Below are 57,671 nucleotides of genomic sequence, written 5' to 3' on the forward strand. Positions count from 1 at the left end.
GTGTCGCTGCAAACCCTGTTCATCCTGGTGCTTGGTTTCGCCATCCTTTCATGGGTGCAACCTGGCTCACCCGCGTATGGTTTGCTGGGGCGCCTGACCGAGCCCGTGCTGGCACCCCTGCGCCGCGTGATCCCCACGGTGGGTGGCGTGGATTTGTCCGCGCTGGTACTCATCGTCCTGATTCAAATTGCGCTGATGATCCTGGTGTAAGGCCTCATCAGCCTCAGCCATCAGCCGCGTCGGTCACTTGCGGTGGCCCTGTGCACGGGCCAATCCGGAGGCTGTCAGGGCCACACCCGGGGCTTGGGCGGCCCAATCATCGGCCAGGCGGCCATGTGCAAACACGGCACTGCAGGCAGCGTCGAAGGCATCCAGCCCTGCCGCCAGCCGCGCGCCCACCATGCCCGCCAGCACGTCGCCGGTGCCGGCAGTAGCCAGCAGGGCGTTGCCGGTGCTGTTGATAGCGCTGCTGCGGCCCGGCGCCGCGATGACGGTTCCTGAGCCCTTGAGCACAACCACACACAGAAACCGCTCGGCAAGCTGCCGGGCCGAAGCCAGCCGGCCGGATTGAACCGCGGCCGCTGTGGTGGCGGCCAGCCGGGCAGCTTCCAGCGGGTGTGGTGTCAGCACCGTGCGGTAGCCGCGGCCGTGCCGTGCAATGAGCTGCGCCTGGAACTGCGTGTCTCCTGCGATGGCATTGAGCGCATCGGCATCCAGCACCAGCCGCCTGGCTGTCGACAGCACCCTGGCCAGCACGGCCTTGACGGCCTCGCCGCCGCCGCAGCCGCACACCACCACCTGCTGCGCGAAGTCCAGTGCCTCGGGCGTGCGGAACATCAGCTCGGGTTGTTGCGGGTCGACCGCGATGGTCGGGCTTCCGAGCAGCGCCACAAATACCCGGCCGGCACCGGCGTGCAGGGCGGCACGCGCCGCCAGCAGTGCGGCGCCCGCCATGTGGCTGTGGGCGGTGGATTCTCCCCCCAGTACGGCCACGTCGCCAAAGCTGCCTTTGTGGCTGGCATGCGCGTTGGCTGAACGGGGCGGCTGGCCGGCATGGTCGGCGCCCAACAACCAGGCGCCCGTCTGGCTTGGGGTTGCCGCCTGCTTTTCGCGGACACCGAGATCGTCAAACCAAACCTGGCCCGCCCAATCCCGGCCGCCGGCGGTGAACAGCCCGGTCTTCAGGGTTAAAAGGCTTAAGGTAAAAATGGCTGCAGCGCCCGGCGGACGAGCGCAAGCAGCTATCAAATGTGTAGCAGACCCCGTGTCCGCATCCAGCCCGGTTGGCACGTCTACGGCCAGCCGCGGCGCACTGCCGGCCTGCATTCGCCCCAGCCATTCCAGCATCAAGCCCGTGCCTGGGCGCTCAGGGTCCAGCGCACCGCCTATGCCCAGCAGGGCGTCGATGCAGAAATCAAAATCATCGGGCGGCTGTGCCGCCATGGGCACGCCCGCGGCGATGGCGCGTTCGCGCGAGGCATGGGCGTCGGGTGGCAGGCTGGTTTTGCCGGTGGGCGGCCCGGTCCAGGTCACGACCACGGTTTTGCCCCACCGGTGCAGGTGCATGGCGGCCTCAAAACCGTCGCCGCCATTGTTGCCGGGCCCACAGGCGATCCAGATGCGCTGCGCATGTGGCGCCAGCGCCAGCGCCAGACGTGCCACCGAGAGGCCGGCCCGCTGCATCAGCGTGTGGGGCGCAAGCCCGGCGGCGGCATGCCGCTCAAGTTCACGCGTGGCCGCCACGCTGTGAAGCGGCTCGCTGCGGGCACTGGAAATTTTTCGCATGGCCCGATTGTGCGGCCGCGCAAAGCAAAAAGCCCGGCAGGCCGGGCTTTGGGCGTAGACGCGGGGTGGTTTCAGCCCAGGCGGGCAACTCCTAGGCCTTCCATGTCGATGTCGGCGTTTTTGCCGGCCATCAGGTCGGCCAGCACCCGCGCGCTGCCGCAACTGAGGGCCCAGCCGCTGGAGCCATGCCCCAGGTTGAGCCAGAGGCCGGGAATGCCGCTGTCGCCGATGATGGGCGGCCCATCGGGCAGCATGGGACGGGCGCCTTTCCATTCCTGCACGCTGGCACCGGTGTTGGAAAGCTGGGCCGCACCCGGGAACCAGTCGTGCAGCACCTTGTACAGCGTCTGGATGGACGACGCCCGCTTGTTGTCAAGCGTGCCGCCGATTTCGGCGCTGCCGGCCACGCGCACGCGGTTGCCCAGGCGGGAAATCGCGACCTTGTAGCGCTCGTCCATCAGTGCGCTGCGCGGTGCGTTCAGCGGTTCGCGGATCGGCGCGCTGATGGAGTAACCGTAAACCGCCGCCATGGGAATCTTCAGGCCCAGCGGCCTCAGGAGTTCCGCGGACGCCAGGCCGGCGCACATGACCACATGGTCGAAGCCGCGGGGGCTGGTTTCGCCTGCTATCAAAATGCTAGCTGGTTGCGCCCGTTCCAATTGGGTTACAGCCGTATTGAACTCAAAATTCACGCCGATGCGCTGGGCTTCGTTCTTCAGCAGCAGGGCAAACTGGCGGCAATTGGCCACCTCGTCGTTCGGCAAGTGCACGGCGCCCAGGAAGTCGGTGTCCGGGCTCAGCGCCGGCTCGATCTTGCGCACCTCGTCGGGGCCGATTTCCTTGAACACCACGCCGGCGTCGCGCAGCACGGCCAGGCCCGGCTGCACCAGCTTGCTGTCTTTTTCAGAGCGCAGCAGCACCATGTAGCCGGGGCTGCCGTCGTACTCGAGCTCAAGCTCGGCCGTCAGGTAGTGCAGCCTTTCGCGGCTGTAGAAGGCCAGTCGCTGCATGCGTGCGCGGTTGGCCAGATAGGTTTCGAGCTTGCAGGCGCGGAACCATTTCCACATCCAGGCCAGGTCGCGGCCCGACAGGGGCAGGCCGAGCTTGACCGGTGCGTGGCGGCTGAAAAGATGGCTGATGACCTTGCCCGGCATACCCGGCGCGGCCCAGGGCGTGACATACCCGGGCGCCACCAGGCCGGCGTTTGCAAAGCTGGTTTCTTCGGCCGCCGCACCGCGGCGTTCAAAGACGGTGACCTCGTGGCCGTCCAGGGCCAGCTCGTAAGCGGTGGTGATGCCGATGATGCCGGCGCCAATGACGGCAACCCTCATGCGAGGCTCCCGCGGTCAGGTGGGGCAGGCACGGGGTGCGGGGCTGGAGAGATGTTCTTGTACATTTTTTTAAGAAAAAGGCTTTCAAGCCAATGGGAATGAGCGCAAGCAGCTATTGTTTTTATAGCGAATTCGCCAGGGCGGGTTCCACCTGCAGTGCCAGGTCCAGCACCGCGTCGTCATGCAGCGCCGCATGCCAGAGCATCAGGCCCACAGGCAACTGGCCGGGCGTGTGGCAGGGCAGGGAAATGGCGCAACCGTCGAGCATGTTCACCACGGAGGTGTTGCGCAGCAGCAGGCCGTTGACCCGGAAAAATTCGGCATCGTCACCCAGCAAACCGGCGATCGGCGGCGCGACGATGGGGACGGTGGGCGAGAGTACTGCGTCAAAGCCTTGCAGGCGTGTTTCCATGCGGGCCACCCAGGCCTTGCGGGCGGCCAGCAGGTCGATGTAGTCGGCCGCACTCATGCTTGCGCCGCGCAGAATGCGCAAGGCCACGCGCGGGTCGTATTCGGCCTGGTGTCTGGCAATCAGCGTTCGGTGCCAGGCATAACTTTCCGCCGCCGAGAGGCCGCCGGTGGCATTGATGGCGGCCAGCTCGCCGATCTCTTCCAGTCCGATTTCTTCAATATGCGCGCCCGCCTGGCGAAGGATCCGCAGGCTGCGCCCAAACGCTTCGGCAACGGTGTTGTCCAGGAGGTCCTGCATCACGGTGCGGGCAACAGCCAGGCGGCAGGAGGTGAGCGGTTTGCCGGGCAGTTGGACCTTGCGTGCCGCCAGAACCTCATGCACGGTGACTGCGTCGCGCACCGAGCGGGTCAGGGCGCACACGGTGTCCAGGCTGGTGGACAAGGGCAGGGCACCTTGCGTGGGCACCAGGCGCGCGGTGCTTTTGAAGCCGACGATGCCGCAAAGCGCCGCCGGGATGCGGATCGATCCGCCGGTGTCGGAGCCGAGCCCGACCAGGGCTGCGCCCGTGGCTACCGAGACCGCCGCACCGGAGGACGAACCCCCGGAAATACGCGCCACCTTCGGGTCGGCCGGGTTGACGGGTGTGCCGTAGTGCGGGTTGATGCCGACGCCGGAGAAGGCGAACTCGACCATGTTGGTACGCCCCATGAACCTGGCGCCGGCAGCGCGCAGACGTGCCACGGCAGGGCAGTCTTCTGCGGCGGGCGCGGCGCCCGCCAGCACGGTGGATCCGGCTGCGGTGGTTTGGCCTGCCACGTCGAACAGGTCCTTGACCGACACCGGGATACCGGCAAGCGGAAGTCCTGTAGCGTCCGGGATGCGGTTGTCCACCGTTTCGGCATCGTTTTGCGGGTTTCCCGGCATGAAAACGTGGCGGCAGGCGTCACTTTGGGCCGTGGCACGGGCCTGCTGGAAAACCCGCTGGGAGGAGGTCTGGCCGGCCGTCATGGCCTGGCGAGTGGCATGGAGGTCGCCTGAGGAGGGCATCTGGCTCATGGGTCAGGAGGGTGTTATACTCGACAGGCTTTGCAAATGACGATTTTGTTGTTTGCAAGGCAAATCGCAAATCAGCCACTCAAGGTGTTGCCCCGGAAATCTCGAAAGAGGCTAACGGGGCGATAAGCGCTGATTTTAGACACAACCTTTTGGAGTATTCCTATGTCGACCACTATGCGCGAAATGCTGGAAGCAGGCGTTCATTTCGGACACCAGACCCGCTTCTGGGACCCCAAGATGGCCCCGTACATCTTCGGCCATCGCAATCGTATTCACATCATCAACCTGGAGAAGTCGCTTCCGATGTACCAGGAAGCGATGAAGTTCGCGAAGCAGCTGTCTGCCAACCGCGGCACCATCCTGATGGTAGGCACCAAGCGCCAGGCTCGCGACATCGTCGCCACCGAAGCCAAGCGCGCCGGTGTTCCCTATGTTGACCAGCGCTGGCTGGGCGGCATGCTGACCAACTTCAAGACGGTCAAGACTTCCATCAAGCGCTTGAAAGAAATGAAGGCCCAGCAGGAAGCCGGCCTTGATTCCATCAGCAAAAAAGAACAGCTCACCTTCAAGCGCGAAATCGAAAAGCTTGAAAAAGACATCGGCGGCATTCAGGACATGAACGCTCTGCCGGACGCCATCTTCGTGATCGACGTGGGCTTCCACAAAATCGCGATCCTGGAAGCCAAGAAGCTCGGCATTCCATTGATCGGCGTGGTTGACTCCAATCACTCGCCTATCGGCATCGACTACGTGATCCCAGGCAATGACGACTCCTCCAAGGCTGTCGCCCTGTACGCCCGCGGTATCGCCGACGCGATCATCGAAGGCCGCGCCAATGCCGTGAACGACGTCGTCAAGGCGGTTTCGGCTGAGAGCTCGGATGAGTTCGTGGAAGTGGAAAACGCAGCCGCCTGATAGTTTTCGGCTCTGCGCCAGACGCGAAAAAGGGGCTCGCGTAGCCCCTTTTTCACAACCTAACGAAAAGCTGGGTGCGAATTGATCGCTTCCAGCGTGTCAAAACGACAAAACGGAGAATCAAAGATGGCAATTACTGCAAGCATGGTCGCTGAACTGCGCGCCAAGACCGACGCCCCCATGATGGAGTGCAAGAAAGCACTGACCGAAGCCGAAGGCAACTTCGAAAAAGCTGAAGAAATCCTGCGCGTCAAGCTCGGCAGCAAGGCCGGCAAGGCCGCTTCCCGCGTCACCGCCGAAGGCGTTGTGGCTGCGCACCGCGAAGGCGATGTGGGCGCGCTAGTGGAAATCAATTGCGAAACCGACTTCGTGACCAAGAACGACAGCTTCCTGGCTTTCACCAAAGCCGTGGTCGAAGGCATCGTCAAGAACAACCCTGCAGATGTGGAAGCCGTTGGCGCCATGCCCCTGACGCTGGACGGCTTTGGCCCGACGGTGGAAGACGTGCGCAAGGGCCTGATCGGCAAGATCGGCGAAAACATGAGCGTGCGCCGCTTCAAGCGTTTCTCGGGCAGCAAGCTGGCCTCTTACCTGCACGGCACGCGCATCGGTGTGGTTGTGGAGTTTGAAGGCGACGAAGCCGCCGCCAAGGATGTCGCCATGCATGTGGCCGCGATGAAGCCTGTGTCCCTGTCCAGCGCTGAAGTTCCCGCCGAACTGGTCGCCAAGGAGCGCTCGGTTGCTGCAGCCAAAGCCGCTGAAGATGCCGCCAAGGCACAAGCCGAAGGCAAGGCCGTCCAGTCCGCTGAAATTGTTGCAAAGCGTATCGAAGGTGGCGTGCAGAAGTACCTGAAGGAAGTCAGCCTGTACAACCAGACTTTCGTCAAGAACGACAAGCAGACCGTCGAGCAGATGCTCAAGGAAAAAGCCACGACGATCAAGTCTTTCACGCTGTATGTCGTGGGTGAAGGTATTGAGAAAAAGGTGGATGATTTCGCTGCCGAAGTCGCCGCCCAGGTCGCCGCCGCCAAGGCTGCTTGAGCATTTCAGTCCAGCCGGAAGGCCGCTAAACTTCAGACAACCCAACAAAGAAAGCTCTCACATGCCAGCCTACAAGCGAATCTTGTTAAAACTGTCAGGTGAGGCCTTGATGGGGGATGATGCCTTTGGCATCAACCGTGCGACCATCGTGCGCATGGTGGAAGAGATTGCCGAAGTCACCCGCATGGGTGTCGAAGTGGCGGTCGTGATCGGCGGCGGCAATATCTTCCGCGGTGTGGCCGGCGGTTCTGTCGGCATGGACCGCGCCACCGCTGACTACATGGGCATGCTGGCCACCGTGATGAACGCGCTGGCCCTGGGTGACACCATGGACAAGGCCGGGCTGATCGCTCGTGTCATGTCGGCCATCGGCATTGAGCGCGTGGTCGAGCCTTATGTTCGCCCCAAAGCCCTGCAGTACCTCGAAGAGGGCAAAGTCGTCATCTTTGCGGCCGGCACCGGCAACCCGTTTTTCACCACAGACACGGCGGCCGCACTGCGCGGCGCGGAGATCGGCGCCGAGATCGTGCTGAAGGCCACCAAGGTCGATGGCGTGTACACTGCGGACCCCAAGAAAGACCCGAAAGCCACGCGCTACACCAACATCACGTTTGATGAAGCCATGGGCAAGAACCTGGAGGTCATGGACGCCACGGCCTTTGCGTTGTGTCGCGACCAGAAACTCCCCATCAAGGTGTTCAGCATTTTCAAGCACGGTGCGCTCAAGCGCGTTGTGCAGGGCGAGGACGAGGGAACCCTGGTTCACGTCTGAGCCTCCTGTCCCAGCTTGTTCTTTTTCGCTATAAAAATCCGGAGATTCGACCATGAGCATTGTTGAAGTCAAGCAGCAGGCAGAGCAAAAGATGCAGCAGTCCATTGACTCGTTCAAAAATGGCCTGACCAAGATCCGCACGGGCCGCGCCAACCCCGGTTTGCTCGATACCGTGCATGTTGACTATTACGGCTCCATGGTGCCGATCAGCCAGGTGGCCAATGTGTCGTTGCTCGACGCCCGCACCATCAGCGTCTCGCCTTGGGAAAAAGGCATGGGCGCCAAGATCGAAAAGGCCATCCGTGATTCAGACCTGGGACTCAATCCGGCCGCGCAGGGCGACCTGATCCGCGTGCCCATGCCGGCCATGACCGAAGAGCGCCGCCGCGAACTCACCAAGGTCGTGCGCGCCGAAGGGGAGCACGCCAAAGTGGCCATTCGCAACCTGCGCCGCGATGCCAATGACGGCGTCAAGAAACTCGTCAAGGACAAGCTCGCTTCCGAGGACGACGAACGCCGTTCGCAGGACGATATCCAGAAGTTCACGGACCGTTTCATTGCCGAAGTCGACAAACTGGTCGCCGGCAAGGAACAAGACATCATGGCGGTTTGACGCCTCGTCGTCTGGCCTGATTCACCATGGCCACCACCCATCCCATAGTCCCGCACCACGTTGCCATCGTCATGGATGGCAATGGTCGCTGGGCGACCAAACGGTTTTTACCCCGCATTGCTGGCCACAAGCAGGGCGTTGATTCGCTCAGCCGCTGCGTTCGCGCCTGCCTGGACCGCGGCATCGGCGTCCTCACGGTTTTCGCTTTTTCTTCCGAGAACTGGAACCGGCCGGCTGAAGAAGTGTCCGGGCTGATGGAGTTGCTGGCCTATTCTCTTTCCAAGGAAGTCCCCAGCCTGAATGCCAACGGCGTGCAACTGCGTTTTGTCGGAGACCGCCAGCGGCTCTCCGAGAAAGTCCAGGCAGGGCTGGCGCAAGCTGAACTCGACACCTCAGCCAACCAGCGGCTGGTTTTTAATGTGTGCTTCAACTACGGCGGCCGCTGGGATATTGCCCAGGCTGCGAACAGGTTGGCCAGCCGCGGTGAAGCCATTACCGAACTGTCGCTGGACAGCGAGATGGCGCTGGCGCACGTGCCGGACCCGGACCTGCTGATTCGCACAGGAGGTGAGTTGCGGATCAGTAATTTTTTGCTGTGGCAGGCAGCTTATTCAGAGCTGCATTTCTCCGACAGGTTGTGGCCTGAATTTGACGAGGCGGCGCTGGACGAGGCGATCGCCGTCTTTCGGACTCGCGAACGACGCTTCGGCAAGACCTCCGCCCAGGTCAGTGGCCGCAGCACCAATGAAAATACAAAGGCTGCCTGATGCTTAAACAGCGCGTGATCACAGCGATTGTCCTTCTGGCTATTTTGCTGCCAGCCCTTTTCTACAAGACGCCAGAGCCCTTTTGTGCCGTCGCGCTGCTGTTGATTGCTGCAGGTGCCTGGGAGTGGGGCCGGCTGAATGCGCTCGGGCAGGGAGCCTCTGTGGGACTCGCCGCCGTTTGTGTCGGGCTGTGCGCGCTCGCGTGGTACTTTGGCCTGCTCGTAAAACCGCTACCGCTTCTGTGGGCTGCTGCAGGTGCTGCCTGGGTGCTTGCCGGTGGCTGGTTGCTTCGCAATGGCGTGGCGGGCTGGCCGCGCATACCCAAGGTAATTCGCCTTTCAGGGGGGCTGGCTGCGTTGTTGGTCGCCTGGCTGGCCGTGGCCCAGGCCCGTGTGGCGGGCATTGACTTTTTGCTGTCCGTTCTGCTGCTGGTCTGGGTGGCCGATATCTTTGCCTACTTTGCGGGTCGCGCCCTGGGAGGCCGGTTCAGCAGGGGCAAGCTGGCTCCTTCAATCAGCCCGGGTAAAAGCTGGGAGGGCGTGTGGGGCGGCATGGTCGGTGTGGTGGCGCTGTCGCTGGCCTGGGTGTGGCTAGGCCGTGCGGGCATTGGCGGTGGCTTCTGGGCTGACGCCACGCTTTACAGCCGCCTGGCTGATCATCACGGCGTGGTCGTCATGCTGCTGGCGGTTATTTTCCTGGCCGCCATGAGTGTGGTGGGCGATCTGGTCGAGTCTCTTATCAAGCGCAGTGCCGGGGTGAAGGACTCGAGCGGACTGTTGCCGGGCCACGGCGGCGTGCTCGACCGGGTCGACGCGCTATTGCCCACGCTGCCCCTGGCAATGATGCTGGTTACCCTTTAGGCTTTGCTCCCGTATGTCCTTTGAAAAGCAGCGTGTGACCGTTTTGGGCTCCACGGGGTCCATTGGTGTCAACACGCTTGATGTCATCGCCCGCCACCCTGGGCGCTTTGAGGTATTTGCCCTCAGCGCGGCAACCCAAACGGACTTGATGCTGGCGCAGTGCGCCCAGTTCAAACCCCAATACGCGGTGATGGCCAGTGAGCCGCATGCCCGTTTGCTGGCCGAGAAGATCAAGGTAAATCAGCTTCCGGTGCAGGTTCTATGGGCGCAAGACGCTCTCGAAATGATAGCGTCGCACGAGTTGGTGGATACCGTGATGGCCGCTATTGTGGGCGCTGCCGGGTTGGGCCCGTGCATGGCGGCCGCAAAGGCGGGCAAGCGCCTGCTGCTCGCCAACAAGGAGGCCCTCGTTGTCGGCGGCGAAGTGTTTATGCGGGCGGTTCGTGAAGGGGGAGCCCGGTTGCTGCCGATTGACAGTGAGCATTCGGCCATTTTCCAGTCATTGCCCGAAGACCCGGCGGTGTGGCCCCGGCGCATCGAAAAAATCATGCTGACCTCGTCGGGCGGTCCTTTTCGCGCCCGTGATCCGGCAACTCTGCGCGACGTAACGCCCGAGCAGGCCTGCACGCACCCGAATTTTTCGATGGGCCGCAAGATTTCTGTGGATTCGGCCACGATGATGAACAAGGCTTTGGAGGTGATTGAAGCCAAGTACCTGTTTGGTGTCGTGCCGGAGCAGATCGAGGTGGTGATCCATCCGCAGCAAATCATCCATTCGATGGTGCAGTTCCATGACGCATCGGTGATGGCCCAGCTGGGTACGCCGGATATGCGGGTGCCGATAGCTTATGGCCTGTCCTGGCCGGAACGGATCGAAAGCGGCACGGCGCGCCTGGATTTTGCCCGCATGGCCGCCATGACATTCGAGGTCCCGGACTTTCAGCGCTTTCCCTGCCTGCCTTTGGCCTGGGAGAGTTTGCATGCGCCGCCGGGCACTTGCGTGGTACTGAACGCAGCCAATGAGATTGCTGTGGCGGCCTTTTTGGACCGGCGCATCCGCTTCGACCACATTCATCATGTAAACCATGCAACTTTGGAGGCCGCGGCAGTCTCTCAGGTGGACGATATAGAGGGCTTGCTGGCGCTGGATGCGCAAGCCCGCCGCGTTGCCACTCAAATCACCCAACGTCTGGAGTCCTGAGATGCTGACACTGGTTTCTTTCGTTGTGACTCTCGGTATCCTGATTGCCGTGCACGAATACGGCCATTACCGCGTCGCAGTGGCGTGTGGCATCAAGGTCCTGAAGTTTTCCATCGGATTCGGCAAACCTATTTACACCTGGAAGCTCAAAAACAAGTCGACAGAGTTTTCCATCGGCATGCTGCCCCTGGGCGGCTACGTCAAGATGCTGGATGAGCGTGAGGCCCCGGTGGATCCATCCGAGCGCCATCTGGCTTTTAATACCCAGCCGCTGAAATCGCGGGTTGCCGTGGTGGCCGCCGGCCCGGCCGCCAATTTGCTGCTGGCCGTGTTGCTGTACGCCGTGGTCAACTGGAGTGGCTTGCAGGAGCCCAAAGCCATTTTGGCCAGCCCGGTGGCAGGATCGCTTGCCGAAAAGGCTGGCCTGGATGGCGGAGAAACGGTTCAGCAGGCGGCTTTTGAAGGCGACGACCTGGAAGTCGTTCATTCTTTTGAAGACTTGCGCTGGAGGCTCACCCAAGGTGCACTGGATGGTCGCGACCTCACCTTGGTGCTTGGCAGCGATGGCGCAGCGTCAGGGCAGACGGTGCGGTTGCCCCTCAGTACGCTGGGTGCTCCCGAAGCAGATGCCGACCTGTTCAGGAAAATTGGCATTCTCGGCCCCTGGACCCGTCCCGTGATTGGTAATGTGATGCCCGGGGGCGCCGCCGAAAAATCCGGACTGCGTGCCGACGATCTCGTGCTTCGCATCGGCGAGACGGCCATTGTGGATGGGCAACAGCTGCGCGAAGTGATACGTACCTCTGCCCGCTCGCCCGGTGCGAGCGCTGCCGTTGTCCCGCAGACATGGCAAATCAGCCGTGCCGGCGCATCCCTGGCGCTGCAAGTGACGCCTGAGCTCAAGGCAGTGAACGGGGTGATGGTGCCCCGGATTGAGGCCTATGTGGGAGCCCCTCCCGAGTTTGTCACGGTGCGTTACGGCCCCGTCGATGGTTTGTGGCAAGGCGCCGTCCGTACCTGGCAGGTTTCACTGCTCACGCTCAAGATGATGGGAAAAATGGTCATCGGCGAGGCATCACTAAAAAACCTGAGTGGCCCGCTCACGATTGCGGACTATGCGGGGAAGTCGGCAAGCCTTGGGTGGAGCAGTTATCTGCTGTTTTTGGCCCTTATCAGCGTGAGCCTTGGTGTCCTGAATTTACTGCCGCTGCCGGTTCTGGATGGGGGGCACCTGATGTATTATCTTTGGGAGGGGATCACCGGCCGGGGCGTGTCTGACGCCTGGATGGACCGGTTGCAGCGCGGTGGCGTTGCAATCCTGCTGGGCATGATGTGCGTTGCCCTGTTTAACGATGTCACCCGGCTTTTGGGCTAATTCCTTACATTTCATGCAAAAACAAATAAATCGCTTCAAAGTTCGTGCAGTTTGCGCTATCGCCGCCGGTCTTTTTGCAGCCAGTTCGGCTTGGGCCGTTGACCCTTTCACGGTGCGCGATATCCGGGTTGAAGGCTTGCAGCGTGTTGAGCCCGGAACCATTTTTGCCTCCTTGCCCTTTCGGGTCGGCGAAACCTATAACGACGACAAGGGTTCCACCGCCATTCGTGCGCTGTTTGGGCTGGGTCTGTTCAAGGACGTGAGACTTGAAGTCAGTGGCGACGTATTGGTGGTGATCGTTGAAGAGCGTCCCACCGTCGCTGACGTGGACTTTGTGGGTGCCAAGGAGTTCGACAAGGACGCGCTCAAGAAGGCACTCCGCGAGGCCGGTGTTGCGGACGGCCAGCCGTTCGACAAGGCGCTCGCCGACAAGGCGGAGCAGGAGCTCAAGCGCCAGTACATCAACAAGAGCCTGTACGGCGTTGAAATTGTCACCACCGTCACGCCGATCGAACGCAATCGGGTCAACCTGACTTTCAGTGTGACCGAAGGCGATGTCGCGAAGATCAAGGAAATCCACATTACAGGCAACAAGGCGTTCAGCGAGTCAACCCTCCTGAGCCTCTTTGACCTTGACACAGGTGGCTGGCTCAGCTGGTACACCAAGTCGGATCGTTATTCGCGCACCAAGCTCAATGCCGATATTGAAACGCTGCGCTCCTACTACCTTTCACGGGGCTACCTCGAGTTCAAGATCGACTCTACCCAGGTTGCGATTTCCCCGGACAAGCAAAGCATTGCCATCACCGTCAACGTGACCGAGGGCGAGCGTTTTGTGGTTTCGGGCGTCAAGCTTGAGGGCAACTACCTGAACAAGGAAGAAGAGTTCAAGACACTCGTGAAAATCACGCCTGGTGAAGCCTACAACGCGGACGAGGTCGCTGAAACGACCAAGGCGTTCAGCGACTATTTCGGCACTTTTGGCTACGCTTTTGCCCGCGTCGAAGCGGTGCCGGAAATCGACCGTGTCAATAACCGCGTGGCATTTGTGCTTCAGGCAGAACCATCCCGCCGTGCTTATGTGCGGCGCATCAACGTGGCCGGAAACAATCGCACGCGCGATGAAGTCGTGCGTCGCGAGTTCCGCCAGTTTGAGTCGTCCTGGTACGACGGCGACAAAATCCGGCTTTCCCGCGACCGTGTCGACCGCCTGGGCTTCTTTACAGATGTGAATGTAGAAACGCAGGAAGTGACCGGCACAAACGACCAGGTCGACATTACGGTGAACGTGGTTGAAAAACCAACCGGTAATTTGCAGCTTGGTGCGGGCTATTCCAGTGCGGACAGCCTCTCGCTGGTATTCGGCATCAAGCAGGAAAACGTTTTTGGCTCCGGCAATTACCTGGGCGTTGAAGTCAACACCAGCAAGTCAAACCGCCAGATTGTGCTCAGCACCATTGATCCGTATTTCACGGCCGACGGCATTTCGCGCACCATTGATGTCTATGACCGCACGTCGAAGCCTACCTCTGGCCAAGGTGGTGACTACAGCCTGAAAACGCGGGGCGCAAGCATTCGTTTCGGTGTCCCGTTTACCGAGAACGACACGGTTTATTTCGGTACTGGTTACGAGCAATTGAAGATCGTGCCGGGCACCAATCTGCCAGTGAGCTACCTGAACTATGCAAACCAGTTCGGCTATACAAGCAACTCGATTCCGCTGACCGTGGGCTGGTCGCGCGACAGCCGCGACAGTGCGCTGGTACCTACCTCGGGCCTGTACCAGCGCGTGTATGGTGATTGGGGTGTTGCCGGCGATATTAAATTTGTGCGAGCCAATTACCAGGCTCAAAAATACATTCCGCTCAACAAGCAGTTCACGATTGCGCTTAATGGCGAGTTTGGCTGGGGTAAAGGCCTGAGTGGCCAACCTTATCCGCTCTTCAAGAACTACTATTCGGGTGGCCTGGGTTCCGTGCGCGGGTTTGAGCAGGGCTCATTGGGCCCGCGAGATGCATCCGATCTCGCTATCGGTGGTCCGAAGAAGCTCACGCTCAATGCCGAACTCATTGCTCCGTTTCCTGGTGCGGGCAATGACCGTACCTTGCGCCTTTATGGGTTTGTGGACGCAGGCAACGTTTTTGGTGAGAATGAGCGTTTCCGTGTGAATGACCTGCGGGCCTCCACAGGTATTGGTATCAGCTGGATTTCCCCAGTGGGGCCCTTGCGCATCGCTATTGCGACGCCGCTGCGCAAAATGCCAGGCGATAGAATAGAGCGGTTGCAATTCCAAATTGGTACATCTTTCTAATGAAGCATTTTTCAATCAAAATTTTCCTGGGCGTTGCCATTGCACTGGCGGGTATCTCCGCAAGTGCGCAGGAGTTCAAGGTCGGGATTGTCAACCTGGACCGGATTTTCCGGGAAGCCAATTCCGCGAAAGCCGCCCAAACCAAACTGGAGCAGGAATTCAGCAAGCGTGAAAAAGAGCTGAACGATCTGGCGACCCAGCTGAAAACACTCTCCGACAAGTTTGAGCGTGAAGCCCCAACGCTTGCCGAGAGCCAGCGTGTTTCGCGGCAAAAGCAGCTTGTCGATCAGGATCGGGACTTCCAGCGCAAGCGCCGTGAGTTTCAGGAAGACCTGAACACCCGCAAAAATGAAGAGCTCCAGCAAGTCATCGAACGCGCCAACAAAGTCGTGAAGACGCTGGCTGAGACGGAAAAGTACGATCTGATCCTCCAGGAATCGGTCTATGTCAATCCCAAGCATGACATCACCGACAAGGTGATCAAGGCGTTGAACGCTTCCCGTTGATTGCGGGGTGTTCACCACGATCACCATCGTGAAAATGGCAGGCGCAGTGTGACACTCCGTCTTGCCGATATCGTTGAATCCCTAGCCGGTGCCGTACAGCTCGAACTGGTCGGCGACCCCGGCCTGCAGATAGAGCGGCTCTCCACTTTGGAGGCCGCCGGTCCCGCAGACCTTAGTTTCCTCAGCCATCCCAAATACCTGTCCAAGCTCGCGCAGTCCGAAGCTGTCTGCGTCATCGTGGCGCCCGCCGCGCGCGAGGCCGCAGTCAAGCGGGGCGCCTGCATCATCACAGACGATCCCTACCACGCTTTTGCGCTGGTTACCCAACTCTGGAAGCGGCGACATTCCCCACAGGTGGTTCCGCACATTCACCCCAGTGCCTATGTCGATTCCTCTGCCATCGTGGCGTCCGGCGTTTCGATTGGTGCATTTGCCTGCGTTGGCCAAGGCGCGGTGATTGGTGAAAATGCGCGGATTGCAGAGCATTGCGTCGTCGGGCCGCATGCGCAAATCGGCGCGAACACCCGGTTGTCGGCGCGCGTGACTGTCGCCGATGGCTGCCGCGTCGGGGAGCGCTGCATCGTACATTCCGGCGCGGTGATCGGCGCTGACGGTTTTGGCTTTGCATCGCACCAGGGGCAGTGGGTGAAGATCGAGCAACTCGGCGGTGTGCAGATCGGCAATGATGTCGAGATTGGTGCCAACACCTGCATTGACCGCGGTGCGCTGCAGGACACGGTGCTGGAAGATGGTGTGAAGCTCGATAACCTGGTCCAGATCGGCCACAACGTCCGGGTTGGCAAACATACCGCCATGGCCGGCTGTGCCGGCGTCGCGGGCAGCGCCACAATTGGTGCGCATTGCACGGTGGGGGGCGGCGCCATTGTGCTGGGCCACTTGACGCTCGCCGATGGGGTGCATGTTTCGGCTGCATCGGTGGTAACCCGATCCATTTTGAAGCCCGGGCATTACACCGGTCTCTTTCCCATCGACGACAATGTTGTCTGGGAAAAAAATGCCGCTACGCTCAAGCAGCTTCATACGCTTCGCGAGCGTCTCAGGGAGGCTGAAAAAGCGATCCTGCATTCAGGACACACTCAAGAAAAATCATGATGGATATCCACCAAATTCTCAAACAGCTGCCGCATCGTTATCCCATCCTGCTGGTGGACCGGGTGCTGGAAATCGAAAAAGGCAAACGCATCAAGGCGCTCAAAAACGTCACGATCAACGAGCCCTTTTTCATGGGGCACTTTCCCCATCACCCGGTGATGCCGGGGGTATTGATACTGGAAGCCATGGCGCAGGCGGCCGCGCTGCTGGCTTTTGAAACGCTGGGCGTCACGCCCGACGACAAGACAGTCTATTACTTCGCCGGCATCGACGGCGCACGCTTCAAGCGGCCCGTTGAACCTGGCGACCAGCTGATCATGGACGTCACACTGGACCGCATGAAGGCCGGCATTTTCAAATTCAAAGGGGTCACCAGGGTAGGTGAGACCATTGCCTGCGAAGCCGAATTGATGTGCACCATGCGCACGATCGCGTGAATGGCCTCCACGCTTTTCGCTTCGCGTAATTCGCTGCCCCCCGAGGGGGCTGCTGCGCCTGCGGTCTGGCGGAGCCAGTCCCGCGGCCCCGGTGTGAAGGGGGACTTGCCCATACGGCTTTTGGCCGACCTATTCGCTGAACAGTTGATTTCGTCATGACGGCTATACATTCCACTGCACTTATTGATCCGCAAGCCCAGCTCCATGAGTCGGTGAGCGTCGGTCCCTATACGGTCATTGGCCCGCACGTGAAGATTGGTGCCGGCACCACCGTGGGCGCCCACTGCGTGATCGAAGGACACACCACCATAGGCCGTGACAACCGGATTTTCCAGTTCAATTCGCTGGGCGCAATTCCGCAGGATAAAAAATACGCGGGTGAGCCTTGTGAGCTGGTGATCGGCGACCGCAACACCATTCGCGAGTTCTGTACCTTCAACATCGGCTCGCCGGGTGACAGCGGCGTGACCCGTGTGGGGGACGACAACTGGCTCATGGCCTATGTGCATCTGGCGCATGACTGCGTGGTGGGCAACAACACCATTTTTGCCAACAACACCCAACTGGGTGGGCATGTGCATGTCGGCGACTGGGTAATTCTGGGCGGATTCACCGTCGCGCATCAGTTCGTGAAAATCGGTGCCCACAGCTTCACCGCCATGTGCTCGCTGCTGTTTGCCGATTTGCCGCCTTTTGTCATGGCGCAGGGCCAGCCAGCCGAGGCGCGTTCCATGAATTTTGAAGGGCTGCGGCGACGGGGCTTTTCACCAGAGCGAATTTCCGCTGTCAAGGCCATGCACAAAGCGCTATACCGTGACGACCTGACCCTGGATGTATCGCGCGAACGCATTGCCGCTCTGACGGAAAAGTACCCGGATGCCGCGCCTGATGTGCAGATGATGCTTTCATTTCTGGAACAAACCTCGCCGCAGCGCGGCATTGTCCGGTAAGACCTATGTCATTGATGGAGCCGAGCCCTCTGCCAGCCCGTAGAGAGGCAGGCCTCCCCGCTGTGCCGCCGCTGGCAGGCCGCGCCCCTTGCATGGCGATGGTCGCGGGCGAAACCTCTGGAGATTTGCTCGCCGGCCTGCTGCTCGATGGTTTCAAGGCCCGCTGGCCGGGACTGACATCAAACGGTATCGGCGGCTCGCAGATGGCAAACCGTGGTTTTAACGCCTGGTGGCCCAGTGAAAAGCTGGCGGTACGCGGGTATGTTGAGGTATTGCGGCATTACCGCGAGATTGTCGGCATACGCGAACAATTGAAGCAACGCCTGCTGGATCAGCGCCCGGACCTTTTCCTGGGCATTGATGCACCCGACTTCAATCTTGACCTGGAGGCGGCGCTCAAGGCCAAAGGCATCAAGACCGTGCATTTTGTCAGCCCCTCCATCTGGGCCTGGCGTGCCGACCGTGTTGAGAAGATACGGCGCAGTGTGGATCATGTGCTGTGCATTTTCCCTTTTGAGCCGGCGTTGCTGGCGGCCCACGGCATTGCCGCGACCTATGTGGGTCACCCGCTGGCCAATGTCATTCCCCTGCAGCCTGACCGCGCAGCGGCCCGGCGCAAACTGGGTTTGCAGGATGAAGACACCGTGGTGGCCATTCTTCCAGGCAGCCGGAAATCCGAAATCCAGTACCTCGCGCAACGATTCTTTAAGGCTGCAGCCCTTATCCAACGTGCGCAACCAGCTATCAAATTTATAGTGCCGGCCATTCCCGCGCTGAAGCACATGATTGAGCGCCATGCCGACCTGGAAGGAATGAAACCCCATCTGCAGATCATCGAGGGCCAGTCCCACAGTGCACTGGCGGCATGCGATGTAACGCTGATAGCCAGCGGTACCGCCACGCTGGAGGCGGCGCTTTTCAAGCGGCCCATGGTGATCGCCTACAACATGAACTGGCTGTCATGGCAAATCATGCGGCGCAAGAAATTGCAGCCTTGGGTGGGCCTGCCCAATATCCTCTGCCGGGAGTTTGTCGTTCCGGAGCTGCTGCAGGACGCCGCTACGCCTGAGGCCCTGGCAGCGGGCGTGCTGAAATGGGTTGACGCAAAGTCTTCGGCACCTGACAAAATAGCGGCTGTAGAACAAAGATTTACCGCGCTGCATGCGGAACTGCAGCGGGACACTTCAAAACTGGCGACTGATGCGATCCAGCAAATTCTTGAAAGCTGAGCAAACGCCCTTGTCATGGGATACGCCTGGCCTTGTGGCTGGCGTGGACGAAGCCGGCCGCGGACCGTTGATGGGCCCCGTGGTCGCGGCTGCCGTCATTCTTGATGAGCTCAATCCCATCCAGGGATTGGCCGACTCCAAAAAACTCACCGCCTTGCGCCGCGAAAAGTTGTATGACGAAATCCGCGCCAAGGCGCTGTGTTGTTCGATTGCGCTGGCAAGCGCCGAAGAAATCGACAGCATCAATATCCTCCAGGCCACCATGCTGGCCATGCGGCGCGCGGTGGAAGGCTTGCGCCTGAAGCCCAACAAGGTGCTTGTTGACGGCAACCGGTTGCCGACGCTGATCATCCTTTCCGAGGCCATTGTGGGTGGCGACGCGCTGGTGCCTTCGATTTCCGCTGCATCGATCCTGGCCAAGGTCTACCGCGACCGCTGGTGCGCGGAATTCCATCTTGAGTATCCCCAGTACGGGTTTGCCGACCATAAAGGCTACGGCACGGCCGAGCATCTGGCTGCGTTGCGCGAACACGGCGCCTGTCCCCAGCATCGCAGGTCCTTTGCGCCGGTGGCCGAGGTCTTGCGGTGAGTTCCAGCTCTTCCGGATCCTCTGGCTCCGCCACTTACATCACTTCGCGCGACAACCCCCTGATCAAGGAGCTGCGCAAACTGTCGCAAGACAGCACCGGGTACCGCAAGCAGGGCCGCGTCTGGCTGGAGGGCGATCACTTGTGCCGTGCAGCGCTGGCGCGCGGCTTGAAACCTGCCATCGCTGTATTCTCTGAATCATTTTGGTCTGCAAGCCAGTCTGAATGGGCGCAAGCAGCTATCAAAAACATAGTGATTCCCGATGCGCTGCTGCCGGAAATCAGCGGCCTGGAGTCACCCGCACGCATGGGTTTTGTGCTGGATTTGCCGGCGCCTGGCAGCCCGCAACCCCATGCAGCCTCGGTCATCCTGGACCGGGTGCAGGATGCCGGCAACGTGGGCTCAATCCTGCGCAGCGCAGCGGCCTTTGGCTTTGGCCAGATTCTCGCCCTCAAGGGCACGGCGGCGCTCTGGTCGCCCAAGGTGCTGCGCGCCGGTATGGGTGCCCACTTTGCGCTGCAACTGGTGGAGGGCCTGGAGCCCGAGGCACTGGCAGCATTGACCGTGCCCATCGTCGTCACCAGCTCGCACCAGGGCAGCTTTTTGCATCAGCAGAAGTTACCTATGCCGTGTGCGTGGGCCATGGGCCACGAAGGGCAGGGCGTCAGCGACGACCTCATGAGCCGGGCGGCGCTCAAGGTCCGCATTGACCAGCCGGGGGGCGAGGAGTCTCTTAATGTGGCAGCCGCGGCCGCAATTTGCCTTTACACCAGCTCCGTACAGACGGCGTAACGCCCGCCCGGGCGCGTTGACAGCCCCCAGTCTGCTTATATGGCGGATGGATTTGATGCCCATATTCGGCTGATTTCTCCGACTATGTGTTTAAAGCATGAACAGACGTCCAGCTCAAGCTATAATCAAGGGCTTTTCAAAACACAGCTTCGCCCGAGCGCAGACAAAGCAAACACCCTCACAAAAGCAGCCATCTAAGGCAGCCAGCAAGAGTCTCAACGAGACGTTTCTTGTGCACGCTTGGGCGAACCGTAACCAACCCGGAGAACCCAGTGCTTTTGTCTCTACAGGGATCACGCGAAAAATCCCCACACGCCATCCTGGCGCTCGCAGACGGCACGGTCTTTATCGGCAATTCCATTGGAGCCCCAGGCTCCACAGTCGGCGAGGTGGTGTTCAACACCGCCATGACCGGCTACCAGGAAATCCTCACGGATCCCAGCTACTGCCAGCAGATCGTCACCCTCACGTACCCGCACATCGGCAACTACGGCATCAATGCCGAAGACGTCGAGGCTGAAAAAGTCCATGCCGCCGGCCTGATCATCAAGGACCTGCCGCTGCTGGCCTCGAATTTCCGCATGACCATGACCTTGTCCGAATACCTGGTCAAGGAAAACACAGTAGCCATCGCCGGCATAGACACCCGCCAGCTGACACGCCACCTGCGCACCAAGGGCGCGCAAAACGGCTGCATCCTGGCACTGCCTGCAGGCCAAGAAGTCAGCCAGCCCGCGATCGAAAAAGCCGTCGCGGCAGCCCGCGGCGCCCCCAGCATGGCCGGCCTGGACCTGGCCAAGGTGGTCTCCGTCAAGCAAACCTACGAATGGACGCAGACCGAGTGGAAGCTCGGCGCGGGTTATGGCGTGCAGATCACGCCGAAATTCCACGTCGTGGCTTTCGACTTTGGCGTGAAGAAAAACATCCTGCGCATGATGGCCGAGCGCGGCGCGCGCATCACGGTGGTGCCGGCGCAAACGCCTGCCGCCGACGTCCTCAAGCTCAAGCCCGACGGTATCTTCCTGGCCAATGGCCCGGGCGACCCTGAGCCCTGCGACTACGCGATTGCAGCGGTGCGCGAACTCATTGAGACCGGCATCCCGACTTTCGGTATCTGCCTGGGCCACCAGATCATGGCACTGGCCAGCGGCGCGAAGACCTTCAAGATGAAGTTCGGCCACCACGGCGCCAACCATCCGGTCAAAGACCTGGACAATGGCCGCGTCAGCATCACCAGCCAGAACCACGGTTTTGCGGTCGATGAAAAAAGCCTGCCCGCCAATCTGCGGCCCACGCACATCAGCCTGTTTGACGGCACGCTGCAGGGCCTGGCCCGTACCGACAAGCCGGCATTCTGCTTCCAGGGCCATCCGGAAGCCTCGCCTGGCCCGCACGATATTTCGTATCTGTTTGATCGTTTCACAACCCTCATGGAACAGCATGGAGGGAACAAATAATGCCAAAACGTACAGACATCAAAAGCGTCCTGATCATCGGCGCCGGCCCCATCATCATCGGCCAGGCCTGCGAGTTTGACTACTCCGGCGTGCAGGCCTGCAAGGCGCTGCGCGAAGAAGGCTACAAGGTCATTCTGATCAACAGCAACCCCGCCACGATCATGACCGACCCGGCTACCGCCGACGTCACCTACATCGAGCCCATCACCTGGCAGACGGTTGAAAAAATCATCGCCAAGGAGCGTCCCGACGCCATCTTGCCGACCATGGGCGGGCAGACCGCGCTCAACTGCGCGCTCGACCTCTGGCACAACGGCGTGCTCGACAAATACAAGGTCGAGTTGATCGGCGCCAAGCCCGAAGCCATCGACAAGGCCGAAGACCGCCTGAAGTTCAAGGACGCGATGACCAAGATCGGCTTGGGCTCGGCCCGCTCCGGCATCGCGCACAGCATGGACGAAGCCTGGGCCGTCCAGAAAACCGTCGGCTTCCCGACCGTGATCCGCCCCAGCTTCACCCTGGGCGGCACCGGCGGCGGTATTGCCTACAACTCCGAAGAGTTTGAAGTCATCTGCAAGCGCGGCCTGGAAGCCTCGCCCACCAACGAGTTGCTGATCGAAGAGTCGCTGCTTGGCTGGAAAGAGTACGAGATGGAAGTCGTGCGCGACACCGCCGACAACTGCATCATCGTTTGCTCGATTGAAAACCTGGACCCAATGGGCGTGCACACGGGCGACTCGATCACCGTGGCGCCGGCCCAGACGCTGACCGACAAGGAATACCAGATCCTGCGCAATGCCTCCCTGGCCGTGCTGCGCGAGATCGGGGTGGACACCGGCGGCTCCAACGTGCAGTTCTCCATCAACCCGGTCGATGGCCGCATGGTCGTGATCGAGATGAACCCGCGCGTCTCGCGCTCTTCGGCACTCGCTTCCAAGGCCACGGGTTTTCCGATCGCCAAGGTCGCGGCCAAGCTGGCTGTCGGCTACACGCTCGACGAGCTGCGCAACGAAATCACGGGCGGCGCCACCCCGGCGAGCTTCGAGCCCAGCATCGACTACGTCGTCACCAAGATTCCGCGCTTTGCGTTTGAGAAATTCCCGGCGGCTGATTCACGCCTGACCACGCAGATGAAATCCGTGGGTGAAGTGATGGCCATGGGCCGCACCTTCCAGGAGTCCTTCCAGAAAGCGCTGCGCGGCCTGGAAGTTGGCGTCGACGGCATGAACGAGAAGACGCAAGACCGCGAGGTGCTTGAGAAAGAACTTGGCGCTCCCGGCCCTGACCGCATCTGGTATGTGGGTGATGCGTTTGCCCTCGGCATGAGCGTCGATGAAGTTTTTGCGCTGACCAAAATCGACCCCTGGTTCCTCGTTCAGATCGAGCAGATCGTCAAGATTGAGCTTGAGCTTGAGACGACTTCGCTAGACAAGATTGACGCCGTCACGCTGCGCGCGTTGAAGCAAAAAGGATTCTCCGACCGCCGCCTGGCGAAGCAGCTCAAGACCACCGACACGGCTATTCGCGAAAAGCGCCGTGCGCTGGGAGTGCGTCCGGTCTACAAGCGCGTAGACACCTGCGCCGCCGAGTTTGCGACCAATACCGCCTACATGTACTCGACGTACGAAGCCGAAGGCAGCGAGTGCGAAGCCGCACCCACCGACAAGAAAAAGATCATGGTGCTGGGCGGCGGGCCCAACCGCATCGGGCAGGGCATCGAGTTTGACTACTGCTGCGTGCATGCAGCGCTGGCGATGCGCGAAGACGGCTATGAAACCATCATGGTCAACTGCAACCCTGAAACCGTCTCGACCGACTACGACACCTCGGACCGCCTCTATTTCGAGCCACTGACGCTCGAAGACGTGCTCGAAATTGTCGACAAGGAAAAGCCGCTGGGCGTGATCGTCCAGTACGGCGGCCAGACGCCTTTGAAGCTGGCGCTGGACCTCGAAGCAAACGGCGTTCCCATCATCGGCACCTCGCCCGACATGATTGACGCGGCAGAAGACCGCGAGCGCTTTCAGAAACTGCTGCATGAGTTGAAGCTGCGTCAGCCGCCCAACGCGACGGCTCGCACCGAGCCCGAAGCGCTGGAAAAGGCTGCCGCGCTGGGCTACCCCCTGGTGGTGCGCCCCAGTTATGTCCTGGGCGGCCGTGCCATGGAGATCGTGCATGAGCAACGCGACCTTGAGCGTTATATGCGTGAGGCTGTCAAGGTCAGCCATGACTCGCCTGTGTTGCTGGATCGCTTCCTGAACGACGCCATCGAGTGCGACGTGGACTGCCTGCGAGACCCCGAAGGCCGCACTTTCATCGGCGGCGTGATGGAGCACATCGAGCAGGCCGGCGTGCACAGCGGCGACTCCGCGTGCTCTTTGCCGCCATACTCCCTGAGCGCCGAAACCGTTACCGAAATCAAGCGCCAGACCGCCGCGATGGCCGAGGCATTGACGGTGGTGGGTCTCATGAACGTGCAGTTCGCGATCCAGAACATTGACGGCAAAGACGTCATCTACGTGCTGGAAGTCAACCCACGCGCTTCGCGCACCGTGCCTTTCGTCAGCAAGGCCACCGGAATCCAGCTGGCCAAAGTGGCAGCACGTTGCATGGTGGGCCAGTCGCTGGCTTCGCAGGGCATCAAGGACGAAGTCACACCGCCTTACTTCAGTGTCAAGGAAGCGGTTTTCCCCTTCGTCAAGTTCCCGGGCGTGGACACGATTCTCGGTCCCGAGATGAAATCCACCGGCGAAGTCATGGGCGTGGGCAAGACTTTCGGCGAAGCCTTCGTGAAGTCCCAGCTCGGAGCCGGCACCAAACTGCCGACCTCGGGCAAGGTGTTCCTCACCGTGAAGAACAATGACAAGCCGCGAGCCGTGGAAGTCGCACGCGCTCTGGCCGCGCAGAAGTTCGAGCTGGTGGCGACCAAGGGTACTGCTGCGGCCATCCAGGCCGCGGGTATCGCCTGCACCGTGGTCAACAAGGTCACCGAAGGCCGGCCGCACGTGGTGGACATGATCAAGAACAACGAAATCGCCCTGGTCATCAATACGGTCGAAGAGCGGCGCAACGCGATTACCGATTCGCGCCAGATCCGCACCTCGGCGCTGCTGGCCCGTGTGACGACCTACACCACCATTGCCGGCGCCGAAGCGGCCGTAGAGGGCATGAAGTACCTGGACAACCTGCCGGTTTATTCCGTGCAGGAGTTGCATGCGCAGCTAGGCTGACAGCCAGACGACCCGGGTTTTTTCCGGATTTCAGCAGGCCCGATTTGCATTAAACTTGTTTGATTGAAATATTGGATTCAAGCGCCGCCGCCAGGTGACTGGTGGCGGTTTCGCTTTTGAGAGGAGCAAAAACATGGCAACCATTCCCATTACCAAGCGTGGCGCGGAAAGCCTCAAGGCCGAGCTGCACCAGCTGAAAACCGTTGACCGGCCCTGGGTCATCAATTCCATTTCCGAAGCGCGTGCCCAGGGTGACCTGAGCGAAAACGCCGAATACGACGCCGCCAAGGACCGCCAGGGCTTCATCGAAGGCCGTATCCAGGAAATCGAAGGCAAGCTTTCCGCCGCCCAGATCATCGACCCGTCCGAACTGGACGCGGGCGGCAAGGTTGTTTTCGGTTCCACCATCGAACTGGAAGATGAAGATACCGGCGACAAGGTGACTTATCAGATCGTGGGTGAAGACGAGGCCGACATCAAGGCAGGTCGGGTCAACATCAGCTCACCGATTGCACGTGCGCTGATCGGCAAGGACGAAGGCGATACAGCCGAAGTCCAGGCGCCAGGCGGTATCAAGCGCTACGAAATCATCGCGGTGATGTACATCTAAGAAACGTGGCCCCCACGTTCACTCACTGTGTGTAGTTCTCTGCCCCTTTTTTACATATTCCGGGGCTCGTTTCCTAGGGGCGGCCCGTCGGAAAATTTCCAATGAAGCGGCGCTTCAATGTGATGGTGGCGGCTCTCTGGTGGGGCAGCTTGACCGGTTTGGGATTTGTCGTGGTGCCCATGTTGTTCGCCAATTTGGGTGCACCTGCTGCGGCTGGTGCGATGGCGGCCAAACTCTTCACCGCGCAAACCTGGCTCAGCACAGGCTGCGCCATGCTGTTGCTGCTGGTTCTCAATAAAAAAGATGATGAAGCCCTTGCGCAGCAAGCGCAAGCTGCTATGAAATTCATAGTGGCAGGCTTGTTGCTGGCCTTGCTGGTGGAGTTCGGCATCGCGCCGCGCATCGTCAGTGCGCGTGCCGAAGGCGGCAACCTCAAGCTTTGGCATGGCCTGGGTACGGCGCTGTATGTTGTGCAGTGGCTGTGCGCCGGCCTGGCGCTGTGGCGCCTGAGTCGCTCGACGGTAACCGAAATCACCTGAGTTTCCCCGGCAAGCAGGGGCCGCGGGACCGGCTCTGCCGGACCGCAGGCGCAGCGGCCCCCTCGGGGGGCAGGGAGCTACACGGAGTGAGCGACCGTGGGGGCCATTTCCGCCGCTTCCAGCGTATTGACCAGCAGCATGGTGATGGTCATGGGGCCCACACCGCCCGGCACGGGCGTGATGTAGCCCGCCACTTCCTTCACGTCGTTAAAGTCCACGTCGCCGCAGAGTTTGCCTTCATCGTTGCGGTTCATGCCCACATCGATGACGACTGCGCCCGGCTTGACCATATCGGCCGTCAGCACGTTGCGCTTGCCGACAGCTGCCACGATCACGTCGGCCTGCAGCGTCATGGCCTTGAGGTCTTTGGTCGCGCTGTGACAGATGGTGACGGTGGCGTTCTTTTGCAGCAGCATCAATGCCATCGGCTTGCCGACGATGTTGCTGCGGCCGATGACTACAGCATGCTTGCCTTTGAGGTCACAGCCGATGCTTTCCAGCATTTTCATGCAGCCATAAGGTGTACAGGGCCAGAAGCCCGGCTGGCCGACCATGAGCGCGCCGGCACTGGCGACGTGAAACCCGTCGACGTCCTTGGCCGGAGAAATCGATTCGATGACTTTCTGTGCGTCGATGTGCGCCGGCAGCGGCAATTGCACCAGAATGCCGTGGATGGCGGGGTCATTGTTGAGTGCCTCCACACGGGCCAGCAGGCCGGCTTCGCTCAGGGTGGCGGGGTATTGCTCGAGCACCGAATGCAGGCCGTTGTCCTGGCAGGCCTTGACCTTGTTGCGCACATAGACCTGGCTGGCCGGGTTTTCACCCACCAGCACCACGGCCAGGCCCGGTGTGACTCCGCGCGCGCGCAGGGCGGCGGCGCGTTGGGCGACTTCAGCGCGCAGTTGTTTGGAGAGGGCGTTTCCGTCGATCAGCTGGGCAGTCATTTTATCGATTTTTCAAGTAAAAACGCCCGCAAATCCAATCATCACGGGCGCGAGCAGCTATCAGAAAGATAGCGGAAGGAGGTCAGCCTTTCGGTGCGTTGGATCCGAGGGCTATTTTGAGCAGGTCGGCCACGGTATTGGCGTTGAGCTTTTCCATGATGTTGGCGCGATGCGCTTCTACCGTCTTGATGCTGATGCCGAGGTCGTCGGCGATCTGCTTGTTGAGGCGGCCGGCCACGATGCGCTCGAGCACTTGCGCTTCGCGTGAGGTGAGCTTGGCGAGCAGGGCGTCGCGGCTGGCGGACTGCTGGTAGTCGCTGAAGGCTTCTTTGGCCTGCTCAAGCATGCGCTCGACCAGGTTGACAAGGGCTTCTTCCTGGAAAGGCTTCTGGATGAAATCCATGGCGCCTTTTTTCATGGTGTTGACCGCCATGGGTACGTCGCCGTGGCCGGTAATGAACACAATGGGGAGCGGTGACTTGCGCTCGACCAGGCGATCCTGCAGCTCAAGGCCCGTCATGCCGCCCATGCGGATGTCGACAATCAGGCAGGCGACTTCACGCGGGTCGTAGCGGGAGAGAAAGGTTTCGGCCGAGTCGTAGCAGCGGACCCGGTAGTCCTTGCCTTCGAGCAGCCACTGCAGGGAGTCGCGCACGCCCTCGTCATCATCAACGACGTAGACGGTACCTTTTTTGGGAATCAAGCTCATGCCAAACTTTCTTTCGTGAACTTCTCGAAAAGACGGTTCTTGAAGGGGTTTCAATGAACGCCGGTATCCTTGGTTGCTATGGTATCGCTAGCAGGCGCCACCGGTGCCAGCAGGGGCGTCACGGGGATCCAGAAGGTAAACCGGCACCCCACCACTTCGTCCCCATTGTAGAGGTTCTGGGCCTCCATTCTTCCCTGGTGGGACTCGACAATACTGCGGCAGAGTTTGAGGCCTATGCCCATGCCTTCGGCCTTGGTCGAATAGAAGGCTTCATACAGCCGGCCCATGACTTCAGGCGACAGGCCACGCCCCGTATCGAGCACCGAAAACTCCACCACGGCCTGGTCTTCAATCTGCTTGGGCACCACGCGCAATTCGACGCTGCGCCGCGCCGTGGGTAGATGGGCCTGCTCAATCGACTCGGCCGCGTTTTTCATCAGGTTGATCAGCACCTGCTCGATCAGGATGGGGTCCACCATGATGTCGGGCAGGCGGGCTGCGATGTAGTGGCTGAGCCGCACGTGATGGCGCCGCAACTCGATGTCGGCCAGCTCCATCGCGTTGCTCACGATGGTCGCCACGTCGGCGGAGCTGCGGTTGGGCTCGCTGCGTTTGACGAAGGAGCGTATGCGCTGGATGATCTGCCCGGCGCGGTGCGCCTGTTTGGCGGTTTTCTCCAGCGCCACCAGCAGGTCTTCGTTGCTGATCTGCTGGCCCTTGATGCGCGACACCATGCCGTTGCAATAATTATTGATGGCCGTCAGCGGCTGGTTGAGTTCGTGCGCCACGCTGGAGGCCATTTCACCCATGGTGATCAGGCGGCTCGCAGTCTGGGCCCGCTCGTTCTGCTGGGCTGCCTGTTCTTCGGCATGGCGCCGCGGCGTGATGTCGGTAGCAATCACCATCTGGGCCAGACGGCCGTCCACCCAGGTGAGGTAACGCGAACGAACTTCCAGCCACTTGCTGAGTTCGGGCACAAAAATTTCGGCATTTTCCGTCTGCGCCGCCGTCAGCGTATCGGTTGGGAAGCCCGCCAGGCCATCGACCGCATCCAGCGCATCTTCGGTGGGTACGGCGGATGGCACGCCCGCTTGTGCAATCAGGTTCAGATGGCCGGAGACTTCACCGCCAAACCACGAACGGTACAGTTTGTTGGCAAACAGCAGCTCTTCACTGCCCAGCGGCGCCACGGACACGGCCGCGTCCAGCCCCTCAAGTACCGTGGTGAAACGTTCGTAAGAAGCTGTGAGTTCTTCGCGAATGCGCTTGGGCTCGGTGATGTCTGTCATGGACGTCATCCAGCCGGTTTGCTGGCCGCGCGGATCAATCAGCGGCGAGACATACATGCGCGCGTCAAAAATCTGGCCGTTCTTGCGCTTGACGCGCACCTCGAAACCACCGGGCGGGGTGCGGCCGTGCAGCTCGTCGTCCAACCGCTGCATCAGGGTCTCGATCTCGCCTTCCGGCCAATGCGGGAAGGGCGGCGTGCGGCCTACCAGGTCGCCTTCAGTGAGGCCCGTCATCTGGCAAAACGCAGGGTTCACATAGGTGATGCGGCCCTGCAGGTCCAGCGCGCGCATGCCGGTCAGCATGGAGTTTTCCATGGCGCGGCGAAAGTTGGTTTCGGAGATCAGCGCTTGCTGGGCCTGCACGCGGCGACGCGTATGGCGCCAGGTGCCCAGCAGCATCCACACCGTCAGCGCGCTCAGGGCACTGACCAGCCAGAAAAAGCCGCTGCCCACCACGCCCAGTGAAGCCCGATAGCCTTCCGCGCGAATCAAGAGGCCGTTGCCTACCGGTGAAACCGGTATTTCATACTCGGCGGCTGCGTCGGTCCAGGGCAAGAGCCGGGCCGCAGGGTTGCGGGGCGGCGGGAGGTTGCCTGCCAGCACCGTGTTTTTGTCGTCGATCAGCGTGACCGCGTATTTGGCCGTCACGTCCGTCGGCACACCAAAGCGCAGCAGCCCGTCGATGGAGTATTCGCCCATGATGACGCCGGCAAATTTCCCCTGGTCATCGAGCGGCACCTGCAACTGCAGGGTAGGGGTGTTGTAGCCGCTGGCTTCCTTGGTCACCAGCGGGCGCGAATACACGGGTTGCCGCAGGTCTCTTGCCAGGTCGTAGGTGCCGTCTGTTTCGCCGACCTTGAGTTGCTCGCCCGCGCCGCGCAGCTGGCTGGCGTTGGCGCTGGGTGACACATAAGCCACCTTGATCCGCCGCCGGCTGTCCACCCAGGTGACTGCCATGAGTTCGGGGTACTGGTTGACCAGGGATTCGGCCTGCGAGATGAATTCTTCCGTGTCCACTTCCTTGTTGGAGACATCCCGCCCGATGCGCATGAGCTGCTCCTGGCGCTCCAGCAGGCGCAGGCGCAGGCGCTGCTGGGCATATTCCACATCGCGCTTGACGGCCTGCTGTTCCCGGTCGATTTCTTCGATGCGCAGGTAACCGAAGGCTGCGATCACGGCTGCCAGAAACAGCACCACGGCCAGCAGGGGACCCAAGGTGATGAAACGGTCCTGGCGCGACGGCGACTGCTTGCGCCACCACCGCCTCCACAGGGCAAAGGTGGCGGAGTTCGCCATCGTGTCGGCGGGGGCAGGTGCTTGCTGGGTCATAGGGATGGTGCAGTTTAAGTGAGATGCCCCTCTGTGGTCAGGGTTGACCCTGATCTTTTAATGTGAGGTTGCGGGCTGCGCTGTTGCATCGCTGGTTTCGGTAAAGCAGCCGGTATTTGCCAGGGGCATTTCCCCGCAGGTATCGATTTGCTGAATTTCCGTGAAATTTCTTAATGTGAAATCAATAAGCACTATTTGAAATTTAACAAATATTGTGAGAAACTAGACGCTTGAATCTAATTTGCGTTTAAAACACGCTTAGGCGCAATTGGACACAGGCTCCGCGCACAGCCCGACAAGAGGCTGTATTGCGGATTAACAAAGCTTTATCAGGCTACTCAGGAGACAAAAAATGGCTGCCATTCCGAACCAAGCGGGCGACAACTTGCGCACTGCCGCCAACGACGCGCTGGACAAGGACACCCAGGAAACCCGCGAATGGATGGACGCCCTGTCCGCCGTCATCGAAAGTGAAGGCCCCGAGCGCGCCCACTTTCTCCTCGAGCAACTCCTTGAGCACGCCCGCCAGAAAAGCATCGACATGCCTTTCTCGGCCAATACGGGCTATGTCAACACCATTGAAACCGACCACGAAGAGCGCTCTCCCGGCAACCTCGAGATCGAAGAACGCCTGCGCGCCTACATGCGCTGGAACGCCATGGCCATGGTGGTCAAGGCCAACCGCCTGCACCCCGCTGATGGCGGCGACCTGGGCGGCCACATCGGCTCCTTCGCCTCGCTGGCCAGCCTGTTCGGTGCCGGCTTCAACCATTTCTGGCATGCCGAGAGCGCTGAACCGGGTAAAGAGCACGGCGGCGACTGCCTCTACATCCAGGGTCACGTGTCGCCAGGCGTCTATGCCCGAGCCTACCTGGAAGGCCGCCTGACCGAAGAGCAACTGCTCAACTTCCGCCAGGAAGTCGACGGCAAGGGTCTCTCAAGCTACCCGCACCCCAAGCTGATGCCCGAGTTCTGGCAGTTCCCCACCGTCTCCATGGGCCTCGGCCCCTTGATGGCGATCTACCAGGCCCGTTTCCTCAAGTATCTGCACGCCCGCGGCATTGCCAACACCGAAAACCGCAAGGTCTGGGTCTTCTGCGGCGACGGCGAGATGGATGAAGTTGAATCGATGGGCGCCATCGGCCTGGCCGCGCGCGAAAAGCTCGACAACCTCGTCTTCGTCATCAACTGCAACCTGCAGCGCCTCGACGGCCCGGTGCGCGGCAACGGCAAGATCATCCAGGAGCTCGAAGGCGAGTTCCGCGGTGCCGGCTGGAACGTCATCAAGCTCATCTGGGGCAGCAACTGGGACCCTTTGCTGGCCCGCGACAAGGACGGCGCGCTCAGGAAGGTCATGATGGACACGGTGGACGGCGACTACCAGGCCATGAAGGCCAACGACGGCGCCTTCGTCCGCAAGCATTTCTTCGGCAAGGACCCGCGTACGCTCGAGATGGTCGCCAAGATGAGCGACGACGACATCTGGAACCTGCGCCGCGGCGGCCACGATTCGCAAAAAGTCTATGCGGCTTTCCACGCAGCCGTCAAACATGAAGGCCAGCCTACCGTCCTGCTGATCAAGACGGTCAAAGGCTTCGGCATGGGCAAGATCGGCGAAGGCAAGAACAACGTCCACCAGACCAAAAAGCTGGCCGACGAAGACATCAAGGCTTTCCGCGACCGCTTCAACATCCCGATTCCCGACAGCCAGCTGGCCGACATCCCGTTCTACAAGCCGGCCGATGACACACCCGAGATGCGCTACCTGCACGAGCGCCGCAAGGCGCTGGGCGGCTACCTGCCGCACCGCCGCGTCAAGGCCGACGAGCAGTTCACCGTGCCGGCACTCGAAACCTTCAAGTCGGTGATCGAGCCCACGGCCGAAGGCCGCGAAATCTCGACCACGCAGGCGTATGTGCGCTTCCTCACGCAACTGCTGCGCGACCAGGCCCTGGGCCCGCGCGTGGTGCCCATCCTGGTGGACGAAGCCCGCACCTTCGGCATGGAAGGCCTGTTCCGCCAGATCGGTATCTACAACCCTGACGGCCAGCAATACACGCCGGTCGACAAAGACCAGGTCATGTACTACAAGGAAGACAAGCAGGGCCAGATCCTGCAAGAGGGCATCAACGAAGCCGGCGGCATGAGCAGCTGGATCGCAGCGGCCACCTCGTACAGCACCAACAACCGGATCATGATCCCGTTCTACGTGTACTACTCGATGTTCGGCTTCCAGCGTGTCGGTGACCTGGCCTGGGCGGCCGGCGACATGCAGGCGCGCGGCTTTCTGCTGGGCGGCACCTCGGGCCGCACCACGCTGAATGGCGAAGGCCTGCAGCACGAAGACGGCCACAGCCACATCCTGGCCGGCACGATTCCCAACTGCATCAGCTACGACCCGACCTTTGCCCATGAAGTCGGCGTCATCCTGCACCATGGCCTCAAGCGCATGGTCGAGAAGCAGGACAACGTGTACTTCTACCTCACGCTGTTGAACGAAAATTACGCGATGCCCGGCCTCAAGCCCGGCACTGAAGAGCAGATCATCAAGGGCATGTACCTCTGCAAGGAAGGCGCCAAGCTCACGCCGCGCGTGCAGCTGCTCGGCTCCGGCACCATCCTGCGCGAATCCATTGCCGCGCAAGAGTTGCTCGAAAAAGAGTGGGGCGTTGCCGCCAACGTGTGGAGCTGCCCGAGCTTCAACGAACTGGCCCGCGACGGCCAGGACTGCGAACGCTGGAACCTGCTGCACCCGACCGACAAACAGCGTGTGCCGTTTGTCAGCCAACAGCTTGAGAAGCACACCGGCCCCGTGGTCGCATCCACAGACTACATGAAGGCCTATGCCGAGCAGATCCGCTCCTTCGTACCCAAGGGCCGTACCTACAAGGTGCTGGGCACCGACGGTTTTGGCCGCAGCGACTTCCGCAGCAAGCTGCGTGAGCACTTCGAGATCAACCGCCACTACATCGTCGTGGCGGCGCTCAAGGCGCTCAGCGAAGAGGGCACCGTGCCGGCGGCCAAGGTTGCCGAGGCCATCAAAAAGTACGGCATCAACGCCGACAAGATCAATCCGCTTTACGCTTGAGTTAAAACCCTGACGTAGCACCTGTAGCAACCGGAGACAAGAATATGGCAGTGGTAGACATTCAAGTTCCTGATATCGGGGATTTCGACGAAGTGACGGTGATTGAGCTGATGGTCAAGCCCGGCGATACCGTGAAGGCCGAGCAGTCGCTCATCACCGTGGAGTCCGACAAGGCCTCCATGGAAATCCCCTCCAGCCACGCGGGGGTGGTGAAGGAGCTCAAGGTCAAGCTCGACGACAAGGTCAAGCAGGGCTCCGTGGTCCTGACACTGGAAGTTTCCGGCGCCGAAGCCGCCCCGGCTTCAACAGAAAAACCGGCCGCAGCGCCCGCTGCGCCAGCGCAAGCAGCTAGCAAATCTGTAGCAGCGTCGGCGCCTGCACCCGCAGCGGCCCCGGCAGCCTCCGGCCCGGTGGAAGTCCGCGTGCCCGACATCGGCGACTTCAAGGACGTGTCCGTCATTGAAGTCCTGGTCAAACCCGGCGACATCATCAAGGCCGAGCAGTCGCTGATCACCGTCGAGTCCGACAAAGCCTCGATGGAAATCCCGTCGTCCGCCGCAGGTGTACTGAAAGAGCTCAAGGTCAAGATGGGCGACGTCGTCAACATCGGCGACCTGCTGGCCATCCTGGAAGGTTCTGCGGCTGTGAGCGCATCGCCAGCACCCGCACCGGCCCCCACCGCGGCGCCTGCAGCGGCATCCGCTGCAGCCCCCGCACCGGCAACCTCATCCGCTCCCGCGAGCCAGCCAGCCCACAACCCCACCACCGCGCCTCAGGGCAACCTGCCGCATGCATCGCCCTCGGTGCGCAAGTTCGCGCGCGAACTCGGCGTGCCACTGGCAGAAGTCAAGGGCAGCGGCCCCAAAGGCCGCATCACGCAAGACGACATCCAGGCCTTCACCAAGTCGGTGATGGACGGCAGCGTGCGCACCCAGGCGCAGGCCGCCAAGGCCCCCGCATCTTCGGGCGGCGGGGCAGGGCTCGATTTGTTGCCATGGCCCAAGGTCGACTTCACCAAGTTCGGCCCGGTCGAGCGCAAGGACCTGTCGCGCATCAAGAAGATCAGCGGCGCCAACCTGCTGCGCAACTACGTGATGATCCCGCACGTCACCAACCACGACGATGCCGACATCACCGAGCTGGAAGCCTTCCGCGTTTCGACCAACAAGGAAAACGAAAAGGCGGGCCTGAAGGTCACCATGCTGGCTTTCCTGATCAAGGCCAGCGTTGCGGCGCTGAAGAAATTCCCCGAGTTCAATGCCTCGCTCGACGGCGATCAAATCGTCTACAAGCAGTACTACCACATTGGTTTTGCCGCCGACACGCCCAACGGGCTGGTCGTCCCCGTGCTGAGAGACGCCGACAAAAAAGGCGTGCTGCAGATCAGCCAGGAAATGGGCGAGCTGGCCAAGAAGGCGCGCGACGGTAAATTGACGCCCGCCGAAATGCAGGGCGCCAGCTTCACCATCTCTTCACTGGGCGGCATTGGCGGGCGTTACTTCACGCCCATCATCAATGCGCCGGAAGTCGCCATCCTCGGCGTGTCCAAGAGCCAGATGGAGCCGGTCTGGGACGGCAAGGCCTTCCAGCCGCGCCTGATGCTGCCGATGTCTTTGGCCTGGGATCACCGCGTGATCGACGGCGCAGGCGCTGCGCGCTTTAACGCTTATCTGGGCCAAATCCTCGCCGACTTCCGCCGCGTCCTCCTCTAAACGGGGCGGAACCATGACAACACTTGTAGTCGTCAAAAAGGCGGGGCAGGTTGCCATCGCGGCCGACACGCTGGTGACCTTCGGCGACACCAGCCTGGGCCATCGGTTTGAAGCCAACAGCAAGATCTTCAAGGTCGACACGCCTGCCGGCATGAGCTTTGTGGGCATGGCCGGTACGGTGGCGCATTTTCCGGTGCTGCGCAAGGCCATGGCGGCCTTGCCCAAAGAGCAGCTCAAGCTGGGTTCGCGCGACGAGGTGTTCGACACCTTCGTCAAGCTGCATCCCATGCTGAAGGAAACGTTCTTCCTGCAGACCAAGGAAGACGACAACGATCCCTACGAGTCCAGCCAGTTCACGGTGGTCATTGCCAATGCCAGCGGCATTTACGGCCTTTACAGCTACCGTGAAGTCTTTGAGTTCAAGGAATTCTGGGGCATCGGCTCAGGCCGCAGCTTTGCGCTCGGCGCCATGCATGCCGCCTGGGACAAGGCCAAGACCGCACGCGAAGTAGCCATGGCCGGCCTGAACGCGGGTTGCGAGTTCGACAAGAACTCCGCTGGGCCCGTCGACATATTCACCCTTAAATTGAAAGCCTCCAAATGAGTGCATCCCCCGTGATCGACATCAAGGTACCGGACATCGGCGACTTCGACGAAGTGTCCGTCATTGAAGTGCTGGTCAAGCCCGGCGACACCATCAAGGCCGAACAGAGCCTGATCACCGTTGAAAGCGACAAGGCCTCGATGGAAATCCCGTCGTCAGCTGCCGGTGTGGTCAAGGACATCAAGGTCAAGGTGGGCGACAAGGTCAAGCAAGGCTCCGTCGTGCTGACGCTGGAAAGCACCGGTGCTGCCGCTGCGCCCGCAGATGCGGCACAAAAACAGGCTGCAGCGCCCGCAGCGCCTGCGCAAGCAGCTCCTAAAACTGTAGCGAGCCCTGCCGCAGCACCAGCCCCGGTTGCCGCCAGCTTCACCGGCTCGGCCGACCTGGACTGCGACGTGCTGGTGCTGGGCGCCGGCCCCGGCGGCTATTCCGCCGCCTTCCGGGCCGCCGATCTGGGCCTGAAGGTTGTGCTGGTGGAGCGTTACGCCACGTTGGGCGGCGTCTGCCTGAATGTCGGCTGCATTCCTTCCAAGGCCTTGTTGCATGTGGCCGCCGTGATGGACGAGGTCAAGCATTTCGACAGCCTGGGCGTGAGTTTTGGCGAACCCAAGCTCGACATCAACAAATTGCGTACCCACAAGGAAAAAGTCGTCGGCAAACTCACCGGCGGGTTGACGGCCATGGCCAAGATGCGCAAGGTCACCGTCGTGCGTGGCATCGGCCAGTTCGTTGGCGCCAATCACCTGCAGGTCGAAGAAACCAGCGGCGCCGAAGGCCAGGAAAAAACGGGGAAAACCCAGACCATTGCGTTCAAGAACTGCATCATCGCTGCGGGCTCGCAGGCGGTGCGCCTGCCGTTCATGCCAAATGATCCTCGCGTGGTGGACAGCACCGGTGCGCTGGCGCTCAAAGAGGTACCCAAACGCATGCTGATCCTGGGCGGCGGAATTATCGGCCTCGAAATGGGCACGGTGTATTCCACGCTGGGCGCACGCCTGGATGTGGTCGAAATGATGGACGGCCTGATGCAGGGCGCTGACCGCGACCTCGTTAAAGTCTGGCAAAAGATGAATGCGCCGCGTTTTGACAACATCATGCTCAAGACCAAAACCGTGGGCGCCAAGGCCACCAAGGCAGGCATCGAAGTCACGTTTGAGTCCGCAGAAGCAGGCGGCAGTGCCCCGGCCCCGCAGACCTATGACCTGGTGTTGCAAGCTGTGGGCCGGACACCCAATGGCAAGAAGCTGGCTGCCGAAAAAGCCGGAATCACGGTCAGCGACCGCGGCTTCATTCCGGTCGATATCCAGATGCGTACCAACGTGCCGCACATCTTCGCCATCGGCGACATCGTGGGCCAGCCCATGCTGGCGCATAAAGCCGTGCACGAAGCGCATGTGGCTGCCGAAGTCATTGCCGGTGAACTGCAAGGCAACAAGGAACTGGCCAGCGCAGCCTTCAACGCCCGCGTGATCCCCAGCGTGGCTTACACCGACCCCGAAGTCGCATGGGTGGGCCTCACCGAAGACCAGGCCAAGGCCGAAGGTATCAAGGTCAAGAAGGGCCTGTTCCCCTGGACGGCTTCCGGACGCGCCATCGCCAATGGCCGCGACGAAGGCTTCACCAAGCTGCTGTTTGACGACAGTCCCGAAGCGCACGGCCACGGCAAGATCCTGGGCGGCGGCATTGTCGGCACGCATGCCGGCGACATGATCGGCGAGATCGCACTGGCCATCGAGATGGGTGCCGACGCCGTCGACATCGGCAAGACCATCCACCCGCACCCGACGCTTGGCGAAAGCATAGGCATGGCAGCCGAAGTGGCGCATGGCAGCTGCACCGATTTGCCGCCAACACGGAAGTAAAGATCGAAAAATTCGCTGAAAACGCTACAAATTCAGTAGCTGGCCGCGCAGATTCCGCAAGGGCTGCGCGGTTTTTTTGTGCGGCACTAACGCGTGTGTGCGACTTGAATCATGGCTTGCGCCGGAACTGAGTCTGCATATCCCGATCCCAACGCAGCAAGCACGGTGCCAGGAATTCAGCAAAGCCGTCTGCCGGTGGAGACAGCGCGCGCGCGACGGGTCGATAAATGCAGACATGCCGGATCGTCTCTGGCTCGACTATGTTGCGCATGACGAGGCCAAACGTCGCCGCCAGCGGGGCGACGTAGGTCGGCGCCAGCGTTGCGGCAAGTCCATGCGAGGCCAGACCGAACGCGGTGGTGACGTTGTCAACCACATCGATGGGGATGATGCGCGTGTCCGCCGGCAGATTGACGAACATCTGCGCGACCCCGCCTTCGTGGTCACGCCCGGTCGTAACCAGCGGCACATCGCGTAAGTCTTGCCAGCGCACGCGGCTGAGCTGATTGAGCCGATGGGTCGGGGCGCACCACAACACCCAGGGGGTCGCATATACCTGTTCGCAATGAACCTCGTCCCCCGTCGGGCGGTCCGGGCCTATCGCGAGGTCCACGTCGCCACTTGCGACGCGTGCGACGAGTTGCTCGACCGGCGTATCACAGATCCGCACGATGACTTTTGGCTTCTTGCGCGCATATTCAGCGATGGCCGCCGGCAGTGCCGTGCTGGCCAGCACCAGCGGTGCGCCCACGCGAACGATGCCCGCGGCGCGGTTGCGAATATCGTCCGCCGATTGAGCGGCAGCCTGCACATGGCGCAAAACGGATTCGGCCGAAGAGAGGAAATCTTTGCCCGCACTCGACAGGCTGACACGCCGCGTCGTGCGGTCGAACAGCCGGAAGCCCAGCTCCGACTCCAGTTCAGCCAGTAGCTGACTCACGGCCGAGGACGTCAGACCGAGCCGTTGCGCCGCCGCGCCGATGCCATGGAGGTCGGCGATGGCGAGAAATGCTTCGAATTGTCGAAGGGTGACGCGGTTCAGAGGCATGGTTGGATTGTAAAGAAAAACTTACGAATTCCGGAAAATCGATTGATTGTTCAGTGTGGCGTTCCGATCGACACTCTTTTTGCGACGCGCCACTCCCAACCCGATAGCCGCCCGCAGCGGACCCGGTCGTCTCACCTGTCTCGCCCGTTTTTTAACTTATCCAGTCCTCAGGAAGAGAGTCACCATGTTCGAACATATTCCCTCCTATGCCGGCGACCCTATCCTCAGCCTCAATGAGGATTTCCAGCGCGATCAACGCGAGAACAAAGTCAACCTCAGCATCGGCATCTATTTCGACGATGCAGGCAAGCTGCCGGTGATCGGCGCCGTCGGCACCGCGGAAACGGAAATGCTTGAGGTTATAGGTCCGCGCCCGTATCTGCCGATGGCGGGCCTGGCGACCTACCGCGACGCGGCGCAGGCACTCGTGTTCGGCGCCAATAGCGAGGCGCGGGCACTCGGTCGGATTGCGACCTTGCAAACGATAGGGGGATCTGGCGCACTCAAGGTCGGCGCCGATTTTCTGAAACGCCATTTCCCGTCTTCCCAGGTCTGGATCAGCGATCCAAGTTGGGAAAACCATCGGGTCGTGTTCGAAGGTGCGGGCTTCACCGTGAACAATTACCCCTACTACGATCCGGACACGGGAGGCGTGCGCTTTGCCGAGATGCTCGATGCGCTCAAGCGCTTGCCAGCGCAAAGCATCGTGTTGCTGCACGCATGTTGTCATAACCCGACGGGGGTTGACTTGAACGATGGGCAATGGGGCGAACTCATTCCCGTGTTGCAGCAGCGGCGCCTGATCGCATTCGTTGACATGGCCTATCAGGGATTCGGCGCGGGGCTGGACGAAGACGCATCCTGCATCCGCTTGCTCGCGTCCGCTGGCGTGCCACTCGTGGTTGCCAATTCGTTCTCCAAGAATTTTTCGCTTTACGGCGAGCGGTGTGGCGCGCTCAGCGTGCTGTGCGAATCAGCCGACGAGGCGGGCAAGGTATTGGGCCAACTGACATCGACCGTGCGCGCCAACTACAGCAGTCCTCCAACTCACGGCGCGCGCATCGTTGCCAGCGTGCTGGCCACGCCATCTCTGCGCGCAGCGTGGGAGCGGGAATTGAGCTTGATGCGCGAGCGTATCGTCGCGATGCGGCACGCCATGCACCAGGGCTTGAGCGGCCGCGCGGACGAGCTCCTGCGGGCGCGCTACCTCACGCAGCGCGGCATGTTCACCTATACGGGCTTGACAGAAGCGCAGGTTGAACGGTTGCGCAAAGAGCACGCCGTCTATCTGTTGCGCTCCGGGCGCATGTGCGTCGCAGGATTGAATGAACGCAACGTCGGCGACGTGACGAAGGCGATCGCCAACGTGCTCTCCTGCGCGGCTTGAACCGGGGCAAGTACATCATGTCGATGATTGAAAAAATCCCATCCCCTGCGCAGGATCGTGCCGCGATGCACCACGACGAGTGGCAAGCTCGGGTGCAACTGGCTGCCTGCTACCGTATCTTCGCGCTGCTCGGCTGGACCGAGATGATCTACAACCACATCACCCTGCGCTTGCCGGTCAGCGTCAGTGGAGATGAGCGCCAATTTTTGATTAATCCGTTCGGACTCCACTACAGCGAAGTCACCGCCAGCAAGCTCGTGAAGATTGATTCGCATGGCAACATTCTGGACGGATCGCCGTATCCCGTGAATCCTGCCGGCTTTACCGTGCATGCGGCCATCCATGGCGGCGTGCCAGGTGCACATTGCGTGATGCATACGCACACGACGGCGGGCGTTGCCGTCGCCTGCCTTGAGCAGGGTCTGCAGCAATCAAATTTTTACAGCGCGCAATTGCACGACATGCTCGCCTACCATGACTTTGAGGGCATTACGATTCATCCCGAGGAAGGGCCGCGCCTGCTGGCGCACATCGGTAACCGGCCTGCGGTGATTCTGCGCAATCATGGCTTGCTGGCGTGGGGACAGACGCTGCCGCAAACCTTCGCGATCTTGTGGACCCTGAACCGCGCGTGCGAAATCCAACTGGCCACGCTTTCGATGGGAGCCGCGCGCCCGATCCCCGAAGCGGTGGCGCGAAGTTGCACACGCGACGCGTTGCAGTTCGATCCCCTCCACGGGGCCGGGCAAGACATGTTCGACGCCCTGGTGCGACAAATCGATCGTATCGATCCCTCTTACAAGGAATGAAATGATGAAAATCTGTATTTATGGTGCCGGCGCGATCGGGGGCTGGATTGGCGTCAAGCTGGCCCAAGCCGGTTGCCAGGTGAGCGTGGTGGCGCGCGGCGTGACGCTCGCGGCGATTCAGCAACATGGGCTCCGGCTCGACGAAGATGGCACAAGCCATGCGGTCAGTGTGCGCGTGAGCGCGTCGCCGGCCGATCTCGGACCGCAGGATCTCGTGATCGTTGCTGTGAAGGCGCCCGCGATGGGGGCCGTCGCGGCGCAGATTGCACCCTTATTGAAACCAGACACGATGGTCCTGACGGCGATGAATGGCGTGCCGTGGTGGTTTTGTGCCGGGCTGGATGGGAAAAGTGCCGGCCAGCGCTTGAAGACGATCGATCCTGACGGTGCGATCGCCATGGCCATTCCGGCCGCGCAGGTGGTCGGTTGCGTCGTGCATGCCAGTTGCCTGCTCAAGGAACCCGGCTACGTGCTTCACCGCCAGGGTCATGGTTTGATACTCGGCGACGCGGCAGGCCAGTCGGGAGCGCGCGTGCAATCGCTGTGCGCGAAATTGGTCACCGCAGGCTTTGATGCCTCGGTGTCTGAGCGCATCCAGCGCGACGTCTGGTACAAACTTTGGGGCAACATGACGATGAATCCGGTCAGCGCGCTGACCGGGGCGACGACGGATCGCATTCTCAGCGACGATCTGGTGCGCGAATTTGTCACCTACGTGATGCTTGAGGCAAAGGAAGTCGGTGCGCGCCTCGGCCTGCCCATCGATCAAGAACCGGCCGACCGACATGCGATCACGCTCAAACTGGGCGCAATAAAAACGTCCATGCTGCAAGACGTGGAAGCGCGCAGGGCGGTCGAACTCGACGCGCTGGTTGGCACGGTGAGAGAGCTGGGCCAGATCGCCGAGGTGCCGACACCATTCACCAACGCCTTGTTGGGCCTGGCGCGCCTGCAGGCGCGTACCTTGGGTCTGTATCCGAACGATTGACATGTCCGAACGATGAATATGGAATTCAAGCACTATCCCTTTACAGCGAAACGTTATGCGGGCCTGCTGCCGACGAGGACGCATGGCATCGAAGTGAAACGGCATGCCGTCGCGATCATCGGCGGCGGCCCGGTCGGCTTGGCTGTGGCCCTTGGGCTGGCGAACCATGGCATCCCCTCCGTGCTGATCGAGGCGGACGACTCTGTTTGCCATGGCAGCCGCGCGATCTGCATTTCGCGCCGTAGCCTGGAAATCATTGAACGCCTGGGTGCCGTCGAGGGATTCCTGGAGAAAGGCTTGCCCTGGGCTGGAGGCCGCAGCTTTTACCGCGACCAGGAGGTGCTGCACTTCACGATGCCGCAAGACGAGAACCAAAAGCTGCCGCCCATGGTGAACCTGGCTCAATACCATATCGAGCAATTTTTGCTCGATGCTGCGGAAAGGAAATCGGATCTCATCGAGATTCGCTGGCAGACACGGGTGACGGCTATCGATGCGCACGCCGACGGTGCAACGCTGACTGTTGCCACCCCCGAAGGCGAGTATTGCCTCAACACGGACTGGGTCGTCGCGTGTGACGGCGGCCGCAGCACGATCCGCGAGGCGCTCGGCCTGCCACTCCAGGGGACCAGCTACGAGGGCCGGTATGTGATCGTCGATATCGCGCTTGAAAGCGAGCGGCCGACCGAACGCCTGGCCTACTTCGATCCCTCGTCCAACCCCGGTTCCACCGTGCTGGTTCATAAGCAACCGGACAATGTCTGGCGCATCGACTATCAATTGCGTGACGGCGAAGACGCTGAAGAAGCCGTGAAGCCGGAAAATGTGATCCCGCGCGTGCAGAGCCTGCTGGAGATGATGGGCGAGCGCGGCGATTGGGCACCGATCTGGATCACGATCTATAAGGCCCATGCGTTGACTCTTGAGCGCTATCGGCATGGACGCGTCCTGTTTGGTGGCGATGCGGCCCATCTGGTGCCGATTTTTGGTGTGCGTGGAGCGAATTCTGGCATTGACGATGCCGACAACCTGGCCTGGAAACTGGCCTTGGTTGTTCAAGGTCTTGCCGGCGAAAGTCTGCTCGACAGCTACTCGGATGAGCGTGTCTTTGCCGCCCGTGAAAATCTTCACTATGGCACCAAGAGTACCGAATTCATGGCGCCGCCATCGTTCGCCTTCGCGTTGCTGCGCGATGCCGTGTTGAGTCTGGCGGTCAAGCACGAGAGCGTGCGTTCCTTGATTAACCCGCGGCAGAGTTCGCCCATACGCTATGAGGCGTCGCCCCTCCATATGGCCGCTCAGGTGCCCCATGCATTCATTGCAGGTCCGATACCGGGCGCCGTGCTGCCCGAATGTCCATTGTCAATCGTCCAGGATGGCAACGCACGGGAGGCCCATTTGACCGACCTCATCGGGCCGTGTTTCACGGTCTTGCGTTTTGGCGAAGACGGCGCCGTGCCAGCGCAATTCGCAGCGCTGCAAGAAGAACTGCAAGACGGGGCGCTGCCGTTCAAGTTCGTTGCGGTGAGCGCGCATCGGGATCAGACCAATAGTGATCACTGCTGGGACCATACAGGCCGATTCCGCACCCTCTATGGGGCGGCTCCCGGCACCATCTATCTGATACGCCCAGACGGCCATGTTCTTGGACGCTGGCACGCAGCGAGCGCGCAGGATATCGCCACGGCCATACGGCATGCCCTTCATCCATAACCACGATCAATTTGCAAAAGGACTGCGCCATGACAGACAGCGAACTCGACGCCGTGTATACCCAACTGTGCAACACCATGACCCGTCTTGGCGAGGCGAACGCCTCCTTATTTTTGGCCCGCTTTGCGCTGCTGGCGATTGATCGCATCGGCAACCCAGGCCTTGCCTTTGTCCTCATCGATGACGCGAGTGAAGGAATGCTTGAACGAGCGTTATGACGCCGGCGTGGCGGGTTGGCAGGCCCAGGCGGCGCTCGCCCATCCCAGTACGGTAGTACCTCTACGACAAGACGGGACGCGCCCTCACCAACGGCAATACTCCCAGTCGGTTCTTGCATCATCGGGCTTGAAATGGGCACGGTCTACAGCACCCTGGGCGCACGCCTGGACGTGGTGGAAATGCTCGACGGCCTGATGCAGGGCGCTGACCGCGACCTGGTGAATATCTGGCAAAAAATGAACGCGCCGCGCTTCGACAATCATGCTGAAGACCAAGACAGTGTCCGCACGTGCCTTGCCTGAAGGTCTCGAAGTCACGTTTGCATCGGCAGAAGAGGGCGGCACCGCTCCCGCACCCCAGGTCTATGACCTAGTGCTGCAAGCCGTGGGCCGTACGCCGAGCGGCAAGAAGATCAGCGCCCAGAAAGCCAGCGTGGCCGTCACCGACCGCAGCTTCATCAACGTCGACATCCAGATTCGCACCAAGGTGCCGCGCATCTTCGCGATGGGCGACAGCGTGGGCCAGCCCACATCGCCGATCTTCAGGTGAAAAGTGCCTCTGACCCTTTTCAGGAAAGCGCGAGATGCTATTGAATTGATAGCGAGTTGCATTCTCTTGGGTGACATATTTTTTTGACATGCGCGGGCCCTGTAGACGTACACCAAAAGCATTCCCTGTTGTTTTGGCACCTTCACAGCGCCGGAAAACAACTCGTTGCCAAGGGCAAGCCATTAGAATTTCGACGACGCCAGCATTCCAAGTGTTGCGAGCGGGACGTGATTCGTTGCTGCCTGTCCGCGCCATGGGGTACCCCCATGGTTTTTTTGTACTTTGCAATTTCGGCGCGTGAGCGGACTGCGCATTCTGCGCACCGAGCTCACGCAGGACCTGCTGGTTGGGATGCTGGCGTCAACCCAATTCCATGCGCGAAGCCAGCTTCCGACATTTGATTGCACGCGGCCTGGCTCGCGCACTGCTCGCCGACGCGGGCAACGCGGGCGGCACTACTTTGGGCGCCCTTCAGGCAAGGGCTGCAGCAGCCCTCGGGCGGCGCCCCGCGTGGCTTCGGGAACTGCTTGAACCGCTGTCTCTGTTGTCGGCCATCACCTGGCAAAAATTTGACGTCACTTCGCTTGCACGGCGGCTGGAGGCATCGCATGCCTTTGATCTGGCCTTTGGGGAGAAGGACGACGACGAAGACGGGGAGCCCAATGACTCCAGGGAGCCGCAAGCCGCGCAGTCAAGCGATGACCGGGATGATCCCGAGCCGGAAAGACCACCGCGTATTCGCCGGCTGATCCTGCGACCGGCGGTGATGCGGCCCCGGCCGTTGGGGCTGGAGGCTTGCACCTTGCCCGACATCGCCACGGATGCGGATCTGGCGGGCTGGCTCCAGCTCTCGCGCGAGCAACTGCGCTGGCTCGCTCCGGCGACGCCGGCAGTTGTTGAACACTATCGCTACAGCCTGCAGCCCAAGCAGACGGGTGGCCTTCGGTTGCTGGAGACGCCCAAAGTGGAGCTCAAGCGGGTGCAGCGCCACATCCTGCATACGCTGCTAAGCCAGGTGCCTGTGCACGAGGCCGCACACGGCTTTACCGCTGGCCGTTCAGTTAAAACCCATGCGGCAACCCATGTTGGCCAAGCTGTGGTGATTCGTTTTGACTTGCGCGATTTTTTTGGAAGTGTAGGGGCGGCCCAGGTCAACGCCGTCTGGCGCACGCTGGGTTACCCCGAAGGCGTGGCGCGAAGTCTCACCGCACTCTGCACACACCGCACGGCGGGGATGGTGATCGAGCGTTTGCGCGACGATGGCGGACTTGACTGGATAGGGGCCACGCGCCTTGGTTCCGCGCATTTGCCGCAAGGCGCGCCCACCTCCCCGGCGCTGGCCAACCTCTGCGCTTTCAATCTCGATTTGCGGCTTGAGGGATTGGCCTGGGTGTTCGGCGCGAGCTATACGCGCTACGCCGATGACCTGGTATTTTCAGGCCCCGAGTCGCTGCGACGGCAGTTTCGTGCCTTGCACGCCTGGGTTGCAGAAATTGTCCGCGATGAAGGCTTTACCCTCCATCCGGACAAGACGCGTTGCCTGCCGCGGCATCAGCGGCAGCGCGTGACCGGAGTCGTGGTCAATGTGCTGCCGAATGTTCCGCGTGATGATTTTGATCGGCTGAAAGCGTGTTTGCATCAAAGCGTGCTGCATGGGCCAGCATCACAAAACAAAGACCGGCTTGTCGACTTTCGCTCGCACCTGCTGGGCCGGATCGGTTGGGTCGGGCAATTCAGCATGACGCGGCGGGTCAGACTCATGCGCCTGTTTGAGCAGATCAACTGGTCGACCTGAAGGCTGCGAGGGCCGTGGAAGTGGCGCACGGCCGTTGTACGGATTTGCCGCCGGCGCGGCGCTAGTGTGGGGACGGCATTAGGCGTTCCTGAACCAGCTTCAGGGCGTCCGGCGAGACGCTCTCTTCGCCGCGGAAGGGATGGTCCATCGCGGCGATGAAAAACAGCATCAGGCCGACAAAACTCGCGAGGATGCCCGACAGCACAAGGTGTAGCGCCAGCCGGTCCATGGAAAACAGCCACAGCAGCGAAAAGTTCAGCGCCGCTCCCAGGCACACCACCCACCACAGCACACCCGAGAGGGAGGTGCTGACGCTCTGCAGACGCGTATACCTGGCCTCCAGAAAGTTGTTGAATTGCCGCAGCGTTTCGGCATGCAGGATTTCCTGGGTCCGGCTGGCGGGAGTAAATGACAGCAGCTTTTGATGAAGGTCTGAAACGCGCGTGGTGCCGCCAGCATGCAGCCGTCCTTGCCGCTGCTCGGGCCAGGCTTCGACGATCAGAAAGCGTACGTAGTCCCTCATCTGGCCTTCCAGGGTGGTACGCGCAGGCTCCGGATAGTTCGACAAATCACGGTACAGCGCCGCAATGGCGGTGGCCTCCTTGCCCACGGCTTTTTCTGCATCCGCGAAGTTCTGGTAGGTGGCAACCGCGATCAGGCCCAGCATCAGCCCATAGAACACCCCATAAGCCGAAAGAAAGTAGCTGACAAATTCATTGGCGTCCGGATGCGAGCCCACCCACTTGCGCATCAGCGGCCGCAGCAAGAGCAGGCCACCCCACGTGTAGGCCAGGCAGACGGCGCAAAAAAGCAGCGCCAGCATCCAGTGGGGTATGTCGTAGATCCAGTAGAACATGGTACCTTGCCTCCTCTTTGTATGCCGAACTCCACTCCGATGCGGATGATAACCACGGTTGCATGCCGGAAGCTTTCGGCCCGGCGGTCCCGGCAAATGCGGGGCAGTGCTGCGGCAGGGATTGAATACCTGAAAAATGTTGAAGTGAAAGTTGGCTGAAAGTCCTTTAAATACTGAGCAAGCAGCTATCAATTTAATAGCTAACTCGCTTTATGTGCACCTCAGGGCGTACACCGGGCGACTCCAGTGCTGTGCCTTTCGCGCGGACATTCAGCTCAAGCTCCACCAGCTCCTGCGCGTAATAAGCAAAAGCCTCTGCCCGCGCTCCGGCACGCACACGAGCGCCTCTTCCAGGGGCCACTCACGCGGCCATCTGTACGGCGTGCCGGAAGATATCGCCCGGCGTAGTCATCCAGACCTGGCCCCGGTCACGTGCGGCGGCGACATGCTGAAGCGCACGCCGCAGGTGCCGCAGGCGGTAAGGCTGGCCGACGATGTAGGGGTGCAGTGCAATGCCCATCACCAGTGGTGCTGAACTGCCGGCCTGTGATTGCTCCAGCATCTCGTCAAGCTGGTCGATGATCATCTGCGCAAAGTCTTTCCCGTCCATCTGCCGCGCAATGATCATCGGGATGTCATTGAGTTCCTGCGGGTAAGGCACGGCCCACAAAGCCTTTCCGCTGCGGGTGCGCATCGGCAGCGGCTGGTCGTCGTGACACCAGTTCAGGGTGTAGCCGTAGCCGCTTTCGGTCAGCAGGTCAGGGGTATGCAGGCTTTCCGATATCCACGGTGAAAGCCACCCCGCCGGTGCCTGGCCGCTTTCCTGTTGCATGCGTGCGCGGCACTGCACCAGCAGACGGCCTTCGCCCGCTTCACTCATGGCGGCCTGGCGTTCGGCATTGGTGTGGCCATGGCCGACCAGTTCGTGGCTGCGCGCTACGCAGGCAGCCACCAGCTCGGGGCAGTGGTCATACAGTGCGGTGTTGATCAGGGCGGCCGCCGGCAGGCCCAGGCTGTCAAACAGCTCGAGGCAGCGCCAGCTGCCCACGCGGTTTCCGTACTCGCGCCAGCTGTAGTTCAGGACATCCGGCTGCGGGCTGGCCGGGCCGATGGTGGCACCCATGCCCTCGCCGAAGGCAAAGTGCTCGATGTTGAAAGCCAGGTAGACAGCCAGACCAGCGCCGTTGGGCCAACGATAAGGTTTGCGCTGGTTGATCGCCTGGTAGTCAAAGCGATTGTGCGTCGGCAGGGCGCCGCTATAGCTTGCCGCCATCAGCTGATCACAGCACAGCCAGGCCTGCCCGCACCAGCAGCCATTCGGCGCTGTCGTTCCACACGTCCATGTGCGTGATCAGCCCGCTTTTGACGACATAGCGGTCCACATAGCGGTTGCCTTCAAAAGGCGTTCCGTCAGGCCATTCTCCGTACAGGGTTCCCAGGCTGTAGACCACCGCTTCGTCGGGGGCGGAGCCGTTAGAGCCGGCGGCAACCGTTTCGGTGCGCTCAATCTTTTTTTTCACCCATTTGTAGCGCGATGCATTGAATTTGGTGCACTCAGCGGGGGCGCTCATGGCCCGGCCGCCGGTGAAAAGAATCTTCATGCCGGGTGCGGTGAACCGGCTGGCGGCGACCGGGTCAGGAAGCATGATGAGCCGGAGGAACTCATTGACCACATCGGCAGCGCTTGCCGTATCGCTGGAAAAGGCGTGGGTGCTGTTCACTCAGGGTGCTCCTTCGGCTGTCGTTGCCGGAAAAATCATGTTATCACCTCGACGTTGGCCAGCTTGGCCACGCCGCTCCAGGTGTCTATCTGCGCATTGATTCACTGAACGCAACAAGGTTGAAGCGGGAAGCGGCTGAAGAGGTCTGGCGATCAGCAACTTGTGTGCCAATTCGACTGTTCATGCATGCGCGCTTTGCGGCTGAGTTTTCGTTGCGCCCTGCGGCGGGGGCCGGGAGGCACCTCCCTCCTGGCTTGCGGTCACACGACAAGTCACGGCCGCACGCCCGGTGTCTCCAGCACCATGCCTTTCGCGCGGGCATTCAGGTACAGCTCAAGCTCTACCAGCTCCTGCGCACCGTATGCGAAAGGCTCGGCGCGTACGCCGCTCATGCAGCCACGCAGGCGGCGCTGCAGCGAGCCCATGGCCTGCCACTCGAGCCTGTATACCGGGTAACCCGTCGGGTGTGCTTCTGGAATTACGCTGCTGGCCAGCCGCCTGCCGGCCAGGCCGTCATGGCATTGCGCGCATGACAGGTTGAGCTGGCCCATGCGCTGCGTGAAAAGTTGCTGCCCGCGCTGGCGGAAGGGCTCCAGCCTGACGTCTTCCGACGGCGCCAGCGGCAGGCCGCGCGACTGGAGTGCGACATAGCTTTCCAGACTCAGAAGTTCCTGGCTTTCGGGGCGCAGCGGAGTAGCCTGCTGGTGCTGCTGGCGGCACTGGTTGATGCGCTGGCCCAAAGTGACAGGGCGGCCCAGCTGGGTGTTAAACGCCGGGTAACGCGCCGCCACGCCGCGCATGCTGTCCGGCGCTGCTGCGTGGCAGCTGGCACAGGCTTTTGCGCTGGCACCCGTGGGCTGCTTCCATAGGGCTTCGCCGTCCTTGACCCACAACATGCCGGGATTGAGCGCATCGTCTTTCTGCATGGCCTGTGTGGATGCGCCCATATAGTCAAAGCCCGAGTGACGAGTGTCTTTGCCTGGAGCTGTCTGCGCGCTGGCATTGCTGATCAGCAGACCCAACAGCATGCCTTGCAAAATCCGCATCATGGCGAGACGGTGAGGTTGATGCTCTCCGTCTGCGTAAAACCGTTGTCGCCCTCCCACCGAAGCACCAGCGTGCCGCTGTCGGTGGCCACCGTATGGAAGGCGAGGTAGGGGTTGGCCGAGACGGCCGAAAACAGCTCGGCGCTGAAGATCAGTTCACCGTTGTAGCGGCAGCTGAAGGTCTGGATGATGTTGCGCGGCAAGACCTTGCCGTCCTCGCCGGCGCGAAAGCCGGTTTCCATTGGGTGGCCTATGGTCGCGCGTATCTCGATAACTTCACCGCGCTTGGCGCTGGCCGGCGCATTGATGAGTGTGCGGGCCATCAGGGATCACCTTCTATGCAGGCGGCAAGCGTGACGATCACGTTCACGGTGTGCGACCAGTAGCTGCCGTCGCTCATCTGTGCGACGGCCACAAGCTGTTGTGAGGTGGCCAGGCGTATGCGTGTTGTCACGCTGGCCTTGCCGGAGCGAGGCCCCAGCGTGAAGCGGGCCACATCGCGCTGGGGGTTTTTCTCGTTGAAGACGGCAATGCTTTTCACGTGGTCGACCGCCGTCATGGGGCTGTCCACCGTGGCGGTGATGGGCACCACATTGCCGTTATCCACCAGCTCCGCCACGTCGAGTTTGACCTTGCCGGCCCGCACCGGAGCGCCTTGGGTGTAGGCCGCTACCGCTACTGCCAGCTCACCGGCCTGCGCCGCTGCGGGGCGCAAAACGACGCTCAGGCCCATGCTGGCCGCGCCCGCCAGAATCTGGCGCCGATTAAAAGAAATAAAACGGCCTGCTGTGGTCATGAGTTCACTTCAGTGTCAGCAGAAAGGCCACCACGTCTTCAATTTGCTGGGCGTTCATGATGGGCTTTCCCTGCCAGGCCGTACCTACGCGCACCAGACTGTCGTTGCGGTAGTAGGCGGGCATGATGCTGGCCGGGTTCAGGCGCTGCGCGTCGGCAATGCGCAGGCGTAGCTGGCCTTCGTTCCAGCGTGCCCCCGCGCCCGCCAGGTCGGGCGCCAGGTTGCCCTGGAAGCGCTCTTCGGGAATGGGCCCGGTGTGGCAGAGCAGGCACAGGCCGTGTTGGCGGCTCGCGACGATGGCGCGGCCGCGTGCCGGGTCGCCGGGCGTGACCGTCAGTGCCTGGGGTATGGCGTCGCCAACAACCTGCAGCGCCGGGACGGGTTGTTGCGCGAAGCTGGTCCAGGGTGTCAGCATCATCACCCCGCCGGCGATGGCGCCATGCCAGTTCATGCCTTCTTGAGATCGTGGTTCTTCAGCGGCAGGTCGCGTATGCGTTTGCCGGTCGCCGCGAACACGGCATTGAGCACTGCAGGCGCGGCGACCGCGATCGTCGGTTCACCGACGCCACCCCAGAAGCCGCCCGAGGCGACGATGATGGTTTCAACCGCCGGCATGTGCTGCATCTGCACGACGGGGTAGGTGCTGAAGTTGTCCTGCTCCATGCGCCCGTCTTTCTGTGTGCATTCACCGAACAGCGCTGCCGACAGGCCGTAAGCAAAGGAGCCCTCGACCTGCGCCTCGATCTGCTGCGGATTGACCGCATAGCCCGGATCGGTGGCGGCCACGATGCGATGGACCTTGAGCACACCGTCGTTGCTTACCGAGACTTCGGCGCAGGCCGCCACGTAGCTGCCGAAACCCATGGTTTGCGCCAGGCCCCGGTAGACCTTCTGGCCGCCGACGTCGGGCGGCGGGACGTTCCATTTGACGCGTTCGGCCACGGCGTTGAGCACGGCCAGGTGTTTGGGGTGGTTCGTCATCAGCTTGCGCCGCAGGGCCAGCGGGTCCTGTTTCGTGGCAACCGCGATTTCGTCGATGAAGGACTCGAGGTAGATCGTGTTCTGGTTCAGATTCACGCCTCGCCAGAAGCCGGGCGGCACGCTGGGGTTTCGCATCGCGTGGTCGATCAGCAGGTTGGGGAAGCTGTAGCCTATGGAGGCTTCCGGCCCCGGCGCATTGAGGCCCTGGAACTGCACCGGGTCGAGTCCGTTGCGCACGTTCTGCGGGGCCACACCGGCCAGGATGGACTGACCGGATATGCGCATGTGCAGGGCCGTGACGTTGCCCTGGGCATCCAGCCCGGCCTGGAGCTTGCACTGCGTGACCGGGTGGTAGCGGCCGTGCAGCATGTCTTCCTCGCGCGACCACAGCAGCTTGACCGGCACGCCCGGCATTTGTTTGGCAATGTCCACCGCCTGGCGCACCCAGTCGTGCACCGCGCCGCGCCGCCCGAAGCCGCCGCCCAGGTGAATCTTGTAGACCTCGCATTTGCCGGCCGGCAGGCCTGCCGCTTCAGAGGTGGCCGCCAGAGCCGCTTCACCGTTTTGCGTAGGCGTCCAGACCTCGCAGCGCTCGGGCGTCCAGCGTGCCGTCGCATTCATGGGTTCCATGGTCGCGTGGTTCTGGTGCGGGTAGGAATACACCGCTTCGATGCGCCTGGCCGCTGAAGCCAGCGCGGCTTTGGCGTCGCCGTTCTGGTTGCCGACGGCCGCGTCGGGCGCGTCCAGCCCGGCCTTGAGCATCTGGGCCACGCCGGCGCTGGAGTTTGAAGCGTTGGGGCCGTTGTCCCATTCGATGGGCAGCGCGTCGAGTGCGGTCTTGGCGCGCCACCAGGTGTCGGCCACGACGGCCACCGCGCTGTCTCCGACCGCCAGCACCTTCTTTACGCCGGGGCGCTTCTCAATCGCGGCCGCATTGAAGCTCTTGACCTTGCCGCCGAACACCGGGCAGTCTTTGATGGCCGCGTTGAGCATGCCGGGCAGTTTGAGGTCGGCGCCATAGACCTGCTTGCCCGTGACCTTGTCCATTGTGTCCAGTCGTGCCAGTCGCTTGCCCACAAGCTTCCAGTCTTTCGGGTCCTTCAGCTTGACCTCGGTGGGGGCCGCCACTTTGGCTGCCGCAATCGCCACTTTCCCATAGGTGGTTTTCCGGCCCGATGGCGTGTGGGTGATCACGCTGCTGGCCGCGGTACATTCGGCCGCCGGCACCTTCCATTCGTCGGCTGCGGCCTGCACCAGCATCATGCGGGCGGTGGCGCCGCCCTTGCGCACATAGTCGTGCGATTCGCGGATGCCGCGGCTGCCCCCGGTGGAGAAATTGCCCCATGCCCGGTTGCGCGCCAGATTCTGGCCGGGTGTCGGGTATTCGGTGGTGACTTTGGCCCAGTTGCATTCCAGCTCTTCGGCCACGAGTTGCGCGAGCCCGGTCAGGCTGCCCTGGCCCATCTCAGAGCGCGCGATGCGGATGACCACCGTGTCGTCGGGGCGCACCACGACCCAGGCATTGATCTCCGGCGAGGCTGCGTCCTGGGCAGCCGCCGTGCCGGCGAACGGAATGTGGAAACCTACGATGAGGCCGGCCGAGGCGCCCGATGCCAGGAAGCGGCGACGCGAGAGACGCAGAGAGTTTGCGGAGGGCAGGGTGGTGGCGCTCATGTCGTGCTCCCGTCGGTGTGCTGGATGGCGAGCGCCGCGCTTTTGGTGTTGCCACCTGCGGCAACAACCTTGATGGCGGCACGGATGCGGTTGTAGGTGCCGCAGCGGCAGATGTTGGTCATCGCCTCGTTGATGTCGGCATCGGTCGGGTTTGGTTTGGCCTTGAGCAGCGCCGCCGCGGTCATCACCATGCCGCACTGGCAATAGCCGCACTGCGGAACGTCCAGCGCAACCCAGGCCTTCTGTATGGGGTGCGAGCCGTCGGGCGAGAGTCCTTCAATGGTCACGATTTTTTCGGTGGCACTCACCGTCGAGACGGGCCGCACGCAACTGCGTGTAGGTACGCCATCGATGTGCACAGTGCAGGCGCCGCAGGCCGCGATGCCGCAGCCGTATTTGGTGCCGGTGAGCCCGAGCTGTTCGCGGATGACCCACAGCAGCGGTGTGTCGTCCTCCACTTCAAACTCACGCACGGTACCGTTGACGTTCAGTTTTGCCATGGATGCGCTCCTCAATATTTCGAAGGAAGGATGGGCCGGATGACTGGGGGATAGTAGCGCGGGTGCATGTCAAATGCACCCGGCAATGCTATACCTGAGTAATGCGCTTACTTGCGACTGGCAATAAAGTTCGGCCGGGTAAACCCTTGAGGCCGGCGCTTTTCGTCAGCGAACTTCTGCCAGCGGCAGGCCGGTGAATGCCGCGTAGCGTTGGGCGGCGAGCCGCAGTGCGCCGACGCTGCCGCGCGGCAGCGGGGCGAAGGACGCGGTGCTGATGCTGACAACGCCTTTTTTTGTTTCTGCCTGCCAGGTGCCGGCCACGCGCCCACCGACCAGCAGCGCCGGCCGGAACAGGCCATTAGGCGTCATGAGCTTGCCGGCATGTTCGCTGTCGATGATGGCTTTGCGGTCCGTGTAGCCCAGTACATATTCGTCGAAGCCGGCGAGCAATTGAAGCTGAAGCGCGGGCTTGCCGGCCGGCGGTAAAGGCGTGCGCTTGGACCACCACACGGTGTCTCCCTCAAACAGTGCCTGTGCCAGGCCGGTTTCGGCCATCTCCAGCGCCGCCCTGGCTTCGCCGGCGGCCAGCCCTGACCACCAGGAAAAATCGGCCAGCGTGGCAGGGCCATGGCTGGCGAAGTAGCGCTGCGCCAGTTGTTTGAGTGCGTTTTCGCGAGGCAGCTCCTTGCCTGCTTCGGGTCCGGGAGGCAGCCATTCATCGAGCAGGGTGTAGGTGGCCTGCTTGCCGCGCGGATCGCCCAGGCAGATCAGTCCGACCTGGGCCGCACGGTACAGGATGCGCCCTCCGCGATGGCCTTCGGTATTGATATGGTGCTGCGCGAGTGCGGCAAAAAGTTCCAGGCGTGTGAGCTGCCGGCCGCCTTCCAGGCACTGCCGGATGGCCGGAAGGATTTTCCGGAAGGCTGCCTCATCCAGCTGGACCTCACGGTAGGCTGCCGCGGTGCGGGTCAGCAAAGCCGGTGCGGCCAGGGCCAGCAGCCAGCGCAGGTCGGCGGCCGCCACCAGGTGCAGCGTGCCGCGCAGGACCCAGCTGCGGACCACCTTGCGTTGGGACAGTGCCTGTTCAATCGACGCGTCGGTGATGGCCGCAGCGGCTGCGAAGCGCGAGCCAACTGCCCATCGGGCATGGGCATATTCCTGTGCCTGCACGGCGCCAAACCACTGCACTGCCTGATCGACGCGTTTGAAATTTGAGGCCCCAGGCGGAGCGGTTGCAACAAGGCGCTGGCTGGCCTGCCGCAGCGCGAGCAGTTCCTGCCGCGAGATCTCCGCCATGCTCAGGCAACGTTTTCAAGCATGGCGAGCATGCGGCTTTGCCAGGCTGCGGGAGAGAACCGTTCACGCAGCAGTTGCTGCGATGCCTGGACCATGGCCTGGCGGCGGGGTATGTCTGCCAGCAGATCGGCGCACGCAAGGGGCATGTCCTTGAGGTCTGCCATGACCAGGTGAACGCCCGGCTCGATGCCGAAATCTTCAACGCCTTCGAAGACATCGGACACGACGGCTGTGCCGGCCGCCCAGCTTTCGAACGTCCGGAACTGGTCGAAGTACATGTGTTCCGGATCGGCATGGATGTTCAGGTTGATGCGTGCACCGGCGCGGCAGGCGTCGCGCGCCGCACCCCACAGGCCGCCCCAGACGAACTCGGCCTTCAGGGCGGGAGCCATGTTGGCGAAGTACTGCTCGGCATCCCGCCGCCGGGGCGTGTCACCGCCCATCATGATGATGTCGCGGTTTCTCTGTGCTTCGGGAAGGGGCGTGCGCACGTGTTTGCCGGCCACCATATAAGGCAGCTGGTAAGTGGCAAGTGCCGGGAAATTCTGTGCGAGGTAGCGTGCTATGGAGGAATCCATCGCCAGCACAGCGTGCAAGCCGGGTGCGATGGCGTCGAAAAGATCGGTCTTGTACCGGTGCACGGTAGCCAGCGCATTCTTCGTCAATGGATCAAACATCCACAGCACATGCTTGCCGTTGCGCGGCAGGCCATGCGCCGCAAAGCGGGGTAGTGCATAAATTCCGGCGATCAACAGGTTGACGTCGCAGTGGCCGACATCGGGCAACGGCGCGTCGGTGCTGGTGCCCAAGTCAATGAACTCCACGTCATGGCCTGCATTCACCAAAACATCCATCCACAAGCGCGAAGCGCGGCCAAACAAGGTGTCGATGTCGGTGTAGATGTGGATTTTCAACGCGGCTTCCTGCGGCTTCTTTTATGTTGCTCTTCAGCTTATAGCGCAAGGCGCCAAGGGGGCCGGGGCCAAGCGGGCGTCGGCGATCCGCAAATAAATCCGGGAGTCATTGCCGCTGTGGTCTGTTGTCATCCGCGGCTCGATGGTCCGAATGGTGGCGCTTGTCGTTCCGGCATATGCCATCCACGCGGGATCGGGGGACCTGCGGCAAAACTTTACACAACGCGCCTGAATTTCCGGGGAGATTTTTCGCTGGCAAGAAAGATTTTCAGTAGGTCAAAGGTAACTGAATGTATGCCGTGCTGACCCTAAATGTAACTAATAGGTCCGCGGAATGTGAGCAGAAAAAGCATTTTGACCAAAATTAGGGGCGAAATGATTACACAAGACCGTTGGTAATTAATCACTTTTTCTCCCTTGTATCAGCTTTCACAATTGGTTACCGTGAATTAGTTCACAAAAAATACTAACCGGCAAGTGTCGAATCACAACACCTGCAGGCACTTCGGAAACTTTGATTTTCAACGGGGCTGGCGATGAAGCGTATTGATCGTGTGGGCGTGCACAACGTGTGGACTGGTGCTTTTTCTGTGTTCATGGTCATTTCGACAACTGTGCTGGCGCAGCAGGCGCCATCCACCATTGACCCTGGCCGGGTTCGCGAGCGTTTTGATTTCCAGCCCGAGCCCGGCGCCTTAGCGGCGCCTCCGGAAATCAGGACCGAGCCAACAGGGCCTTTGCCTGAATCACTCAGGGCCATGAGGGTCACGCTCAGGCGCATTGATATTGAAAGCAGCACCGTGCTGCCCGGCGGCATTCTTCAGGCGAATGCGGACAGCTATACCGGACGCGAAATCACGGGCGGCGAAATTCTGCAACTCGCGTCCTCGCTCACCGCGATGTACCGCAATGCAGGCTACATCCTGTCATTGGTAGTGGTGCCGCCACAGTCTCTCGCCGATGGGACGCTCACCCTGCGTGTGGTTGAGGGCTACATCGACAAGGTGAACATTCAGGCGGGGGACGATGTCAGCGCCCATGTGAAGGAGCAACTCGCAGCCATCGGCGAGAAGATCAGGGCATCGCGGCCTATTCAGGGCCCGGTGCTTGAGCGGTATCTGTTGATCGCCAATGATTTTCCGGGTGTCGAGTTGCGCAGCGTGCTCGCTCCTGCACAGGCGCCGGGTGCGGCTGACCTCACGCTGATCGCCAGCGTGAAGAAAGTCGAGGGCTTTGCTGCCGCCGACAACTATGGGTCGAAATACCTCGGCCCCGCCGAGATCGGCGTGGAAGTGAACATCAACCAGTTGCTGGGCGTCAACGACCAGTGGCGCTTTCGGGGCATGAGCAGCGGCAACTCCGAGCTGGCCTATGCACAAATTTCCTATAGCCAGGTAGTCACGACAGAGGGCCTCAAGCTGTCCGCCGCCGCGTCCAGGGCACGCACACGCCCGGGCGACATCCTGACGCCGTTTGATATGCACGGCAACGCGGACACGATGACGGTCTCTGCTGCGTATCCGCTGCTTCGGACCCGCAATGAGAGCGTGACGGCCCGGGCAACGTATGAACACACCGACGTGCAAACTGACGTGTTGGGCACCCGGGTAATTGAAGACCATCTCCGTGTGCTGCGCCTGGGGCTTGGGTGGCGGGTGCTTGACGGCCTGGGTGGGCAGAACTCGCTGGATGTGGATTTCAGCCAGGGACTGGGTGGCACCCGGGAATCCGATCCACTCAAAAGCCGGGCAGGGGCCAAAGGGGTGTTCAACAAACTCACCTTCGATTACGAGCGTACCCAGCCTCTTGCTTCGAACCTTGCCCTTACGCTGGGCCTGAGCGGGCAGTGGGCCAACACGCCCCTGCTTTCGTCGGAGCAATACGCGGTGGGAGGCCGGCGATTCGGGCGCGCCTACGAACCTGCTGAACTGGTGGGTGAGCGCGGGCTGGCG

General features: G+C 61.4%; 50 protein-coding genes and 1 pseudogene (2 of these 51 cut by a window edge). 33 read left to right on the forward strand and 18 right to left on the reverse strand.

Annotated elements, in window-relative coordinates; translation table 11 throughout:
• On the forward strand, positions 1–210 hold the 3' portion of the coding sequence (locus AC1D11_RS21140) for a YggT family protein (RefSeq protein WP_477649791.1). It extends 360 nt beyond the left edge of the window; the window shows 210 of its 570 coding nt (coding positions 361–570); its start codon lies beyond the left edge, outside the window; it ends in the stop codon at positions 208–210.
• 33 nt (positions 211–243) lie between these two features.
• On the opposite strand, the gene AC1D11_RS21145 is transcribed toward AC1D11_RS21140, so the two are convergent.
• The 3 genes from AC1D11_RS21145 to AC1D11_RS21155 all read right to left on the reverse strand — a co-directional run bounded on the left by AC1D11_RS21145 (position 244) and on the right by AC1D11_RS21155 (position 4,584).
• Complete coding sequence (locus tag AC1D11_RS21145; RefSeq protein WP_477649792.1) at positions 244–1,785, reverse strand: NAD(P)H-hydrate dehydratase; 1,542 nt, start codon at positions 1,783–1,785, stop codon at positions 244–246.
• A gap of 71 nt (positions 1,786–1,856) precedes the next feature.
• On the reverse strand, positions 1,857–3,116 hold the full coding sequence (locus AC1D11_RS21150; RefSeq protein ID WP_477649793.1) for a D-amino acid dehydrogenase: 1,260 nt from the start codon (positions 3,114–3,116) through the stop codon (positions 1,857–1,859).
• 121 nt (positions 3,117–3,237) lie between these two features.
• Complete coding sequence (locus AC1D11_RS21155) at positions 3,238–4,584, reverse strand: amidase (protein ID WP_477649794.1); 1,347 nt, start codon at positions 4,582–4,584, stop codon at positions 3,238–3,240.
• Between the two features lie 162 nt (positions 4,585–4,746).
• Between AC1D11_RS21155 and rpsB the strand changes: the two genes are divergently transcribed.
• The 20 genes from rpsB to AC1D11_RS21255 all read left to right on the forward strand — a co-directional run bounded on the left by rpsB (position 4,747) and on the right by AC1D11_RS21255 (position 25,890).
• Positions 4,747–5,499 (forward strand): 30S ribosomal protein S2, encoded by a 753-nt coding sequence (gene rpsB / locus AC1D11_RS21160; RefSeq protein ID WP_457280556.1) that lies wholly within the window; start codon positions 4,747–4,749, stop codon positions 5,497–5,499.
• Between the two features lie 126 nt (positions 5,500–5,625).
• Complete coding sequence (tsf, locus tag AC1D11_RS21165) at positions 5,626–6,540, forward strand: translation elongation factor Ts (RefSeq protein ID WP_477651255.1); 915 nt, start codon at positions 5,626–5,628, stop codon at positions 6,538–6,540.
• Between the two features lie 61 nt (positions 6,541–6,601).
• On the forward strand, positions 6,602–7,312 hold the full coding sequence (gene pyrH, locus AC1D11_RS21170) for a UMP kinase (RefSeq protein ID WP_036838012.1): 711 nt from the start codon (positions 6,602–6,604) through the stop codon (positions 7,310–7,312).
• A 52-nt stretch (positions 7,313–7,364) separates the two neighbouring features.
• Positions 7,365–7,925 (forward strand): ribosome recycling factor, encoded by a 561-nt coding sequence (gene frr / locus AC1D11_RS21175; protein WP_457280558.1) that lies wholly within the window; start codon positions 7,365–7,367, stop codon positions 7,923–7,925.
• Positions 7,926–7,951: 26 nt separating this feature from the next.
• Positions 7,952–8,692 (forward strand): polyprenyl diphosphate synthase, encoded by a 741-nt coding sequence (uppS, locus tag AC1D11_RS21180; protein ID WP_477649796.1) that lies wholly within the window; start codon positions 7,952–7,954, stop codon positions 8,690–8,692.
• A complete protein-coding gene (locus tag AC1D11_RS21185; RefSeq protein ID WP_477649797.1) occupies positions 8,692–9,552 on the forward strand; it encodes a phosphatidate cytidylyltransferase in 861 nt (286 codons plus the stop codon). Before uppS ends, AC1D11_RS21185 begins: the two co-directional genes overlap by 1 nt.
• 13 nt (positions 9,553–9,565) lie before the next feature.
• On the forward strand, positions 9,566–10,753 hold the full coding sequence (gene ispC / locus AC1D11_RS21190) for a 1-deoxy-D-xylulose-5-phosphate reductoisomerase (protein ID WP_477649798.1): 1,188 nt from the start codon (positions 9,566–9,568) through the stop codon (positions 10,751–10,753).
• 1 nt (position 10,754) lies between these two features.
• Entirely contained in the window at positions 10,755–12,128 is a 1,374-nt protein-coding gene (gene rseP, locus AC1D11_RS21195; RefSeq protein ID WP_477649799.1) for an RIP metalloprotease RseP, read from the forward strand.
• A 13-nt stretch (positions 12,129–12,141) separates the two neighbouring features.
• Positions 12,142–14,439 (forward strand): outer membrane protein assembly factor BamA, encoded by a 2,298-nt coding sequence (bamA, locus tag AC1D11_RS21200; protein WP_477649800.1) that lies wholly within the window; start codon positions 12,142–12,144, stop codon positions 14,437–14,439.
• Entirely contained in the window at positions 14,439–14,945 is a 507-nt protein-coding gene (locus AC1D11_RS21205) for an OmpH/Skp family outer membrane protein (RefSeq protein ID WP_477649801.1), read from the forward strand. The genes bamA and AC1D11_RS21205 overlap by 1 nt, the downstream gene beginning before the upstream one ends.
• Before the next feature lie 48 nt (positions 14,946–14,993).
• Positions 14,994–16,058: a UDP-3-O-(3-hydroxymyristoyl)glucosamine N-acyltransferase gene (lpxD, locus tag AC1D11_RS21210; RefSeq protein ID WP_477651266.1), complete on the forward strand. Its 1,065-nt coding sequence runs from the start codon at positions 14,994–14,996 to the stop codon at positions 16,056–16,058.
• Positions 16,055–16,495 (forward strand): 3-hydroxyacyl-ACP dehydratase FabZ, encoded by a 441-nt coding sequence (gene fabZ, locus AC1D11_RS21215; RefSeq protein WP_477649836.1) that lies wholly within the window; start codon positions 16,055–16,057, stop codon positions 16,493–16,495. The genes lpxD and fabZ overlap by 4 nt, the downstream gene beginning before the upstream one ends.
• A gap of 155 nt (positions 16,496–16,650) precedes the next feature.
• Entirely contained in the window at positions 16,651–17,445 is a 795-nt protein-coding gene (gene lpxA, locus AC1D11_RS21220) for an acyl-ACP--UDP-N-acetylglucosamine O-acyltransferase (RefSeq protein ID WP_477649837.1), read from the forward strand.
• A gap of 98 nt (positions 17,446–17,543) precedes the next feature.
• Positions 17,544–18,674 (forward strand): lipid-A-disaccharide synthase, encoded by a 1,131-nt coding sequence (gene lpxB, locus AC1D11_RS21225; RefSeq protein ID WP_477649846.1) that lies wholly within the window; start codon positions 17,544–17,546, stop codon positions 18,672–18,674.
• Positions 18,646–19,263 carry a ribonuclease HII gene (rnhB, locus tag AC1D11_RS21230; protein WP_477649838.1) on the forward strand — a complete coding sequence of 206 codons (618 nt, stop codon included), beginning with the start codon at positions 18,646–18,648 and terminating at the stop codon, positions 19,261–19,263. Before lpxB ends, rnhB begins: the two co-directional genes overlap by 29 nt.
• Positions 19,260–20,054: a TrmH family RNA methyltransferase gene (locus tag AC1D11_RS21235; protein ID WP_477649839.1), complete on the forward strand. Its 795-nt coding sequence runs from the start codon at positions 19,260–19,262 to the stop codon at positions 20,052–20,054. Before rnhB ends, AC1D11_RS21235 begins: the two co-directional genes overlap by 4 nt.
• 272 nt (positions 20,055–20,326) lie before the next feature.
• Complete coding sequence (gene carA, locus AC1D11_RS21240) at positions 20,327–21,511, forward strand: glutamine-hydrolyzing carbamoyl-phosphate synthase small subunit (protein WP_477649840.1); 1,185 nt, start codon at positions 20,327–20,329, stop codon at positions 21,509–21,511.
• Entirely contained in the window at positions 21,511–24,741 is a 3,231-nt protein-coding gene (gene carB, locus AC1D11_RS21245; RefSeq protein ID WP_477651256.1) for a carbamoyl-phosphate synthase large subunit, read from the forward strand. The genes carA and carB overlap by 1 nt, the downstream gene beginning before the upstream one ends.
• A gap of 133 nt (positions 24,742–24,874) precedes the next feature.
• On the forward strand, positions 24,875–25,351 hold the full coding sequence (greA, locus tag AC1D11_RS21250) for a transcription elongation factor GreA (RefSeq protein ID WP_477649842.1): 477 nt from the start codon (positions 24,875–24,877) through the stop codon (positions 25,349–25,351).
• Between the two features lie 101 nt (positions 25,352–25,452).
• On the forward strand, positions 25,453–25,890 hold the full coding sequence (locus AC1D11_RS21255) for a DUF4149 domain-containing protein (RefSeq protein WP_477649843.1): 438 nt from the start codon (positions 25,453–25,455) through the stop codon (positions 25,888–25,890).
• 77 nt (positions 25,891–25,967) lie between these two features.
• Here AC1D11_RS21255 and folD read toward each other — a convergent pair whose 3' ends face one another.
• The 3 genes from folD to AC1D11_RS21270 all read right to left on the reverse strand — a co-directional run bounded on the left by folD (position 25,968) and on the right by AC1D11_RS21270 (position 30,161).
• Positions 25,968–26,834 (reverse strand): bifunctional methylenetetrahydrofolate dehydrogenase/methenyltetrahydrofolate cyclohydrolase FolD, encoded by an 867-nt coding sequence (folD, locus tag AC1D11_RS21260; protein WP_477651257.1) that lies wholly within the window; start codon positions 26,832–26,834, stop codon positions 25,968–25,970.
• 82 nt (positions 26,835–26,916) lie between these two features.
• A complete protein-coding gene (locus tag AC1D11_RS21265; protein WP_348047552.1) occupies positions 26,917–27,543 on the reverse strand; it encodes a response regulator transcription factor in 627 nt (208 codons plus the stop codon).
• Positions 27,544–27,593: 50 nt separating this feature from the next.
• Entirely contained in the window at positions 27,594–30,161 is a 2,568-nt protein-coding gene (locus tag AC1D11_RS21270; RefSeq protein WP_477649845.1) for a PAS domain S-box protein, read from the reverse strand.
• Positions 30,162–30,513: 352 nt separating this feature from the next.
• Here AC1D11_RS21270 and aceE point away from each other — a divergent pair, with 352 nt between their 5' ends.
• From aceE to lpdA, 4 genes are read left to right on the forward strand one after another with little or no spacing between them, the layout of a single operon-like run.
• Positions 30,514–33,249, forward strand: a complete 2,736-nt coding sequence (gene aceE, locus AC1D11_RS21275; RefSeq protein WP_477651258.1) for a pyruvate dehydrogenase (acetyl-transferring), homodimeric type — start codon at positions 30,514–30,516, stop codon at positions 33,247–33,249.
• Positions 33,250–33,293: 44 nt separating this feature from the next.
• A complete protein-coding gene (gene aceF / locus AC1D11_RS21280; RefSeq protein ID WP_477649686.1) occupies positions 33,294–34,961 on the forward strand; it encodes a dihydrolipoyllysine-residue acetyltransferase in 1,668 nt (555 codons plus the stop codon).
• A gap of 13 nt (positions 34,962–34,974) precedes the next feature.
• On the forward strand, positions 34,975–35,565 hold the full coding sequence (locus AC1D11_RS21285; RefSeq protein ID WP_477649687.1) for an MFS transporter: 591 nt from the start codon (positions 34,975–34,977) through the stop codon (positions 35,563–35,565).
• The gene (gene lpdA, locus AC1D11_RS21290; protein ID WP_477651259.1) at positions 35,562–37,427 is read left to right on the forward strand and encodes a dihydrolipoyl dehydrogenase; all 1,866 of its coding nucleotides are present in this window, start codon (positions 35,562–35,564) and stop codon (positions 37,425–37,427) included. Before AC1D11_RS21285 ends, lpdA begins: the two co-directional genes overlap by 4 nt.
• Positions 37,428–37,536: 109 nt before the next feature.
• Here the strand turns inward: lpdA and AC1D11_RS21295 are convergent, their stop codons facing one another.
• Positions 37,537–38,475, reverse strand: a complete 939-nt coding sequence (locus AC1D11_RS21295) for a LysR family transcriptional regulator (RefSeq protein ID WP_477649689.1) — start codon at positions 38,473–38,475, stop codon at positions 37,537–37,539.
• Between the two features lie 184 nt (positions 38,476–38,659).
• Between AC1D11_RS21295 and AC1D11_RS21300 the strand changes: the two genes are divergently transcribed.
• The 7 genes and pseudogenes from AC1D11_RS21300 to AC1D11_RS21330 all read left to right on the forward strand — a co-directional run bounded on the left by AC1D11_RS21300 (position 38,660) and on the right by AC1D11_RS21330 (position 45,935).
• Positions 38,660–39,862 carry an amino acid aminotransferase gene (locus AC1D11_RS21300; protein ID WP_477649690.1) on the forward strand — a complete coding sequence of 401 codons (1,203 nt, stop codon included), beginning with the start codon at positions 38,660–38,662 and terminating at the stop codon, positions 39,860–39,862.
• A gap of 17 nt (positions 39,863–39,879) precedes the next feature.
• The gene (locus AC1D11_RS21305; RefSeq protein ID WP_477649691.1) at positions 39,880–40,671 is read left to right on the forward strand and encodes a class II aldolase/adducin family protein; all 792 of its coding nucleotides are present in this window, start codon (positions 39,880–39,882) and stop codon (positions 40,669–40,671) included.
• A 4-nt stretch (positions 40,672–40,675) separates the two neighbouring features.
• Positions 40,676–41,659 carry a 2-dehydropantoate 2-reductase gene (locus AC1D11_RS21310; protein ID WP_477649692.1) on the forward strand — a complete coding sequence of 328 codons (984 nt, stop codon included), beginning with the start codon at positions 40,676–40,678 and terminating at the stop codon, positions 41,657–41,659.
• 12 nt (positions 41,660–41,671) lie between these two features.
• The gene (locus AC1D11_RS21315) at positions 41,672–43,372 is read left to right on the forward strand and encodes an FAD-dependent oxidoreductase (protein WP_477649693.1); all 1,701 of its coding nucleotides are present in this window, start codon (positions 41,672–41,674) and stop codon (positions 43,370–43,372) included.
• A gap of 29 nt (positions 43,373–43,401) precedes the next feature.
• A complete protein-coding gene (locus AC1D11_RS21320; RefSeq protein ID WP_477649694.1) occupies positions 43,402–43,590 on the forward strand; it encodes a hypothetical protein in 189 nt (62 codons plus the stop codon).
• Between the two features lie 108 nt (positions 43,591–43,698).
• A pseudogene (locus tag AC1D11_RS21325) lies at positions 43,699–44,119 on the forward strand (FAD-dependent oxidoreductase); the annotation flags it as partial.
• A 394-nt stretch (positions 44,120–44,513) separates the two neighbouring features.
• Complete coding sequence (locus AC1D11_RS21330; protein WP_477649695.1) at positions 44,514–45,935, forward strand: reverse transcriptase family protein; 1,422 nt, start codon at positions 44,514–44,516, stop codon at positions 45,933–45,935.
• A 61-nt stretch (positions 45,936–45,996) separates the two neighbouring features.
• Here AC1D11_RS21330 and AC1D11_RS21335 read toward each other — a convergent pair whose 3' ends face one another.
• The 11 genes from AC1D11_RS21335 to AC1D11_RS21385 form a co-directional block, all read right to left on the reverse strand.
• Positions 45,997–46,791 (reverse strand): bestrophin-like domain, encoded by a 795-nt coding sequence (locus AC1D11_RS21335; protein WP_477651260.1) that lies wholly within the window; start codon positions 46,789–46,791, stop codon positions 45,997–45,999.
• 361 nt (positions 46,792–47,152) lie between these two features.
• A complete protein-coding gene (locus AC1D11_RS21340) occupies positions 47,153–48,064 on the reverse strand; it encodes a polysaccharide deacetylase family protein (RefSeq protein ID WP_477649697.1) in 912 nt (303 codons plus the stop codon).
• 7 nt (positions 48,065–48,071) lie between these two features.
• On the reverse strand, positions 48,072–48,437 hold the full coding sequence (locus tag AC1D11_RS21345; protein ID WP_477649705.1) for a nuclear transport factor 2 family protein: 366 nt from the start codon (positions 48,435–48,437) through the stop codon (positions 48,072–48,074).
• Between the two features lie 347 nt (positions 48,438–48,784).
• Positions 48,785–49,561: a sulfur oxidation c-type cytochrome SoxA gene (gene soxA, locus AC1D11_RS21350; protein WP_477649698.1), complete on the reverse strand. Its 777-nt coding sequence runs from the start codon at positions 49,559–49,561 to the stop codon at positions 48,785–48,787.
• On the reverse strand, positions 49,558–49,881 hold the full coding sequence (soxZ, locus tag AC1D11_RS21355; RefSeq protein ID WP_477649699.1) for a thiosulfate oxidation carrier complex protein SoxZ: 324 nt from the start codon (positions 49,879–49,881) through the stop codon (positions 49,558–49,560). Before soxZ ends, soxA begins: the two co-directional genes overlap by 4 nt.
• Entirely contained in the window at positions 49,881–50,354 is a 474-nt protein-coding gene (locus AC1D11_RS21360; RefSeq protein WP_477649700.1) for a SoxY-related AACIE arm protein, read from the reverse strand. The genes soxZ and AC1D11_RS21360 overlap by 1 nt, the downstream gene beginning before the upstream one ends.
• Before the next feature lie 4 nt (positions 50,355–50,358).
• The gene (soxX, locus tag AC1D11_RS21365; RefSeq protein ID WP_477649701.1) at positions 50,359–50,805 is read right to left on the reverse strand and encodes a sulfur oxidation c-type cytochrome SoxX; all 447 of its coding nucleotides are present in this window, start codon (positions 50,803–50,805) and stop codon (positions 50,359–50,361) included.
• On the reverse strand, positions 50,802–53,009 hold the full coding sequence (locus tag AC1D11_RS21370) for a xanthine dehydrogenase family protein molybdopterin-binding subunit (protein ID WP_477649702.1): 2,208 nt from the start codon (positions 53,007–53,009) through the stop codon (positions 50,802–50,804). The genes soxX and AC1D11_RS21370 overlap by 4 nt, the downstream gene beginning before the upstream one ends.
• On the reverse strand, positions 53,006–53,509 hold the full coding sequence (locus AC1D11_RS21375; protein WP_457280590.1) for a (2Fe-2S)-binding protein: 504 nt from the start codon (positions 53,507–53,509) through the stop codon (positions 53,006–53,008). Before AC1D11_RS21375 ends, AC1D11_RS21370 begins: the two co-directional genes overlap by 4 nt.
• A 165-nt stretch (positions 53,510–53,674) precedes the next feature.
• A complete protein-coding gene (locus AC1D11_RS21380; protein ID WP_477649703.1) occupies positions 53,675–54,805 on the reverse strand; it encodes a winged helix DNA-binding domain-containing protein in 1,131 nt (376 codons plus the stop codon).
• Between the two features lie 2 nt (positions 54,806–54,807).
• The gene (locus tag AC1D11_RS21385) at positions 54,808–55,719 is read right to left on the reverse strand and encodes a glycosyltransferase family protein (RefSeq protein ID WP_477649704.1); all 912 of its coding nucleotides are present in this window, start codon (positions 55,717–55,719) and stop codon (positions 54,808–54,810) included.
• 536 nt (positions 55,720–56,255) lie between these two features.
• Here AC1D11_RS21385 and AC1D11_RS21390 point away from each other — a divergent pair.
• A protein-coding gene (locus tag AC1D11_RS21390) for a ShlB/FhaC/HecB family hemolysin secretion/activation protein (protein WP_477651262.1) crosses the window boundary here: on the forward strand, positions 56,256–57,671 show its 5' portion. 288 nt of this gene lie beyond the right edge of the window; only the first 1,416 of its 1,704 coding nucleotides appear in the window; the start codon lies at positions 56,256–56,258; its stop codon lies beyond the right edge, outside the window.

The sequence above is a fragment of the Polaromonas sp. P1_E11 genome, assembly GCF_056405995.1.

Coding starts and splice junctions, on each gene's coding strand:
- AC1D11_RS21145 (WP_477649792.1), bottom strand. CDS start 1,785: ATGCGAAAAATTTCCAGTGCCCGCAGCGAGCCGCTTCACAGCGTGGCG.
- AC1D11_RS21150 (WP_477649793.1), bottom strand. CDS start 3,116: ATGAGGGTTGCCGTCATTGGCGCCGGCATCATCGGCATCACCACCGCT.
- AC1D11_RS21155 (WP_477649794.1), bottom strand. CDS start 4,584: ATGAGCCAGATGCCCTCCTCAGGCGACCTCCATGCCACTCGCCAGGCC.
- rpsB (WP_457280556.1), top strand. CDS start 4,747: ATGTCGACCACTATGCGCGAAATGCTGGAAGCAGGCGTTCATTTCGGA.
- tsf (WP_477651255.1), top strand. CDS start 5,626: ATGGCAATTACTGCAAGCATGGTCGCTGAACTGCGCGCCAAGACCGAC.
- pyrH (WP_036838012.1), top strand. CDS start 6,602: ATGCCAGCCTACAAGCGAATCTTGTTAAAACTGTCAGGTGAGGCCTTG.
- frr (WP_457280558.1), top strand. CDS start 7,365: ATGAGCATTGTTGAAGTCAAGCAGCAGGCAGAGCAAAAGATGCAGCAG.
- uppS (WP_477649796.1), top strand. CDS start 7,952: ATGGCCACCACCCATCCCATAGTCCCGCACCACGTTGCCATCGTCATG.
- AC1D11_RS21185 (WP_477649797.1), top strand. CDS start 8,692: ATGCTTAAACAGCGCGTGATCACAGCGATTGTCCTTCTGGCTATTTTG.
- ispC (WP_477649798.1), top strand. CDS start 9,566: ATGTCCTTTGAAAAGCAGCGTGTGACCGTTTTGGGCTCCACGGGGTCC.
- rseP (WP_477649799.1), top strand. CDS start 10,755: ATGCTGACACTGGTTTCTTTCGTTGTGACTCTCGGTATCCTGATTGCC.
- bamA (WP_477649800.1), top strand. CDS start 12,142: ATGCAAAAACAAATAAATCGCTTCAAAGTTCGTGCAGTTTGCGCTATC.
- AC1D11_RS21205 (WP_477649801.1), top strand. CDS start 14,439: ATGAAGCATTTTTCAATCAAAATTTTCCTGGGCGTTGCCATTGCACTG.
- fabZ (WP_477649836.1), top strand. CDS start 16,055: ATGATGGATATCCACCAAATTCTCAAACAGCTGCCGCATCGTTATCCC.
- lpxA (WP_477649837.1), top strand. CDS start 16,651: ATGACGGCTATACATTCCACTGCACTTATTGATCCGCAAGCCCAGCTC.
- lpxB (WP_477649846.1), top strand. CDS start 17,544: ATGGTCGCGGGCGAAACCTCTGGAGATTTGCTCGCCGGCCTGCTGCTC.
- rnhB (WP_477649838.1), top strand. CDS start 18,646: ATGCGATCCAGCAAATTCTTGAAAGCTGAGCAAACGCCCTTGTCATGG.
- carB (WP_477651256.1), top strand. CDS start 21,511: ATGCCAAAACGTACAGACATCAAAAGCGTCCTGATCATCGGCGCCGGC.
- greA (WP_477649842.1), top strand. CDS start 24,875: ATGGCAACCATTCCCATTACCAAGCGTGGCGCGGAAAGCCTCAAGGCC.
- AC1D11_RS21255 (WP_477649843.1), top strand. CDS start 25,453: ATGAAGCGGCGCTTCAATGTGATGGTGGCGGCTCTCTGGTGGGGCAGC.
- folD (WP_477651257.1), bottom strand. CDS start 26,834: ATGACTGCCCAGCTGATCGACGGAAACGCCCTCTCCAAACAACTGCGC.
- AC1D11_RS21265 (WP_348047552.1), bottom strand. CDS start 27,543: ATGAGCTTGATTCCCAAAAAAGGTACCGTCTACGTCGTTGATGATGAC.
- AC1D11_RS21270 (WP_477649845.1), bottom strand. CDS start 30,161: ATGACCCAGCAAGCACCTGCCCCCGCCGACACGATGGCGAACTCCGCC.
- aceE (WP_477651258.1), top strand. CDS start 30,514: ATGGCTGCCATTCCGAACCAAGCGGGCGACAACTTGCGCACTGCCGCC.
- aceF (WP_477649686.1), top strand. CDS start 33,294: ATGGCAGTGGTAGACATTCAAGTTCCTGATATCGGGGATTTCGACGAA.
- AC1D11_RS21285 (WP_477649687.1), top strand. CDS start 34,975: ATGACAACACTTGTAGTCGTCAAAAAGGCGGGGCAGGTTGCCATCGCG.
- lpdA (WP_477651259.1), top strand. CDS start 35,562: ATGAGTGCATCCCCCGTGATCGACATCAAGGTACCGGACATCGGCGAC.
- AC1D11_RS21295 (WP_477649689.1), bottom strand. CDS start 38,475: ATGCCTCTGAACCGCGTCACCCTTCGACAATTCGAAGCATTTCTCGCC.
- AC1D11_RS21300 (WP_477649690.1), top strand. CDS start 38,660: ATGTTCGAACATATTCCCTCCTATGCCGGCGACCCTATCCTCAGCCTC.
- AC1D11_RS21305 (WP_477649691.1), top strand. CDS start 39,880: ATGTCGATGATTGAAAAAATCCCATCCCCTGCGCAGGATCGTGCCGCG.
- AC1D11_RS21310 (WP_477649692.1), top strand. CDS start 40,676: ATGAAAATCTGTATTTATGGTGCCGGCGCGATCGGGGGCTGGATTGGC.
- AC1D11_RS21315 (WP_477649693.1), top strand. CDS start 41,672: ATGAATATGGAATTCAAGCACTATCCCTTTACAGCGAAACGTTATGCG.
- AC1D11_RS21320 (WP_477649694.1), top strand. CDS start 43,402: ATGACAGACAGCGAACTCGACGCCGTGTATACCCAACTGTGCAACACC.
- AC1D11_RS21330 (WP_477649695.1), top strand. CDS start 44,514: ATGCGCGAAGCCAGCTTCCGACATTTGATTGCACGCGGCCTGGCTCGC.
- AC1D11_RS21335 (WP_477651260.1), bottom strand. CDS start 46,791: ATGTTCTACTGGATCTACGACATACCCCACTGGATGCTGGCGCTGCTT.
- AC1D11_RS21340 (WP_477649697.1), bottom strand. CDS start 48,064: ATGGCGGCAAGCTATAGCGGCGCCCTGCCGACGCACAATCGCTTTGAC.
- AC1D11_RS21345 (WP_477649705.1), bottom strand. CDS start 48,437: ATGCTTCCTGACCCGGTCGCCGCCAGCCGGTTCACCGCACCCGGCATG.
- soxA (WP_477649698.1), bottom strand. CDS start 49,561: ATGATGCGGATTTTGCAAGGCATGCTGTTGGGTCTGCTGATCAGCAAT.
- soxZ (WP_477649699.1), bottom strand. CDS start 49,881: ATGGCCCGCACACTCATCAATGCGCCGGCCAGCGCCAAGCGCGGTGAA.
- AC1D11_RS21360 (WP_477649700.1), bottom strand. CDS start 50,354: ATGACCACAGCAGGCCGTTTTATTTCTTTTAATCGGCGCCAGATTCTG.
- soxX (WP_477649701.1), bottom strand. CDS start 50,805: ATGAACTGGCATGGCGCCATCGCCGGCGGGGTGATGATGCTGACACCC.
- AC1D11_RS21370 (WP_477649702.1), bottom strand. CDS start 53,009: ATGAGCGCCACCACCCTGCCCTCCGCAAACTCTCTGCGTCTCTCGCGT.
- AC1D11_RS21375 (WP_457280590.1), bottom strand. CDS start 53,509: ATGGCAAAACTGAACGTCAACGGTACCGTGCGTGAGTTTGAAGTGGAG.
- AC1D11_RS21380 (WP_477649703.1), bottom strand. CDS start 54,805: ATGGCGGAGATCTCGCGGCAGGAACTGCTCGCGCTGCGGCAGGCCAGC.